The organism is Pseudoalteromonas sp. McH1-7, assembly GCF_013366255.1.
Taxonomy (GTDB): Bacteria; Pseudomonadota; Gammaproteobacteria; order Enterobacterales; family Alteromonadaceae; genus Pseudoalteromonas; species Pseudoalteromonas peptidolytica.
The window spans coordinates 1-57,671 of the sequence record NZ_JABWPQ010000012.1 but is presented as its reverse complement, the minus strand read 5'-3'; the positions used below and the strand labels follow the sequence as shown (position 1 = coordinate 57,671).

49 protein-coding genes and 1 pseudogene (1 of these 50 running past the window's edge) are annotated in these 57,671 nt (G+C 42.1%); 12 read left to right on the top strand and 38 right to left on the bottom strand.

What is annotated here, in order from left to right; genetic code table 11:
• The 5 genes from HUZ36_RS10255 to HUZ36_RS10235 form a co-directional block, all read right to left on the bottom strand.
• On the bottom strand, window positions 1-455 hold the 5' portion of the coding sequence (locus HUZ36_RS10255) for a hemin-degrading factor (RefSeq protein ID WP_176032769.1). Its footprint begins 613 nt before the window's first position; only the first 455 of its 1,068 coding nucleotides appear in the window; its start codon is at window positions 453-455; its stop codon lies beyond the left edge, outside the window.
• 9 nt (window positions 456-464) lie between these two features.
• Entirely contained in the window at window positions 465-2,573 is a 2,109-nt protein-coding gene (locus HUZ36_RS10250) for a TonB-dependent receptor domain-containing protein (protein ID WP_176032768.1), read from the bottom strand.
• A 150-nt stretch (window positions 2,574-2,723) separates the two neighbouring features.
• Entirely contained in the window at window positions 2,724-3,131 is a 408-nt protein-coding gene (locus tag HUZ36_RS10245) for an ExbD/TolR family protein (protein WP_176032767.1), read from the bottom strand.
• Window positions 3,124-3,627 (bottom strand): MotA/TolQ/ExbB proton channel family protein, encoded by a 504-nt coding sequence (locus tag HUZ36_RS10240; protein ID WP_176032766.1) that lies wholly within the window; start codon window positions 3,625-3,627, stop codon window positions 3,124-3,126. The genes HUZ36_RS10245 and HUZ36_RS10240 overlap by 8 nt, the downstream gene beginning before the upstream one ends.
• Before the next feature lie 15 nt (window positions 3,628-3,642).
• Window positions 3,643-4,383 carry an energy transducer TonB gene (locus HUZ36_RS10235; protein ID WP_176032765.1) on the bottom strand — a complete coding sequence of 247 codons (741 nt, stop codon included), beginning with the start codon at window positions 4,381-4,383 and terminating at the stop codon, window positions 3,643-3,645.
• Between the two features lie 62 nt (window positions 4,384-4,445).
• Between HUZ36_RS10235 and HUZ36_RS10230 the strand changes: the two genes are divergently transcribed.
• The 3 genes from HUZ36_RS10230 to HUZ36_RS10220 are packed head-to-tail and all read left to right on the top strand — an operon-like array spanning window position 4,446 to window position 7,226.
• Window positions 4,446-5,363, top strand: a complete 918-nt coding sequence (locus HUZ36_RS10230) for a heme/hemin ABC transporter substrate-binding protein (protein ID WP_176032764.1) — start codon at window positions 4,446-4,448, stop codon at window positions 5,361-5,363.
• A complete protein-coding gene (locus tag HUZ36_RS10225; RefSeq protein WP_125252647.1) occupies window positions 5,363-6,418 on the top strand; it encodes a FecCD family ABC transporter permease in 1,056 nt (351 codons plus the stop codon). The genes HUZ36_RS10230 and HUZ36_RS10225 overlap by 1 nt, the downstream gene beginning before the upstream one ends.
• Before the next feature lies 1 nt (window position 6,419).
• Complete coding sequence (locus tag HUZ36_RS10220; RefSeq protein WP_176032763.1) at window positions 6,420-7,226, top strand: heme ABC transporter ATP-binding protein; 807 nt, start codon at window positions 6,420-6,422, stop codon at window positions 7,224-7,226.
• A gap of 44 nt (window positions 7,227-7,270) precedes the next feature.
• Here the strand turns inward: HUZ36_RS10220 and HUZ36_RS10215 are convergent, their stop codons facing one another.
• The 3 genes and pseudogenes from HUZ36_RS10215 to HUZ36_RS21735 form a co-directional block, all read right to left on the bottom strand.
• The gene (locus HUZ36_RS10215; protein WP_147390401.1) at window positions 7,271-7,669 is read right to left on the bottom strand and encodes a nucleotide triphosphate diphosphatase NUDT15; all 399 of its coding nucleotides are present in this window, start codon (window positions 7,667-7,669) and stop codon (window positions 7,271-7,273) included.
• Between the two features lie 262 nt (window positions 7,670-7,931).
• Window positions 7,932-9,212 (bottom strand): annotated as a pseudogene (locus HUZ36_RS10210) (amidohydrolase); the annotation flags it as partial.
• A 21-nt stretch (window positions 9,213-9,233) separates the two neighbouring features.
• Entirely contained in the window at window positions 9,234-9,620 is a 387-nt protein-coding gene (locus HUZ36_RS21735) for a hypothetical protein (RefSeq protein WP_254879534.1), read from the bottom strand.
• Window positions 9,621-10,065: 445 nt separating this feature from the next.
• Between HUZ36_RS21735 and HUZ36_RS10205 the strand changes: the two genes are divergently transcribed.
• Window positions 10,066-11,163, top strand: coding sequence for a linear amide C-N hydrolase (locus HUZ36_RS10205; protein WP_252095706.1), 1,098 nt, complete (start codon window positions 10,066-10,068; stop codon window positions 11,161-11,163).
• Window positions 11,164-11,397: 234 nt separating this feature from the next.
• Here the strand turns inward: HUZ36_RS10205 and HUZ36_RS10200 are convergent, their stop codons facing one another.
• Complete coding sequence (locus HUZ36_RS10200; protein WP_147390399.1) at window positions 11,398-12,210, bottom strand: sulfite exporter TauE/SafE family protein; 813 nt, start codon at window positions 12,208-12,210, stop codon at window positions 11,398-11,400.
• Window positions 12,211-12,645: 435 nt separating this feature from the next.
• Between HUZ36_RS10200 and HUZ36_RS10195 the strand changes: the two genes are divergently transcribed.
• Window positions 12,646-13,623 carry a DUF1852 domain-containing protein gene (locus HUZ36_RS10195; RefSeq protein ID WP_128730666.1) on the top strand — a complete coding sequence of 326 codons (978 nt, stop codon included), beginning with the start codon at window positions 12,646-12,648 and terminating at the stop codon, window positions 13,621-13,623.
• Window positions 13,624-13,750: 127 nt separating this feature from the next.
• Complete coding sequence (locus HUZ36_RS10190) at window positions 13,751-14,791, top strand: methionine synthase (protein ID WP_176032762.1); 1,041 nt, start codon at window positions 13,751-13,753, stop codon at window positions 14,789-14,791.
• A 203-nt stretch (window positions 14,792-14,994) separates the two neighbouring features.
• Here the strand turns inward: HUZ36_RS10190 and HUZ36_RS10185 are convergent, their stop codons facing one another.
• Window positions 14,995-15,342, bottom strand: a complete 348-nt coding sequence (locus HUZ36_RS10185; RefSeq protein WP_147390397.1) for a helix-turn-helix transcriptional regulator — start codon at window positions 15,340-15,342, stop codon at window positions 14,995-14,997.
• Between the two features lie 428 nt (window positions 15,343-15,770).
• On the opposite strand from HUZ36_RS10185, the gene HUZ36_RS10180 reads away from it, so the two are divergent.
• Window positions 15,771-17,804: a S9 family peptidase gene (locus tag HUZ36_RS10180; protein ID WP_176032761.1), complete on the top strand. Its 2,034-nt coding sequence runs from the start codon at window positions 15,771-15,773 to the stop codon at window positions 17,802-17,804.
• A gap of 250 nt (window positions 17,805-18,054) precedes the next feature.
• Here the strand turns inward: HUZ36_RS10180 and HUZ36_RS10175 are convergent, their stop codons facing one another.
• Window positions 18,055-18,372: a DUF6693 family protein gene (locus HUZ36_RS10175; RefSeq protein WP_128730193.1), complete on the bottom strand. Its 318-nt coding sequence runs from the start codon at window positions 18,370-18,372 to the stop codon at window positions 18,055-18,057.
• 472 nt (window positions 18,373-18,844) lie between these two features.
• On the opposite strand from HUZ36_RS10175, the gene HUZ36_RS10170 reads away from it, so the two are divergent.
• Window positions 18,845-20,053: a porin gene (locus HUZ36_RS10170; protein ID WP_147390394.1), complete on the top strand. Its 1,209-nt coding sequence runs from the start codon at window positions 18,845-18,847 to the stop codon at window positions 20,051-20,053.
• Between the two features lie 90 nt (window positions 20,054-20,143).
• Here HUZ36_RS10170 and HUZ36_RS10165 read toward each other — a convergent pair whose 3' ends face one another.
• From HUZ36_RS10165 to HUZ36_RS10095, 15 genes are all read right to left on the bottom strand, one after another.
• Window positions 20,144-20,623 (bottom strand): hypothetical protein, encoded by a 480-nt coding sequence (locus HUZ36_RS10165; protein WP_176032760.1) that lies wholly within the window; start codon window positions 20,621-20,623, stop codon window positions 20,144-20,146.
• A gap of 171 nt (window positions 20,624-20,794) precedes the next feature.
• Window positions 20,795-21,670, bottom strand: coding sequence for a hypothetical protein (locus HUZ36_RS10160; RefSeq protein WP_176032759.1), 876 nt, complete (start codon window positions 21,668-21,670; stop codon window positions 20,795-20,797).
• Window positions 21,671-22,412: 742 nt separating this feature from the next.
• Entirely contained in the window at window positions 22,413-23,024 is a 612-nt protein-coding gene (locus HUZ36_RS10155) for a DJ-1/PfpI family protein (RefSeq protein ID WP_241651568.1), read from the bottom strand.
• A 220-nt stretch (window positions 23,025-23,244) separates the two neighbouring features.
• Window positions 23,245-23,940 (bottom strand): SDR family NAD(P)-dependent oxidoreductase, encoded by a 696-nt coding sequence (locus HUZ36_RS10150; RefSeq protein ID WP_208723430.1) that lies wholly within the window; start codon window positions 23,938-23,940, stop codon window positions 23,245-23,247.
• Window positions 23,941-24,089: 149 nt separating this feature from the next.
• Window positions 24,090-26,177 carry a serine hydrolase domain-containing protein gene (locus HUZ36_RS10145; RefSeq protein WP_176032758.1) on the bottom strand — a complete coding sequence of 696 codons (2,088 nt, stop codon included), beginning with the start codon at window positions 26,175-26,177 and terminating at the stop codon, window positions 24,090-24,092.
• 236 nt (window positions 26,178-26,413) lie between these two features.
• Window positions 26,414-27,337, bottom strand: coding sequence for an aromatic amino acid DMT transporter YddG (gene yddG, locus HUZ36_RS10140; protein WP_176032757.1), 924 nt, complete (start codon window positions 27,335-27,337; stop codon window positions 26,414-26,416).
• Between the two features lie 482 nt (window positions 27,338-27,819).
• Window positions 27,820-28,854 (bottom strand): S41 family peptidase, encoded by a 1,035-nt coding sequence (locus tag HUZ36_RS10135; protein WP_176032756.1) that lies wholly within the window; start codon window positions 28,852-28,854, stop codon window positions 27,820-27,822.
• A 386-nt stretch (window positions 28,855-29,240) separates the two neighbouring features.
• Window positions 29,241-30,497, bottom strand: coding sequence for a sensor histidine kinase (locus tag HUZ36_RS10130; protein ID WP_176032755.1), 1,257 nt, complete (start codon window positions 30,495-30,497; stop codon window positions 29,241-29,243).
• A 12-nt stretch (window positions 30,498-30,509) separates the two neighbouring features.
• Entirely contained in the window at window positions 30,510-31,892 is a 1,383-nt protein-coding gene (locus HUZ36_RS10125) for a sigma-54-dependent transcriptional regulator (protein WP_176032754.1), read from the bottom strand.
• Between the two features lie 4 nt (window positions 31,893-31,896).
• Window positions 31,897-34,293, bottom strand: a complete 2,397-nt coding sequence (locus HUZ36_RS10120) for an ABC transporter permease (RefSeq protein ID WP_176032753.1) — start codon at window positions 34,291-34,293, stop codon at window positions 31,897-31,899.
• Between the two features lies 1 nt (window position 34,294).
• Window positions 34,295-35,011 carry an ABC transporter ATP-binding protein gene (locus tag HUZ36_RS10115; RefSeq protein WP_147391249.1) on the bottom strand — a complete coding sequence of 239 codons (717 nt, stop codon included), beginning with the start codon at window positions 35,009-35,011 and terminating at the stop codon, window positions 34,295-34,297.
• A 12-nt stretch (window positions 35,012-35,023) separates the two neighbouring features.
• Window positions 35,024-36,274: an efflux RND transporter periplasmic adaptor subunit gene (locus HUZ36_RS10110; protein WP_176032752.1), complete on the bottom strand. Its 1,251-nt coding sequence runs from the start codon at window positions 36,272-36,274 to the stop codon at window positions 35,024-35,026.
• A 561-nt stretch (window positions 36,275-36,835) separates the two neighbouring features.
• Window positions 36,836-37,048: a DUF1289 domain-containing protein gene (locus tag HUZ36_RS10105; RefSeq protein WP_176032751.1), complete on the bottom strand. Its 213-nt coding sequence runs from the start codon at window positions 37,046-37,048 to the stop codon at window positions 36,836-36,838.
• 43 nt (window positions 37,049-37,091) lie between these two features.
• Complete coding sequence (locus HUZ36_RS10100; protein ID WP_176032750.1) at window positions 37,092-37,538, bottom strand: GNAT family N-acetyltransferase; 447 nt, start codon at window positions 37,536-37,538, stop codon at window positions 37,092-37,094.
• 107 nt (window positions 37,539-37,645) lie between these two features.
• On the bottom strand, window positions 37,646-38,920 hold the full coding sequence (locus tag HUZ36_RS10095) for a class I SAM-dependent methyltransferase (protein ID WP_176032749.1): 1,275 nt from the start codon (window positions 38,918-38,920) through the stop codon (window positions 37,646-37,648).
• Window positions 38,921-39,177: 257 nt separating this feature from the next.
• Here HUZ36_RS10095 and adhP point away from each other — a divergent pair, with 257 nt between their 5' ends.
• Entirely contained in the window at window positions 39,178-40,191 is a 1,014-nt protein-coding gene (gene adhP, locus HUZ36_RS10090; RefSeq protein WP_128730200.1) for an alcohol dehydrogenase AdhP, read from the top strand.
• A gap of 111 nt (window positions 40,192-40,302) precedes the next feature.
• Here adhP and HUZ36_RS10085 read toward each other — a convergent pair whose 3' ends face one another.
• From HUZ36_RS10085 to HUZ36_RS10060, 6 genes are all read right to left on the bottom strand, one after another.
• A complete protein-coding gene (locus HUZ36_RS10085) occupies window positions 40,303-40,902 on the bottom strand; it encodes a LysE family translocator (protein WP_254879533.1) in 600 nt (199 codons plus the stop codon).
• A 156-nt stretch (window positions 40,903-41,058) separates the two neighbouring features.
• Window positions 41,059-42,234: a 2-methylaconitate cis-trans isomerase PrpF gene (gene prpF / locus HUZ36_RS10080; RefSeq protein ID WP_128729937.1), complete on the bottom strand. Its 1,176-nt coding sequence runs from the start codon at window positions 42,232-42,234 to the stop codon at window positions 41,059-41,061.
• Between the two features lie 2 nt (window positions 42,235-42,236).
• Window positions 42,237-44,831: a Fe/S-dependent 2-methylisocitrate dehydratase AcnD gene (acnD, locus tag HUZ36_RS10075; protein WP_176032748.1), complete on the bottom strand. Its 2,595-nt coding sequence runs from the start codon at window positions 44,829-44,831 to the stop codon at window positions 42,237-42,239.
• A 74-nt stretch (window positions 44,832-44,905) separates the two neighbouring features.
• Entirely contained in the window at window positions 44,906-46,027 is a 1,122-nt protein-coding gene (gene prpC, locus HUZ36_RS10070) for a bifunctional 2-methylcitrate synthase/citrate synthase (protein ID WP_176032747.1), read from the bottom strand.
• Between the two features lie 77 nt (window positions 46,028-46,104).
• A complete protein-coding gene (gene prpB, locus HUZ36_RS10065; protein ID WP_125252620.1) occupies window positions 46,105-46,983 on the bottom strand; it encodes a methylisocitrate lyase in 879 nt (292 codons plus the stop codon).
• Window positions 46,984-46,997: 14 nt separating this feature from the next.
• Entirely contained in the window at window positions 46,998-47,672 is a 675-nt protein-coding gene (locus HUZ36_RS10060; protein ID WP_176032818.1) for a GntR family transcriptional regulator, read from the bottom strand.
• Window positions 47,673-47,919: 247 nt separating this feature from the next.
• On the opposite strand from HUZ36_RS10060, the gene HUZ36_RS10055 reads away from it, so the two are divergent.
• Window positions 47,920-48,660, top strand: coding sequence for a substrate-binding periplasmic protein (locus tag HUZ36_RS10055; RefSeq protein WP_176032746.1), 741 nt, complete (start codon window positions 47,920-47,922; stop codon window positions 48,658-48,660).
• A gap of 124 nt (window positions 48,661-48,784) precedes the next feature.
• Window positions 48,785-49,132, top strand: coding sequence for a RidA family protein (locus HUZ36_RS10050; protein WP_128729941.1), 348 nt, complete (start codon window positions 48,785-48,787; stop codon window positions 49,130-49,132).
• A 563-nt stretch (window positions 49,133-49,695) separates the two neighbouring features.
• Here the strand turns inward: HUZ36_RS10050 and HUZ36_RS10045 are convergent.
• From HUZ36_RS10045 to HUZ36_RS10035, 3 genes are all read right to left on the bottom strand, one after another.
• Window positions 49,696-50,193: an AAA family ATPase gene (locus HUZ36_RS10045; protein WP_128729943.1), complete on the bottom strand. Its 498-nt coding sequence runs from the start codon at window positions 50,191-50,193 to the stop codon at window positions 49,696-49,698.
• Window positions 50,194-50,394: 201 nt separating this feature from the next.
• Entirely contained in the window at window positions 50,395-51,360 is a 966-nt protein-coding gene (locus HUZ36_RS10040; RefSeq protein WP_128729944.1) for an ABC transporter substrate-binding protein, read from the bottom strand.
• 455 nt (window positions 51,361-51,815) lie between these two features.
• Complete coding sequence (locus HUZ36_RS10035) at window positions 51,816-52,535, bottom strand: SDR family oxidoreductase (RefSeq protein WP_125252613.1); 720 nt, start codon at window positions 52,533-52,535, stop codon at window positions 51,816-51,818.
• A gap of 269 nt (window positions 52,536-52,804) precedes the next feature.
• Here HUZ36_RS10035 and HUZ36_RS10030 point away from each other — a divergent pair, with 269 nt between their 5' ends.
• Window positions 52,805-53,701 carry a LysR family transcriptional regulator gene (locus HUZ36_RS10030; RefSeq protein WP_161972715.1) on the top strand — a complete coding sequence of 299 codons (897 nt, stop codon included), beginning with the start codon at window positions 52,805-52,807 and terminating at the stop codon, window positions 53,699-53,701.
• A 247-nt stretch (window positions 53,702-53,948) separates the two neighbouring features.
• Here the strand turns inward: HUZ36_RS10030 and HUZ36_RS10025 are convergent, their stop codons facing one another.
• The 3 genes from HUZ36_RS10025 to HUZ36_RS10015 all read right to left on the bottom strand — a co-directional run bounded on the left by HUZ36_RS10025 (window position 53,949) and on the right by HUZ36_RS10015 (window position 56,937).
• Window positions 53,949-55,142, bottom strand: coding sequence for an MFS transporter (locus tag HUZ36_RS10025; RefSeq protein WP_176032745.1), 1,194 nt, complete (start codon window positions 55,140-55,142; stop codon window positions 53,949-53,951).
• A 46-nt stretch (window positions 55,143-55,188) separates the two neighbouring features.
• Window positions 55,189-55,455, bottom strand: coding sequence for a sigma factor (locus HUZ36_RS10020; protein WP_128729946.1), 267 nt, complete (start codon window positions 55,453-55,455; stop codon window positions 55,189-55,191).
• A 453-nt stretch (window positions 55,456-55,908) separates the two neighbouring features.
• Window positions 55,909-56,937 carry an alpha/beta hydrolase gene (locus HUZ36_RS10015; RefSeq protein ID WP_161972716.1) on the bottom strand — a complete coding sequence of 343 codons (1,029 nt, stop codon included), beginning with the start codon at window positions 56,935-56,937 and terminating at the stop codon, window positions 55,909-55,911.
• Window positions 56,938-57,671: the final 734 nt, after the last annotated feature.

Genomic DNA, 57,671 nt, shown 5'->3' with positions numbered 1-57,671 from the left:
TTAAAATCTGAATCCGCAGTCGTATACACTTTGTGTACTGCACACCCATGTTTATCAAAAAATTGGAAGCTTGTGTGGCGCTCAGTTTCAACTAAAAAGGCACTCTGCCAGCGATATAAAAATAGCCTTAAGTCAATGCCTCCGGGATTAATAGCAATGCCACTTAATTTCCCGTTATTCTCTGAGACATATAGCTTTTCATACACTCCTTTGATCTCATTGACTACCGAGCCATTGCGAGTCAATGCCATGACCTTGCCTAACTTTTTTAAGCTTTTGAGAATCTCAGGCAACTGCGCCTCATCTAAGCGCGTTATTGACGCTGTTACCGGTTCATCAAGCTGAGCATATAACAGTTCGGCCTCACTCACCCCCAATTGCATTGCAGCATCAACTGGTCGAAGCCTTGGCTCACCCACAAGTAACGTTTTATAGTCTTGAATAAGTTGGTTCATTATCTCTCCTTAAAAGCGCCAGCTGATCTGGGTTTTAATGTTACGGCCAAAGCCATAGTCACCAATGCCACCACCTGTACCAGCCATAAGTTTGTATTCTTTGTTAAAGACATTATCAATGGCTACTCTTAGGTTAAAAGCACTATTAATGTCCCAACTTGCATACAAGTCAGTCAGGGTGTAACTCTTTTGCGTTTGTGTAGCATATTGCCGGGTTGCTCTGTCCATCACTTGTACATCGCGCGAGCCACGTCGCACTATTTGCGCGCCAACCTGTAGTGAGTTATCAAACAATGATGTACCTAAATCCAGAGCGATTTTATCAGCTGGTAAATACCAAAGTGGTTCGTTATTTTGATCTTCGCCATCAATATCACTATAGGTAAAGTTGCTGTAAAAACGTGGCGTTGCAAAATTCACTTCTAACTCAACACCATCTCTGTCGTTGCTTGCCCTATTAGCATAACGCGGTGCAGGGACAGGGTTTATAACGTTACTGGTGACTGATGTGATCTCATCATCCACCGAAATATCAAAGTAAATAAAACGTGCGGTTAATGTGTCGTTGTCTGTAAGTATGTTATTTGCCTGATAAGTCACACCCACTTCAGTGTTGTTACTATATTCTACGTCCAACTCTAAGCCTGGCTGCCTGCCTCCATATTGGTCATACAACTCGTCAATTAGAGGAGCTCGAAAACCTTCTTGGCGGTTTGCAAATACGGCCCATTGTGGCGTCAATTGATAGTTTACGCTGAGCGCTCCTGCCCAGTCGCTGTGTGTCAATTTAGTATCCAGTGTTGAAAAAGCTTGTTGAAATTTAGCAGTTGGCGAGGTGCTGTAACGCTCATAACGAAGCCCTGCAATCACGGTAAGTTGCTGCCAATTAAATTCATCCTGAATATACACACCAGAGCGCTTTTGTGTGCCTCCAGGTTGTGATGTCATCTCAGCAGTAGTTGGAGTAGTGCCGTATTGCTCACAAGCATACGTCTCATAATTAATTTTTAGACAAGGTAATGCAGTCTTTTCTCCAATTCGTTCTTTATCGGTATACTGCACCCCGTAAGTTACAGTATGTGACCCTAAGACACTGGTATTCATTACATCTAAGGTGGTGATATTGTATTCGTAGTTTGACTCAATACCGATATAATCTTTTAACATCCCTACCCCATCAGATTCGGTAACCTCACTGCTGGTGAAGCCAACTTTGGCACTCAAATCAATTAACGCATTGTTAGCGGGGTTATATTCATAGCTGAGGTTAGCAACTGACTGTTCAACTTCACGATATACTGTGCCCCATGCGCCGGGATCTGTGGTATTGAACTCAGTTCTTTGGTCGTCTTTGGTTTGTGTATAACTTGCGCCTATAATCGCATCATCGCTAACAAAGTACTCCCCTTTGAGCAATACAGAACTATTTTCAATCGCAGAGTTTTCTAGCGTTTCATCATTGGAAAGTTCCCAATCATCACTCTCTCGCTTGACTATTGCGCCAAGAATATCCAATGAGTCATTGGGCCTTGCGAAAGCTACAACTGAACCATTTTTTTGTTCATTATTGCTGTCATAGCCTAGTTTTACTTTAGCTCCCGCAGATTCGCCATCTTGCAAAAAGTCAGCTGCATCTTTTAACTCAAATTGCACAACACCACCAAGCGCTCCGCCACCATGCAGTACTGTACTAGTACCGCGCTTAATGCTAATGGAGCGATAGAGATCAGGATCTGTAAATAAGCTTCCCATGCGATACTTTTCAAAAGTCTGCAACATACCATCGATGGTAACCATTACATCCTCTGCGTCACTAAAACCACGGATATTAAATTTATGACCCGTCGATCTTGGCCCACCATTCGCTGAAACGTTTGCAATGGTGTCTAGGGTATCAAACACATTACTGTCCAGCTTACGCTCAATCTGCTCTGAAGAAATAACATTCACTGCCTGCGCAGACTGTAAAGCTGTTTTTTGTGTACGAGTGGCAGTTACCGTAACTGCATCAAGATCGGTTTTTATTACTTCGGATGATTGAGTAGCAGAAGAAGCTGCTTGCACCCAGGTGGCAGAAGTTGCAAGCGCGATGAAAAGAGTTAATTTAGATAAACGCATAAGAATACTCCAAGTGTCGTTATTGGTATTCATACTTCAGCTCTGCCCCTGTTTGTCCCTAATGCCCATAGAATAAATACAGGCTTTCCTCAGTGAAGTATGATTTTCGCGGCGCAATATAACACACCCAAATCTAAATGGTAATTATTTTTATTCGCTTTTAACAATTAGATTTGCAACTTGGATATTTAATTCGCTTAGTTTTGCAAATAACGACACCAGGGCTTCACTCGGTACATGTTTATCTACCGCAATAAAAATAGTTTCGGAATTATCTAGATGCGCGAGCGCTTGCACTAAAGTATGCTCAGCGCTAAAGGGTTGTTCATCAATGGCGTAACTCACTTCATCATTGCTAAGCAATAGGCTCACAACCTTGGGGGTTTGCTTCAATTCAACTTCAGCTTGTTCGCCGGCACTGGGTAAGTTCACCTCAAGTACATTTAATTTCACCGCCACACTGAGTAGTAAGAACACAAGTACGATAAATAATACATCTAGCAACGCAGTCAGATCGGCGCCAAGATGCTGGGCTTTCGGAGCTGGTAATTCAAGCATGTGCTTCACCCGTCGATAAAAGTTGGGCGTTCATACACAGTGTTAATTCACTTTGAAATCGATCCACCACAGCTTGCAATACCCCATAAACGAGTAAACATGGCATTGCGATAGCCAATCCAGCCATTGTCGAATACATGGCTTCCCACAGTCCGTCAGCCAAGAGTGCAGGTGTTACCGCTTGCTGGGTTTTAGCTATTGTTTTAAACATCAATACTAACCCCCATACAGTACCAAACAGTCCCATCAGCGGACTCAAAGTACCAATAATACTTAACATCGCTAAGCGCTTTCGCCATTCAAAAACATACTCTTGCAAGCATAATGCGGCACGTTGTTGATCCCTGAAAGTCTGTTTATTTTGCTTAATATTACGCACCTTTATCCATGCTTGGCTGAGCACCCAGCAACGCTCAATGATGATGGCAAACGCAATAATTGATAAACAAAGAAACGGCCATTGCATCGGCCCAAGTTGAGAAAACCACGACTGCATTGTTTTATACTCACTTTAAGATAGAGAAAATTTAATAGGTACGGTGAATAAGGCCTTTACCGCACTACCGTTATGAATAACTGGATGAAACTGCCACTGCTCAACATTTTGCCGAGCAGCGGTGTCTAGACTTTGGTATCCACTGCTTTTAATTAACGTTAAATTGGTGATCCTTCCTTCTTGATTCAGTTCAATCTCAAAAATACTAACGCCTTCAAGACCGCGACGCCTTGCCCTAAGCGGATAACTCAAAGCGGGTCTTGGCGCTTTAAATAGCGGCAACTTACTGAGTCGTACTGGGGTATTGTCATTATTACTGATTTCGCTCGGTCGCTGAGCCGTTGCAAGTTGTTGGGTCGTGTGCTTAGGCTCCTCCATAGGAGCTGCCACAGGTTTCACGGGTTCAATCTGTTCCGTTTTATTAGCAACTTGTATGTCGTCTGGTGTTGTAGTTTTAACTGGTTTTTCCTGCGCTTGCGATACCGCTGCCGTTTCTGATTTTATTTCAGTCTCACTGTCTTGGCTTTTTTTTAGTGCATGAGTAACGCCCTTAAACTGAGATGATACTGCCTGAGACACAGCCTTAGACGCTGTTACTGGTGTTGGAGAAGAAAACGAAAGCACCAAAGGTGTAGTTACTTTACTTACCTCATGGGCGCTGACACCTGCGCTCCACTGCGGCTCCACACTAGCTGGCGATATCCACCACAAACCATGTAGAAATATGGACACTGCAATACAGAGAATAAATTTCATATTGATAAAAGCAAATGATAACTGTTACTATTCGCAATAAATATAACAAGTTTGGATTTGTAATGAAAGCTAAAATTACAGCACTATTGACCTTTGGATTACTTACCTGTGCCACATTGCAGCAGCCAGTCTTTGCTGATGAAAGTGACCAAAAGATTGTCGTTTCTGGCGGCTCTATCACTGAGATTATCTATGCGCTTGGCGAGCAAAAGCGCATTGTAGGTGTAGATAGCACAAGTGTATTCCCAGCTGTTGCCACCCAAAAACCACAAATAGGTTATGTAAGAAAAATTAATGTCGAGGGAATTTTGTCACTTAATCCAGATCTCCTCCTTGGCGAAGCCGATACAGGCCCAGACAAAGTGTTACAACAACTCCAAGATACTGGATTACAGACACACATTTTTAGTGAGAATGACAATCTCTCAGGTGTGGAGGCAAAAATAGCCAAAGTTGCACAGCTGCTAGCTGTTGAACAAAAAGGCCAAGCGCTTATTGACTATATTCAAGCTGATAGAAAAGCACTGATACACGTGCTTGAGCAAGTCGACCACAAACCAAAAGTGTTATTTGTATTAAGTCTTCGCAGTGGTCAGCCAATTGTTGCAGGAGCAGGAAACTCAGCACATGAGGTGATCACCGCAGCAGGAGGGATCAATGTTGCAGCCACACATTTTGAGGGTTGGAAGCCGTTAGCAACTGAGTCAGCTATCGCGATGAACCCTGATGTGATTATTAGTATGGGGCGTCATGGCGATCAAAAAGCGACGGATTTAAGCCAAGTGCCTCACTTTAAATTCTCAAATGCAGTAAAAAACAACCGAGTTTTATTAATCGACGGAACATACTTGCTTGGTATGGGTCCACGTACACCTCAAGCTGTGGTCGAGCTGGCGACATTACTCCACCCTAACACCACTTTGCCAAATGATTACCGATTCCGAGCTGCTCAGTCAGCACCAGTAAATGAGTCACTATAATGCTAGCACTAGAGCAATCTTTGATCCCCGCAGATGTCGCTAGAAAATGGATGATTGCAGGACTTGCTGTTGGCTGTGTTTTGGTTAGTGTAATTGGCTTGACAGTAGGTGGAGTAGACATCAGCTATGAGCGCCTAATCGCTATTCTTTTTTCGAGTCATGAAGATACCCTAGAACAAGCGGTGATCTGGCAGATCCGTATGCCAAGGCTCGTACTTGCTGTTATTGTTGGAGCAGGGCTTGGTGCTTGTGGCGCTGCAATGCAGGCTATTTTCAGAAACCCTCTTGCCGATCCGGGCTTAATCGGCATTTCAAGTGGTGCCGCACTTGGTGCAATTAGTACTATCGTGCTTGGAAGCTCATTACTTAGTGACTTTACCGCTTACTACGGAATTTATGCCGTGCCAATTGGTGCCTTTTTAGGCTGCCTTTGTGTGTGTAGCATCATCTACCGGTTATCTAGTCAAGGCAATCGCTTTACGATTGTTAGCCTCTTGTTAGCGGGAATAGCCGTTAATGCGATTGTCGGCGCTGTAATAGGTATTTTAACCTTAATTAGCTCAGATCAGCAGTTACGTGATCTCACCTTTTGGAGCATGGGGTCGCTTGCTGGAAACAGCTTTCAGATGATCATTCCTTCGCTGTGTTTGATGCTGGCATGTTGTTTTGGCTTCAGCCGTTTAGCGCAGCCTCTCAACTTGTACTTATTAGGTGAGCAACAAGCCAAGCATTTGGGAGTAGATGTCGTTAGTCTAAAAAAGAAAGTGTTCGCCTTTACCGCTTTGTGTACAGGTGCCGCAGTGGCGCTAACTGGTATAATTGGCTTTGTCGGCTTTATCGTGCCACATATAGTACGCTTGTTAATCGGCCCTGATCATCGATATTTATTGCCCGCTTCAATGCTTGGTGGTGCCATCTTATTATGTTTAGCCGATTTGCTTGCGCGTACTCTCATTCTTCCCTCTGAATTACCAATAGGCCTTATTACCAGTGCACTGGGTGGCCCATTTTTTCTCATTATGCTGGTTAAAACATATCGTTTGAAGGAGCTGTAAAATGTTAATTGCCAACAAAGTTAGTGTACAAGTAGGGAAAAAATCACTGCTCAGTGGTATCGACTTTGCTATTCGCCCCGGTGAAGTTGCAGTTGTCCTCGGCCCAAATGGCGCAGGAAAGTCAACCCTGCTAAAAGCGCTATGTGGCGATATAACCTTGAGCGAAGGCACTATCACCTACCACCAGCAAAGGTTGCACGACATAGACAGCTTGTCACTTTCACATCTGCGAGCAGTGCTTACACAGCAGTATGATTGTGAATTTCCATTTAGTGTACAAGAAATTGTAGATATGGCTCACTATGTCCATCAAGAGAGTCATACTGTGGATTCATTGCGCCGCTACTCTAAAAAAGCGATGCAAATTTTATCTGTTGAGCACTTAGCACAGCGCAGCTTTACTCGACTTTCAGGGGGAGAAAAGCAGCGGGTACAGTTTGCTCGGGTACTTTGCCAGCTACTGCCAAGTTTAGACGCAAAAAAACCATGCTATTTGATGATTGATGAACCGACAGCCAGTCTGGATTTATACCACCAATATCAAGTCATGAAGCTAGCACAAAGCATTGCAAAACAAGGCGCGGGTGTAATAGCTGTAGTCCATGATCTGGCACTTGCAGCCAGTTTTGCCGATACCGTATATCTGCTAGAAAAAGGAAAACTTGTTGCATCGGGAGCACCTGCACACGTGTTGAATAAAGCGCAGCTTCGCAAAACCTATGGGATCGAAGCACAATTAACTCAATCCGAGACATTTTTGCCGACGCTAGGTGTTTCTAGGGAGTTTGACCTCAATACCGCACTGTAATGAGCATTTGAGCAGGCTGGTCAACACCGGCCTGCTCCTCATGTTTATAGCTTGTGCTGGGCTAAAAAATGGGTCAAAGGTAAAAACAGAGGCTGCGGCAACGCATCCAATGCAAACCACCGCCAATGCTTACATTTATCTGGCTCTTTTACCTGTGCATGGTGATCATCACACGTCGCTTTCACAAACAAAGTCACATAATGCTTTTGCTCTTGCGCAAAAAAGTCATTGGTAAAGCCGAGTTTTTCTACGGTAACTACGTTCAAGCCTGTTTCTTCAAGCACTTCTCTTTTGGCACATGTTTCAATGGTTTCCCCATACTCCAAATGCCCACCAGGGGTCGCCCATGTATTGGCACCATGTGCGCCTATGCGCTCACCAAGTAAGATTTTATCTTTATACATGATGATTACACCAACTCCAACGCGTACTGCTTGCTCCATTTCTTTTCCTTATGCCAATTCGCTTAATACTTGCTCAATGTTAAGGCCAGTTAACCTCAACTGTGACATTCTATACTATTACCACACAGTCCATACGTTATTTTTGAAACGCAAACCTGACGATAACAACACGACATTGGCACTGTGCTAATTCACATCTACGTTCTTATTTCTCCCTAACGCTTGTGAAAACGAGTATTTTATCCCACAAGTAAGGCTTAGCTTGGTTAAAATGGCATTACATGCGACAGCATAAATCTTGCTAGTTTCGGCGCTTACCATTGACCCAAGTTTGCTCGACTTTCGTTGCTTTGATTTCTTCTGCAGTCAACTCGAACAAGTTATTTTGCAATATAATAAAGTCAGCTTGCTTTCCGGCTTCTAAGCTACCCACTATATCATCTTGGCGCATCGCGTATGCCGCGTTAATCGTATATGCCGCAATAGCTTGTGCTAAAGAAATAGCTTCAGGTTGACGACTTATCGCATTCGCAATCCCAACAAATGGGTTCAATGTACTGACATTCCAGTCACTGCTGAGTGTCAGCATTGCGCCATGATCGAGTAAGCCCTTGATAGGGACTAGGCTGCCAGCGCGCTTTCGCCCCAGTAGAGGCTGCATTTCCTGCCAGTGCGAGGGCTGTGCAAATTCACCTGCTACTTGCGCATCAGCTATCACACCTAACTCAGCAAACTTTTTGTAGTCACTGGGGTCAATAACCTCAACATGAGTAAGACGATGTCGAGCTTTACCATTAGATGCTGTACTGATTGCGTTTAGTGCCTCATGTACTCCTCTATCACCAATGGCATGAATATTAAAATCGAAGCCGCTCGGCTCTAACGCCTTTAAATACTTTTCTAATCGCGCTTGCGTAAAATAATTCAAGCCACGATTTTCACTCCGTGCTAACAAATCAATATGATATGGCGCTTTCATAGCCGCGGTGGTATTAATCAAAATACCATCCATATAAAATTTAATCTGATCTATTTTCAGCATGCTGTCTGGTGTGACGTTATACATTGACTTAAGTGCTCGTATTTGACGCTCATCATTCGCCTGTGGATAAGCCCAAAGCCCTAGACTGACTCGTACTTGTAACGCACCATCAGCTTGTAACTGCTGCCACGTATCAAGCTGACCGCGCTGCCAATACACACGAGCATCACTGATAGAGGTAATACCGTGTTTTAGTAACGTAGGTTGCGTATATTCGACAAAACCATCATAGTTTTTGAGCTTTTCATCCCCCTGTGCTTGCATCGCAAGATCCATCACGATGTTGCCTGCGTTGTCATACAAGATACCATCGGTGTCTCCTAGCTCATCGCGTCCAATTACCCCGCCAATTGGATCGCGGCTTTGCGCATGGATATTGGCAAACTCAAGTGCCTTGGTGTTTACCCACATAGAGTGAGAGGTCTGCTCCATGATAACCACAGGTCGATTTGCAATTACTTCATCTATCAACATTTTTGGCGGTATAGCCAACTCCAGTAGCGTATCAATATTATGTCCATACCCTATCAGCCATTTAGCATCAGGGTGCTCAGTAGCGGCTCACACAAGCACATCCTGATAACCTGCAACGGTGTCATATTGCGACACCGTAAAATGTGTCGCGTTTGAGGCTGATTCTAGAGGATGAATATGAACATCATGCAGACCTGGCAAGATCATTTTTCCTTTTAGGTCGTGTACACGAGTGTTGTCTCCAATATAGGGTTGTATGCCATCCATACTGCCTACGTACATGATTTTCCCATTTTTTATAGCCATCGCTTGTGCCCACGGATGAGGTTTAGTGACGGTATAAATAGCGGCATTACTAAACACCTGCTCGGCATGTTGAGTGGCTATTGACTGAAGCTCTTCGGTCATCAAAGGGGACTCAGCACATCCAGAAAGAGTACAACTTAAGGCTGCAGCCGTTAATGTGATTATCATGACAAGATCTCGAATACGGTGTTTTATAAAAATTATCTTAATTAAGTGGTCTATTTTGAGGCGAGAAAATCTTGTCGATAACTCCGCTACCGCGTCCTGTTATCACTAAGGTACCTACATACATGTAGGCAAGGCAAAAATTTGCTATCTAGTTGTTCTAAATAAGAAATTTTTAGCGCCGTTAGCGTCAGATTTACGCCTTCAAATTGAGCCGTTATAAAGTCTAATTGTTATTAATATAGTGGCAACTTATATGATGCGGTAGAAGCCACAAAAAGGTGCCGTGTTTTTTGTATTTTAGTCGTTAAAGTAGCCTGTGCACACCACGTTGAGCAATAGCCAAAAGCAAACTGCCTGATTAATCAAACGACTTTTTTCACTCCCAAAGGTAGCCGTAATGCGTTGTAACACTGTGTAATATGCGAAACCTGCAGGTGGTACTAATATGAGGACGGAAATTGTTTATCATTATTGTGAGGTCATTATGTGTACTCGAGTATTTAATAACTGGGATGGTGCCAACTTAGCTACTGCTCGAAACATGGATTGGATGTTTACATTGCCGACCAGTCTATTTGTATTTGAAAAAGGGCTCAAAAAGTCAGGCCTAGAGCCAATATCAGCACTTAGTGCAAAAATAGAAGCTCATCATAATCCACTAACTTGGACATCTTCTTATGATAGTGTTGTTGCTATGGTTGGAGATGATTGCAGTGGATGGGCAGCGTCAGATGGCATGAACTCGGTGGGGTTAGTCGCAAATGTGTTGTATGACTCAGGAGCCTCATACGGTAAGCTTGATTGCAAAAAGAAACAACTAAGCGTGTTACGTTGGCTCCAATACGTATTGGACAAGTTTGTGCTGGTTAAAGAAGTTGTGGATACGTTTAACAAGCAAGATATTCAAATTGTAGGAGCGGAGGTGCCTAATAGCGAAGGAAAAACAGCCGCATTACATTTGATAATTTCAGATATCAGCGGTGACTCAGCAATTATTGAAGTCAATGATGGCTTATTTAACATTTATCATAGCACTGCATATCGCGTTGCCACCAATGAACCTAGTTACGCAGCCCAGCTTAAAATTAATGATTATTGGCTATGGCAATGGAGTGAAAAGAACAACTACCCAAGTCATACCATCCCCGGCGGCCCATATTCAACCGACCGGTTCGAGCGCGCCACTTTTTATCTCAACCATTTAGATACACCAAAAGATGAGCATGATGCCGTCGCGCAAGCAAGAACGGTTGCTGCGAATGCTTCGGTACCCTATGGCTATAACTTTATAAGTAGTGCTAGCCCAAATATATCCAACACATTATGGACAAGCATTGCTGCGCATAGAAGCCAGATATATTACTTTTGTAATGCTCGAACACCACATATTGCTTGGGTTAACTTAGCGAACTTTAAGTTTGAAACCCCCGTGAGCGCCTTTACGTTAATACATCAAGCTCCTACGGGTAATTTTGTTAATAGTAGCCGCAATGGCAAACTCAATAAGCATTTTGAAGCAGCAGTTGATCCATTTAAAAAATAGAACACGTCAGTAAAATGTAGTGATCTATTTTGAAGTGGGACACCCCTTCGGTAAACAGTGCTTGATTGGCACTTCTACTGTGTCGCCCCACAGGATGTGGGGTTTGATGATTTTATAGGTGCACAACGCCTTTATCGCCTGAGTCACATAGAGTCATCTATGCTACGCAGGCTCCACCTTGTATAAATACCAATTAAATTGCTGCAAAAAACAAACCTAAAAGATCAACGGGCTCTAATAATTGAGTGCCATATTAAAAGCCATGACCAATAGCAAAACTGCAAACACTTTTTTAATGGTCGTAACAGGAAGGTGATGAGTCGCTTTTGCGCCAAGCGGTGCAGTAAACCAAGAGGTGCATACAATGCCTGCCAATGCGGGTAAATACACAAACCCAGCAAAGCCATCCGCAAAAGTGAAGTTGGCACTTCCCGCGCTAATGTAGCCAATAGATCCAAAAAGCGCGATAACAATGCCACACGCCGAGGCGCAGCCAATGGCTTTTTTCATATCAAGAGAAAAATATGTGAGTAATGGTACCAACAGTGCTCCCCCACCAATTCCTATCATGGCCGATAAGCCACCTGTGATACTTGTAAGTAAGGTGAGGATTGCTTTGTTTGGAAGCTGTCTATCAGGCACTTTTGTGTTTTTACTACTTTGCAGCATCTTGAACGCAATAAGTGCCACGCTCAGCGCAAATACAGCCCGTACTGCGCTTTCTGGTAGTAATGCGGCCAAAAACCCGCTGATCAGTGCACCTAATGCAACACCAGCCATTATCCAAGGCGCAACTCCCCATGGCACATTACCATTTTTATGATGCGCAATTGCAGATGAGGTCGATGTAAAAAGAATAGAAGCCAGCGAAGTGGCAACGGCAGCTACAACCACTTGCTCTGCGGGTAGCACTTCAAAATACAATAAAATACCACTTAATATTGGGACGATGACTAATCCGCCACCAATCCCCAACAATCCAGCTAAAAATCCCACTCCACTTCCTAACAGAGCGCAAAATACAAACAATAACAGTAACTCACTCATTCCATTTATCTCTTTTAGTTAAACCGTAACACTCAGGTTTGTTCCCTAAGTGCGGCGAGTATATCAATATGATGCACTGTTATTGGTGATTTTACTGAAGATAAGTATTGAAGATTACTCATGTTTTACATGAGTTAATTGCAACTCAGACGCTTAGACACCTAAACACCCAGACATCCCATTGGATTTTATGTGAAATCGCTCAAATTTATGAGTAACGCTTGGGAAAAATTGCATCAATTGGGCATGCTTATGAATCAGACTCATGTTTTATGTGAAATAAAACCGTTTTTCTTCATGCTCTGATCCACGTATAAATTTTACATCACTCAACGCTCGGCACCGTCTCAGTACCTCGTGCAACGCTCTGTATCTTAACCAGGTGCTGTCAAGGTTATTCGTCGAGCAAGCCCGTATAAACAATGGATAGCGATTATGAATAACGAGTTTACTTTTACCATCAAAAAAATTTGCCTAGATGAGAACTATCACCCGTCTAACAGCACACGACTCACGACTAATTTTGCCAACTTAGCAAGAGGTGAGAGCCGTAAGCAAAATTTACGTAACGCGTTAAAAATGATTGATAGCCGCTTTAACGCACTTGCACAGTGGGATAATCCAACTGGCGACCGTTACTCTGTGGAGCTAGAGATTGTGTCTGTTGATATTGACGTTGCGGGCAGTGGTGAAACCTTCCCGTCGATTGAGGTGCTTAAGACTTATATTATTGACCACAAAACGAACCAACGAGTTGAAGGTATTGTCGGCAATAACTTTTCTTCTTATGTGCGCGATTATGACTTCAGTGTATTACTACTTGACCACAACAAAGATCGCCCTCAGTTCAGCATACCTGATAATTTTGGCGACCTTCATGGCAAGCTCTTTAAATATTTTGTCGACTCTGACAGCTACAAAACACATTTTAATAAGCCACCTGTAATTTGCTTGAGTGTGTCTGATAACAAAACATACCACCGTACAGAAAATCAGCATCCAGTACTTGGCTATGAATATCACCCAAATGAATCTTCCTTAACAGAGCAATACTTTAAAAAGATGGGCCTACAAGTACGCTACTTCATGCCACCAAATAGTGTTGCCCCATTTGCTTTTTACTTCTTTGGCGATTTATTAAATGATTACACAAACCTTGAGCTGATCAGTACCATCAGTACCATGGAAACGTTCCAGAAAATCTATCGACCTGAGATTTATAACGCCAATGCGGTGGCTGGGAAACACTATAAACCAAACCTAAAAAATCAAGATCACTCTATTACCCAAGTTGTCTATGACCGTGAAGAGCGCAGCCGACTGGCAATTGAGCAGGGTCGCTTTGCGCAGGAATATTTTATCAAACCTTACCAAAGCTTACTTGAGCAGTGGTCAGCAAATTACGCTGTGTAATACCCGTTGTCTTAATACTGAATAAATTTGACGCTAACTACATTTGAAAATTCCTATTTATAACAACGAGCTAGGTTACTTAATTAAGATAATTGGTATTCTCATCGAGAAAATGGAAAAATTGACTATGAAAACATTACTACCGACCTCCACAGCGGGGAGCCTACCCAAGCCTGCTTGGCTTGCTCAACCAGAAACACTATGGTCGCCTTGGAAATTAGCCGGTGACGAACTGATTGACGGCAAGCACGATGCGTTACGTATTGCTTTGCAAGAACAGCAGCTTGCAGGCATTGATATTGTGAGTGATGGCGAGCAAACCCGCCAACATTTTGTGACCACCTTTATAGAGCATCTAAGTGGTGTAGATTTTGAGCATCGTCAAACCGTAAAGATTCGTGACCGCTACGATGCTAGTGTCCCAACGGTGGTAGGACTCGTAACCCGTCAAAAGCCAGTTTTTGTCGAAGACGCAAAGCTGTTACGTAGTCAAACCGATAAGCCTATAAAATGGGCATTACCTGGGCCGATGACAATGGTAGATACTTTGTACGATGCGCATTATCAAAGTCGTGAAAAGCTTGCATGGGAATTTGCCAAAATTTTAAACCAAGAAGCCAAAGAGCTTGAAGCCGCAGGGGTTGATATTATTCAATTCGATGAGCCTGCATTCAATGTGTTTTTTGACGAGGTTAACGACTGGGGAATTGCAGCGTTAGAGCGAGCAATAGAGGGATTGCAGTGTGAGACTGCCGTTCATATTTGCTATGGCTATGGGATCAAAGCCAATACGGATTGGAAAAAGACGTTAGGCTCAGAGTGGCGCCAGTACGAAGAAGCATTTCCAAAACTACAAAAATCTAATATCGACATCATTTCATTGGAGTGCCATAACTCTCATGTCCCCATCGATTTGTTAGCCTTGATCCGTGGGAAGAAAGTAATGGTTGGTGCCATTGATGTTGCAACCAACACCATTGAAACGCCAGAAGAAGTTGCCGCCACACTGAGAAAAGCGCTTGAGTTTGTTGATGCTGACAAACTATACCCTTGTACAAACTGCGGCATGGCACCGCTATCTCGGGAAGTCGCAAGAGGTAAGCTAGCAGCATTGAGCGCTGGGGCTGAACTCGTACGCCAGGAATTGCTAGCGAAAAAGTCAGCTTAAGATGTAACGTTGATCATCGCGCCAGCGATAAGATAAATTCAAGCTTATGTGCCGCCGTCAAGGAATGATTGTGGCGCAACTTATAATTACAGAACAACTATCTGTGCTCATTCTCCGTGTGAACCAACATACTTACAATAGCGCTACACCACATAAAGCAAAGATTGTTAGCTCACCCTTACCGCCACTTTGGCTGGTAAACGCTAGGCAGTCAGTAGAAACGCGATCGCAAATGCGAGCACAAATGAAGCCATCATGGCTTTTTTATTCATCACTTTGGTAGTTACCTTATTAGGTTGCTTCTCATGGCCAGCTTTTACATGACAGCTTGGACGCTCAACTTGATGGTTGTCAGCAATGGCTATTTCTTTAATTTGGATACCGAAGGTCGCACATAGAGATTTAACCGACTCAGGAGAAGCACTGCCTGTCTTTTCTATTCGCTGAATTGTTCTTAAGCTAATTCCACTCACGGCAGCTAAATGTGCTTGGCTCCAAGCTTTAGACTCTCTCAGTTGTTTTATTTTTGCATTATCTAATTTCATATCCATAATTACTTTCTCCGGTACAAAGCGATATTAACTATTATCGGGAGAAATCCTTGTGTTAGTGATGTCATTTATGCGACAGCTTTACGTCATCATTATGCCAATAGCAGACTAACACAGAGATCATAGTAAAACGAACGGTTGGACAGTCATGTTTAGAACAATAAATTTGTTTATTTCTTCTTCAGTCTGTTTACCTCGTAAGTTCGTTTTTACAGCAGCTTAATTGTTATACAGAGCCTAGTCTCTCACAGCCACATGAATTGATAGCGCAGCAGCTCGCTTAAATTACTCCTCAAGATTTAGTCACTACCATTGCTATTACCGTTAACACGTCGAGTTTTTATTTCATTCTATCGAGTATTGAGTGACATAAGGTTTTAGCTGCATAACTATATATTCTTTATAAAAACTAAATTACAGGTGGCGATATGCCTTTTGGATTAAAACAGACGCTTATTTGCACTTTACTGGCTAGCGCTGCATTACCAACAGTCGCGCAGACTGAAGTAGGATTACAGGCTAAAGACATTTTTGAACTGGAATATGCCAGCGACCCACAAATATCACCTGACGGAACAAAAGTGGTATACGTGCGTAACAGCAACGACGTGATGAAAGACGCTAAGCGCCAAAACTTATGGCTAGTGGACACCAAATCAGGCGCTCAGTCACCGCTATTTTCCGATGAACATAATTATAGCCAGCCTAGCTGGTCTCCTGACGGTACTAAATTAGCGTTTGTCAGCAACCTATCTGGCAGCACTCAAATCCATGTCCATTACGTTGCACAAAACCGCACAGCACTGCTAACGCAACTGCAATCGGGAATAAGTGGGTTAACTTGGTCACCTGACGGAAAGTGGCTAGCTTTTAGCCAAAAAGTTGCAGAAAAACCTGCTGTCATTGCTAAAATGCCAGAAAAGCCAAAAGGTGCAAAGTGGTCAGATCCAGCTATTGTCATTGATAAAGCTTATTATCAAGCTGACGGTAAAGGTTTAATAAAACCTGGATATCGCCATATTTTTGTACTTCCAAGCGAAGGCGGTACACCGCGTCAACTAACCTCAGGAAGCTATCATCACGGTGGAAAGCTGGCTTGGCGAGCAGACTCTAAAGCAATTGTGTTTTCGGCAAAACGCATCGCTGACTGGGAATATAAGCGTCTAGAAGGTGACTTATTCGAAGTTGATTTTAAGCGAAATATCACGCAGCTTACCTCGGCTCCTGGTCGTGAATATGCCCCTAGCTTTTCCAAAAATGGTAAACAGCTGGCTTATCTCAGTACATCAAACGAGTTAAACCCTTACCGTAATAGTAAGCTTAACATCATGAATTGGCAGGATAAAACTTCCAATATGATTGCGAAGGACTTTGACCGCTCAATACAAGCTCCAAGATGGATCAGCAGAGACAGGCTTGTTTTTAGTTATGATGACCATGGCAAGCGAAAGCTCGCGAGCATCAACACGAAAGGTAAAATTAGCGACATCACAGATACAGTGTCTGGTACAACGCTGGGTCGCCCGTATTTGAGTGGTGAATTTAGTGCGAATTTCAGTGGTAATATTGCATTTACGCAAGGTTCCAGTGAGCGTCCTGCGGATGTTGCCGTCACCACAAGAAAGGGTAAAGTAACACGGTTAACAAATTTAAATGAGGATCTGCTGGCACACACAACCCTTGGTAAAGTGCATGAAATCACTTATAGATCATCATTCGATGGAGAACAAATTCAAGGCTGGTACATCACGCCTCCCAATTTTGACCCGCAAAAGCAATATCCTTTGCTGCTAGAGATCCACGGTGGTCCGCATTTAGCTTATGGCCCTCATTTTTCCGCAGAATTACAGCGTTACGCTGCACAGGGGTATGTCGTATTTTACGACAACCACAGAGGCAGTAGCTCTTACGGCGAGCGTTTTGCTATGCTGCTAAAATACAAATACAGCTCAAAAGAAGATTTTGCCGATCATAACTCTGGCGTTGATGCCATGATTGCAAAAGGATTTATTGACAAAGACAACCTGTTTATTGCTGGTGGCTCTGCTGGCGGTATCGCAACAGCGTACGCGATAGGTCTGACGAATCGCTTTAACGCAGCAGTTGTAGTCAAACCTGTGATCAACTGGCTCAGTAAAGTGCTTAGTGCTGACAGTGGCCTGGGCCAGATCCCCACGCAATTTCCGGGTATGCCTTGGGAGCATGTAGACCATTATTGGCAACGCTCACCTCTTTCGCTCGTTGGCAATGTAACCACCCCTACTATGCTAATGACAGGTGAAGAAGATTTACGTACACCAATGGCTGAAACTGAGCAATTCTATCAAGCACTTAAGCTACGTAAAGTCGACTCTGTCATGGTGAAAATTCCAGGGGCACCGCATGGAATAGCCGGTCGTCCTTCTCGGATGATCAGTAAGATTGAACACACCTTAGCTTGGTTTGAAAAATACAAAAAGTAAGTACTATTTACTTGTCCAAAAGATGAAACTATAAATCGATTTAGCACGCTCTACTGGTTCACCTTGCAGATCCTAGGGCATCAGCAATATTGATATTGATCGAGTACAGCTCGATTATAAGTTTCATTTTGAACAAGTATTGAGGTAAACAGGCATTACCACCAATCGCTGCACAGTTCAGCTTTTGGTGGGTGCTTATCAAAAATAGATTTAAAGCACTGAGCTCATTTCTTATAGCGCTTCAAGTTTATTAGTGCTCAACAGAAGTGTTATTCAACGAATAATTCCAAACCTTGTAAAAATAAAAGACATAGCCAATTCCAAAGGTAATAATTGAAATAATTATCCATAAAATAACGTGGCCTAAATTGCCAAATAAGTCAGTATGGCAAATCATCTTTCTCGACCTTCCCTGCTCATCAATTAACTCTGAGCGGTTGATGATAAATTTGGAAAATGAGTACGGGAAAAAGAATGCTCCGATGCCGAATGTAATCAGGATCAGAACAAACCAGAGTATCAAATGACCCAAAATATCGAGTGTCCCTATATGCGCTTGAATTTTCATTTACTATCCTTTTTAATGTTTAATTAATACTAAAATAAAGCCTTCTTCATTCTGGTAAGACGTTAGAGTAGCAAGAACTTTAACGCCAAAACAAATTTAATACTCAGATATCACACCAGTAACGCTACTCCCCATCAAAGGTCTTCCAATTTCGCAAAACATATCTACTTTTGCTGTTTCAGGTGACAGCAAAAATGTGTGAGTAACAACTTTCTTTCATCATCTAGGATAAAACTTAAAGTAAAAGTAAAAGTAAAAGTAAAAGTATAGAATAACCACATGTCCGACCAGTCCAGACATTTTGCATTAACTAATTGATAATTGGGAACAATAAAGCAAAAAGGAATAATTTTTCCTCAAACCAAATTATTTTAATTATATTTTTCCACTTTTCACTATATTTTGCCTTTGATAAGCTACGCGTTTTAGCCTATTTGCACCTATCCAGTTACAAAATTTAACAAGGTAATCTATGAAAAGAACACGTGCGGCGATGCTTATCGCGAGCTTGACTACAATTCCAACCGTATCTGCTATCGAGCTATATAAAGATGAGCAAAACAGCGTCACTGTCGGTGGCTTTATCGATGCTAGGATTATTCATACACAAGGCGAAAGTGAACTGGTAAATGGCGCATCACGCATTAACTTTGATTTCAAACGCCAGTTAAAAAATAACTGGCAAGCTTTTGCGCTTCTGGAATGGGGAGTTAATCCTGTAGGAAGTAGTGATATTGTTTATAACAACCGTTTTGAATCTATACAAGACGAGTTCTTATACAATAGATTAGGCTATGTGGGCGTTAAGCATGAAGATTATGGTCAAATCACCTTGGGTAAACAATGGGGTGCTTGGTACGACGTAGTCTATAGCACAAACTATAGCTTAGTGTGGGATGGCAATGCAGCTGGTGTTTATACATACAACAAAGATGATGGTGCTATAAATGGTACTGGCCGTGGTGATAAAGTACTACAATACCGTAACAGCTATGGTAAGTTCAGTTTCGCTGTTCAAGCGCAATTAAAGTCTGATGACTTTTATACCTGTGACGTCGTGGATATTTCACTTAACGAATGTGAAGCTTTGTTTAACCAGGGTAATAATGCAGCACAAAAGGTAGAGTTTAACTCGACCTATGGAGCAGCTCTCACTTACTCGGCAACTGAGAATTTAATGCTCACAGCGGGTATTAACCGAGGCGAATTTGATATTGTCTATGCCGGTGGCAGAAACCAGTCAGTTGAAGATTTAATTTATGGCGTTGGGATCACCTACGGTAACTTTTCTCAACCCGGCTGGTACGGTGCGGCAAATATCAACAAGAATGAAAATCACGATACTGACAATTTAGGACGTTTAATCAAAGATGCGGTTGGAGTGGAGTCGTTAATTAGTTATCGTTTTGACAATGACATCCGTGCTTTTATTGCATACAACGTGTTTGATGCCGGTGATGACTACGTCATTCAACCTAATTTTAATGCTGATCCAAACGATGTGTTTAAGCGTCAATTTGCAGTACTTGGTATGCACTATCTAATGAGTGAGGACACCATTTTATACATAGAAGCACGTAAAGATTTTAGTGACTTCTCAAGTACAAATGCAGCGCAAGAAGCGCAAATGTCGCAAACCGAAGACGATGGTATTGCCATTGGCTTTCATTACAGTTTGTAATTTCACCTGAGATTTTTGTTCATCAAACAAATGTGGGCAGGGGCTTAATTTAAAGCCTCTACCCACTATCTACCGAATTAGCTCATGTAACTACGGCTCAAAGCCACAACGGAATACGCGAGTTGTGCGCTGCTCGGTACGACAGTTTGTTTCAACCGTACGTGTATGTTCCGTTGTGTATGAACTCTCTGACAATAAGTGCAACCAACCGGTATAATTTGCCTGCCCCATAGACTGACCACCCCATGAATTGTTATACCAATAGGTCACTGACTCAGTCTTATAGTTAGTAGCAGGACAAGTTGATATTGCATGCTGTGTGTCCCAGACAAATTTTGTTGGTGACAAATAGCTATTAGGTTGCTCCCATAAGTGACCAAGATGCAGAACCCCATTATAGTTACATGTTTTATGTGTCACAGTATAGGTTTCTTGCCTTGTGTCACATACACGAACATTTCTTACTACCTCTTCCCAGTATCCACCTGTTGGGCACTCATCGCGGTAAGCTTCAGCAGAACCTGCGATTATAGTCATCGCAGCGGCTGCGATTGTGTATATTGATTTCATATTTTTCCTTAATTGTTTTTATTTTATATAATCAGATATAATTTCTGACTTAATGTTTTAAGTTGATCAAATTTAAAAAGATAAAATCAACCAGCCTAAAATAGGGTAGAGAGGTATACACTTAAAATAGTTTTAACCTAATCGAACATATAATTTATCAAGCATATTGCATTACATACCCAGTTTTGCACGTTGCTCTTCGGTAAACAGATCTTTTAATTCGTTTAGTTTTTCATAGTTAATTGAAATGTAGTTCGTACCATATGGACTACCAACGTTACCAACTCCAATTTCACCTAATGAATAAAGCTCTTTTGACAACCTAATAACCTCTTGTTTCTGAAAGTCATCAAGCTCTACACTGCCCAAAGTTTGCTGGAGCGTACGTTGCCTTTGCTCCATAGCAATCTTTGCTTGTTGGTGCTCAAACTCGATATATTTATTTAGCTGTTCTTCAGAAAGTAGCTCTTGAAGTGCTTCAGTATATTCGTGAGCATTTTCAGTTAACTGCGCATTAACTTGCGCTTTGGGTAGCTGTTCACCCTCGCTTGCTCCTTGCCATGCAAGGTAATCTTTTTGCGCTTTTTCTTGCAACAGTTGCTCAAGCTGAGTGCTTACCGACTCATCAAGCGCTAGTTGATGTGAGAGGTTGCGAGACACTGGTAATACACTATGGTTCGCTATTGCATTAAAAATATCTTTTTGATTTGTTTGATTTTGCTGTTGTGAATTGTCGAATGGATTGGCCGCACTAGCTTCTTCTTTATCATTGATATGTTGCACAGTCGCAGTACTTGAAGAAGTACCAACATCCAGACCATCACTTTTTAACAAAGTGTGAACCTGACTTTTTAGCGTATTAATTTGGGCTTTTAAATTTGCATTTTCATTTAACAACTGGTCTAACTGACTATTAGTACTGTCGTTATTCATTTCAGAATGAGTAGCGGTTTCAGCGGGGTTATGGCCAAATTGAGTTCCTGATATGGATAGTGCGACATAACCCACCACCAGACCACATATAAAAAATAGCACTTTTTCTTTCATAGCGTCTTATTATTATTGTTTATTATCACATGCCCTACATTTAACACCGCAGCACCTACAAAGAAGCAAATAAATCACTTTCTTAACTTATTATTATCACAAAAGGTACGTATTGCAAACGCTGTTACACATCAAACACAAATTGTGATTTTCAATATAGGCATCGTAATTAATCATCAACAAATAAAAAGTTATCTATACTTTTCAAAAAGTTGAAAGCGAAAAACAACTTAACCTTAAAATAATTGATTCTATTCAGCCTGCCTGTTACCAAAGAAATAAGTAAAGCAACCGTCATAAATAAAATATTATTTATAGCTATATTGCCGTTAAAAATTGTAGAAAAGATCAAAAATACAAAATAACAACAGCCAAATAACGCTGCTTCATTTTGATAGAGAGGGGAAAAAGTGGGCACACATAACAACGCTTTGCCGAGTCAGATAGGAGCACTAAAATTACAGTGGTTGCGCTAACTAACTTGTTATACCAGCTTTCTTAATTAAGTAGCCTATTTTGAGGCGAGAAAATCTTGTCGATAACCCCGCTACCGCGTCCTGCTATCGCCAAAGTACCTACATTCGTGTAGGCAAGGCAAAAATTTTGCTATTTAGTTGTTCTAAATAAGAAATTTTTAACACTGTTAGCGTCAGATTTACTCCTTCAAATTGAGCAAGTGTTAAGTCAAATTGGTATTACTCTCCGTCGCTATTTATTCACTCTTATATTTACCATGTGAGCTTTACAGCTCTGCTTGTTTAATGGTTTTAGAAATGAGCGTTTCAAACAGCTCAGACTGCCCAGCGGGTATTAATTGGTTTTGTAGGGCTTTTCGTTTGTTTGAGTCAAATAATCGCTCAGCCAGCCAACCGATTAAATACATCAGTGAAAGACAACCACCAGCAGTTGCTATATTCCCTTGCACTACAAGAGGTTGGTCTTGAACGTCTCCTCCAATGCTTTCAAGCGCAGCTTTTGCATCAGGATTGGTTGTTAATGGCTTACCTTTTAGCAAACCAAGTTCATGAAGAACAAATGAACCGGCACAAATTGAGCCAATTAACTGTGTGTTTGGGTTAAGATCCAACGCTGACATAAACTCTGTATCTTGCAAAACTGCTGGAATACCGCGTTTACCACTAGTGATAAGCACCACATCTTGATTTATCACCTCTGAAATATGTCCATCAGTTTTGACTTCTATGCCAAGGTGAGAATGATGTTCAGACTTAGTTCCCAGTATACTCACCGTCCAGCTATCCACTGTGCGACCAAGTAAGTCGTACATCAGAAAGAAGTCTACATCGGTGAAGTCATCAAACAAAACAATACCAACCTTATACATAATATTCATATCCTTATTGCTGTAAATGTAACCCACCTCACACTTTCTAGCCAAAGTTAGCGGCTGAATTCTCGAGTAATTTTGACATAACTATCTCGTGCAATTATGCCAATAAAATGAAAATGTGATTTAAAGGCAATGACGAGCTCGTTCCTACTCCAAACTATAGATTAAGTAATGATTCTAGGCCCAATGTCAGTGTAGTAATATGCTAATGATTGACAGCAGGTTAACGCCCAAATTTTTGTGTCAACACGATATCGCCGATATCTGTATTTCTAGATGATTGCATCACAAAATCTACAGCTCTTATAATATCTTCCATCGGTATCGGAATTAGACCTATAGATTCTCCTGACTCAATATCATTTAACACTTCATCTGTCCCTACATAGCCAGGGTTAACAGTCGTAAAACCGATACCTTCATTTTTATACCCCACTCGAAGGGAATGAACTGCGCCACGCAACCCAAATTTAGAGGCAGAGTATGCAACTTCAGAGGTCGTCGACAGCTCAAGGCCAGAAGTTGCTCCCATAAAAATTGCTCGCGGATTTTTGGCTCTACGTAGGTTTGCTAGTAACCCTTTTACCAGCTCGATCGGAGCAAGCTGATTTACATTTATTATACTTTGAGTTTCAGTAAATGAGGTTTTCTCAAAATCATACTCTTCTGTAAATGCTGAAGACTCCCAGATCCCTCCCATATATAAAAGCGCATCAATTGCCTTATCTGATATCTCATCTATTACTTTTCTAATACCCTCAAGTGTTGAGATATCCGCCTCAATCCACTGGCCTACACTTGAACGTGTCCGTGATACCGAGATTATACAATCTCCTTTTGCTGCGTAAAATTCGGCAACAGCTAATCCAATCCCTCGGCTTGCACCAACGATCACTATATTCCGTTTTTTCTCTATCAAGTCCAATTCCTTATTATATTTAACCTGAGATTTGTCCCAGTAATGCAATAACTCACTATCCTTAAAGAACAGGTCATTTATTCATAAGTAATGATTACAGCTTCCTTAGGGTAGTCCTAACCCAGAGTGGCAAAACACGACGCTAAAATTTAGCCAAAGTAATTAAACCCTACCGCGTTCCAAACCCAAAACGCGTGAATAACGCTTAGATAACTGAGTGCACACATCACATAATGTACTTTAAAAAGCCAGTGTAACTCATTCATACTTATCATCAATGGAAGCTTTATTACTTTCATAAAGGTCGTTAAAACAATTGCTAACACCAAAGACAGCAGAATTTTTACCTCAATTGTCGGAAAATTTATGTTAAATTTGTATTCATCATAGACAATGCCTACATTCATTAATGTAAAGCCCACCGTAGCCACAATTATCATTGTTGAGCTACAGCATGCCAACTTTTCGAATGTCACTAGCCTTTTGCCTTGACGAACTCGAACAATACACAGTAACAAGGTCAATAACGATAGCAAAGAAGCAATTGCCAACACTAAATTGAAGTAAAATGGACTTTGCAAAAAGCCCACCCGCTCATAATCGCCAGACCACATACTCGCTGAAAAACGCGCTATATTTCCTGTATCATCGCGATAAAAGTAAAAAGTAGGTGTATTTTGAGATTCAGCTTGGAAGGTGTCTCCTTCAAGATGTTTTAGTTTTATTTTACCTCCAGCCACTATCATGACTAACCTTTGTTGCTCTTCAATAGTAACGCTTACCGACGCATGCAACGCAGCTAGCTTCTCTAACTGGGTATATGAACGACGAGTACTCAAAAATGTTCCCGTATAATCTTCAAGGTTTGGTTGGCTAACTTGCTGTTTTAAAACTTGTGCATATATATTTGTTTGCAGAGGGGGACTTGATCGCGACACTTTAGTCTGGCTTATCGGCTTATTTCGATAGTATTTGTTAAGTATTTCGGTAGGTAAGGTCTCAACAACGTGTCCCCCTCTTCCCGATACATTAGTTGAAATGAAAATGCCTAACTGAATTTCAGGGAACATTACCATATTGGCAGCAAACGTATGGGTCGCCCCCGAATGATAGCGCACCTTGTAACCTCTAAGCTTGCCATCAAACATACCATGGGCAATCCCTGTTGCCAGTGGTCTATCATCGTATAATCGATGTGACATTGCTTTTTGGGTAACTGGCTGAACTAAAAGGTTGTTATCATTCATTAGCACTGACATATAATGTGCCATATCATTGGCGGTTGTAGAAACTGCCCCTGCACCGCCTGCATGCCCAATAAACTCAAAAGACTTGGCAGTATTATTCCCTTTTCTATCTTTAAAATACCCTGCTGCAAGCTGCTGCTGTAGGTCGGACTTCATTGCTGTAAAGGCAGCTCTTGCGTTTACAGGTTCTCGTAATGTTGTATTTTCCATACCCAACTTAGAAAAAATATGTTGCTCCATGTAAGTCGCCAAATCCATACCCGACTGCAACTCGACCAGATAGCCTAGTAAAGCAAAGCCATAATTAGAATAGGATACATTGACACCTGGCGGCCAAACTCTTTTGGGCATATATGTTGCGAGGTACTGCTCTATACTAATAATTTGTGACGGGTCTTCCACGAATAAGTGACCAGCATCCGCTTCTTCAAAACCCGCCCGATGACTTAATAAGGCACGTATTGTAATAGGCGCAAAAGTATCTGGTATTTTAAATTCGCTTAGGTATTCATTGATATCAGTATCCAGAGATAGCTTTCCCTGTTCCACCAGCTGCATTACCGCAAGAGCCGTCATTGTTTTGGTAATAGAGCCAATGCGAAACAAAGTTGCATTGGGATCAACCTTGGTTTGGCTTGCTACATTGGCAAACCCGTAACCCTTGAGCAAGATAATTTCCCCATCTTTGACAATCGAAACCGCAACTCCTGGCAGGTTGTGTTGCACCATGGCTTTATCAACCCAGTCATCAACATAGGTTCTCAGGCCTTCGAAGTCTTCCTTTGTTCTCCTCCCCTTCACGTCTGAGATTTCATTACCATCAACTACTGAATGCGGCTTGGTAGCTTGTACCTGTGCTTGTACCTGTGCTTGTGCTTGTGCTTGTGCTTGTGCTTGTGCTTGCGCTTGTACACTAAAGAATATGCTCATAGCTAAAGTGAATACAAAAACCTTTAGGACAAATAAACCATCAACAATCTTTGCTTCCATACTTATACTCATTTCCTTATTGTTTGCGGTAAAAAATTAGTGTCCAAAGAAGCACAAAGATTATTACAGTAAAAGCGTTAAACTTTTCCATTAGGGCTTTCGATAAGTGTAGGGTTAACTGCGTGCTAACCCTATATAGGAGCCATAGTATCAAATGTTTTTCCGTAATGGGTAAGAACTTGAAGTGAACAGACGCAATGGTTGTTTTGTCAACGAGTTCATAAAAAGGCTACTGCTCAAGCATCGCTCACTGCTACATTGTTATTGTTTACGCTTGTACGTGTTGACTGCCAACAGAGTAATGAACCGAGTGTAACTGCGATAACCCCAACCCAAAATCCTGTTGTTAGCGAAATGTCTAATATCCACGAGGCGAATATACCGGAAAATACTGGAGTAAAATAAGAAATGACAGCAAGTAAGATCATATTGCCACCAATTATAGCCTTGTTCCACAGTGCGTAGCCTAAAGCCATGCCACCACCAGCCACGACTAACAAGCATACTTTGTAGAACGAAAAGTTAGATTGCAAGCTTTGTTCAATTAAACACCATTTAACCCATAGCGTTATCGCTGTAAAGATGAAGAACAAAGTAATTGCATTCTGACCATTTGACAACATTTTGGTGAGATTACAATAGACAGCCCAAATAATTGCGCCCCCAAAAGCAAGGCCAAAAGCCATGGGATTGCTTACAATACTGCTTACTAAACTCTCGATAGATAAACTAGTATCGCCCGAAACCACCATATAAACACCTGTAAAAGCAAGTATGCTACCGCAAAACAGAAGCACAGTGTTCGCACTGTTACTTCGGCTAATTATCGCGCCTAGGATGGTAAATAGTGGCCATAAATAGTTTACAATGAGGACTTGGGCAGACTGTGTTCTAGAGTTTGCAAAGCCCAGAGATAAAGACAAACAAAGTTCATATGCAACAAACAACACCCCGCCAAAAATCACATAAGATTTTGGGTAACTTTTCATCTTTGGAAAGCCTAAAAACAGCACGAGAAATATCGCTGCCACTGAATAGATTAAGGTAGCCCCCCCAATTGCACCAAAATCTTCACTAACGATACGCATAACATGCAGTACTGCACTCCATACCAATACCGCTAATATACCAAATACTGTAAACTTATATTGCGCTTGCAAGGATTGACTCCATATTTATCTGGGAATAAAAGTTCTCTCTCCCAGCGTGCTGAATAAAGGCGAACATGTCGGAAAATATAACATTCACAAAGGGTTTTATAGAAAAAACTATCAAGTGCTATTCGCTATAAAGGTTATAATTAAGCTCCGTTTGATTTCTGTTTGTAGATATTATTTCTAACATTAACGCTTCAAGCGCTTGTAACTTCGCATGAACTGCTCTTCGGTTAGTGTACCTCCAGCCCCAAAGCTCAAGTGTTTGCTCTAAAACGTTAAGATATCATAATGGGTTACTGATAATTGATAATAGCTGATGATAGCTGACACCCACTCTAAATCGATACACACCAATGGTTGTACCTTTGGCCTAAACACGAGTTTTTTAGGCTATTAAAACACCAAAATAAATACGATTTCATTGAGTGTAATAAAATCCTATTCGTAATGGGTATAACTTGGCGTTATTATTAAAAGGTGCTTTTTCACTTTTCTTTGAGTGGTAAGCTATTTGATAACTCCTCAAGCTTGTCGTTAATATCTTTGATTTGGTGCTCATCACTTACTGACTTTTTAACTTCATTAAGCGCCATTTTATACGCCACATCTAGGGCGTTAGTCTGTGGTATTTCAATATGAGGTTTAACGCCAATCGCTTCCCAGTTTGTTTTCGTTTTTGGATTAATGGCCTTCGCTATAGGAATACCAGCTCTAAAGCCACTTCCTAGTTCATAAAACTGCCAAGGATTTGCGCCACCTTTCGTTCTTTCCCCAACCAATGTAGCCCGCTCTAGGTGTTTTAAGTTATAAGCAAACTCCTCTGCTGCGGAAAACGTGTCACTACTCGTGAGTATGTAAATGGGAGTGTCCAGATGAATTGAACCGTTAACATTAGCAAAAGTACGGTATTCACGGGTAGAGTCAGTCACGCGCGAATAAATGCTATTTAAGTGGGTGTTTGGCTTTAAAAAATAACTACTAATAAACTGCACCATTTCAGCGCTGCCGCCCCCGTTATTACGAAGGTCAAATATAAGGGCATCTGCATTTGATACAAACCCCATAACACTTTCTACTACACTTTTTGAATTTTTCGATAACTCAGCAAATCCCCAAAAGTCAACATAACCTATATTGCCATCGAGTACTTCAACTCGATTAAAGCCTGAATTTTTCCGACTTAATTTGGTAAACCAGGGTTCACGCTTTGTTTTATTATTCTGGCTTTTATTAGGGTTTTGCCATTGTACAGTAAAGTGCTTGTCAAACTTTTGCAATTCTGCAGTTAATAGCGAGGCAAATTGTTCTTGTGACTGACTGCTAGTAAATTCAGAACTTGTTTTCAGCACGGTAAGAGCATCTGAAATTTTATCTATCTTTTTTACTTCAACATATTGTTGCTCAATGTTATCTGTAAGCGTATTCAATATATGATTTTTATCAATATAACTGATGTCAGCATGTGCCAGTGGGGAAAAAACAATAAAACCCCATATTATAATGCCACTCTTAAATTCCATCTTTTTCCTTTATTAGCATAATTATATAGCCTATATTCTCGGGCTAAAGCTAGTACTAAGCAGCAAAACCCTGTTTTGGTTACACTCTCTCTAAAGAGCTTTTTATTTTTCATCACTTTAAAAAAGGTTACCAATAGTTTTAATCGCCTCTTTTATTAAAGTTATTTAATTTAATAAAATCTATTGTCATTGCCCCCTTGAGCACAACTATATCAATAGTTCTAAACTGATTTATATATTTTAGGTCATACTAAATTTAGCTAATCAATATACCTGTTGAGAACACCAAGCACACATAGTAAATACCTTCCCCTAAGCACTATCAAACATGTTGAAATAACGTGGCGCATGCTCCTGTTTTTGAACTTCGGGGTTCGACTTATCACTCAATCTCCACCCCGCTCTACACAAAAACTGACTTTTGCGCCACCGCTTGGGTTATTGCCCAGTTTAAGCTGTCCACTGTGGTTTTCAATAATAATGCGAGAGAGCATCAAGCCTATGCCATTGCCATCGGCTTTGGTGGTATAAAATGCTTCCGCGGCTTCGTTTAGGTTAGAGAAACCGGGGCCTGTATCTGTGACCGAAAACACTAATTTATCAGCACCTACGGTGATATTGAGTGTAACTTCTGGCGAAGGCGTGCACGCTTCATGAGCGTTATTAATAAGGTGGCAAAGTACCTGTTTTATTTGGCTCGTATCAAAAAAACCGAGCAGGTCGGCTGTGCTCTCTATCTTTAGTTGCGGGTAGATACTTTGTAGCTGAGCGCAAAACTCATTGAGCGCGACAATTTGCTTGTGCGCAGGAGGCAGTTTGGCAAGGGAGGCATAGTTGCCCATAAAAGATTTAAGGTAACTGGCACGCTCGTTAATAAGTGCAAGTCCACTGCTAAATCTATCAATATCAATATCTCCATTTAAGCGTTTGGTGAGGCTACGTGCTACCGTACCAATTGGCGCCAAGGTATTATTGATTTCATGGCTTAAAATACGAACAAAGCGCTGTAAGGCATCCTTTTCTTGTTGATATAAAATACTATCGAGTTGCTTTAGCACCAGTAAAGTATGGGGCTTATTCGCGATGTAGCAGCTATCATGTTCGAGTAAAAAAGCATGTTCTACACCACTTAGCATGACAGAGACTTTCCCTTGTTTTCGCTCTGCTTGTAATGATTGAAACCAACCAGATACGTCGTCTTTATAGCAATCTAGAAACGTTCGCTCTGCGTAGCTGTTAGCAAATGCCACTTTTTGACTGTCAAATACAATGAGCGCACAGTCAATCTTTTCAATAATTTGCTTTAGCAGGTCGCTGTGCTCTGCAAGCGCCCGCTGATCAGCTTGCATAGTTTGTGCTAGTGCATTTACATGCTCAACAGTTGAATGCAATTGTCTATCTTTTGCGTGTACAGCCCTTAGGGCATAATCACCTTGGCGGAGCGATATCAGCAACGTGTCTATCAAATTTATGGTATGCTGCCTCGTTGAGCCAAAGTGATAAGCCAATAAAACACCGCACGCTATAAATATCAAATCAACAAGTACAATCAATGTTATTGGGTAATGATGGATCATGAGCAGCACATTTACGATAACAAGTAGTAACGCATTGAGTAGCCAATGTCCAAATCGATAAAACACTTAAGCCGGCTCCTATTCGTATTTATCCATTTTGCGATACCAAGCACTACGAGACAAACCAAGACTTTTGGCTGCTTTTGAAACATTACCACCATGAAACGCTAAGCGGCTAAACAGTGCCTGCTCTACAATTTCATCCAGCGTTAAATCGTGATTCTCGGGTATAACTGACGTACTTTTTGTTGTTGAGTGAAGCGACTGGTCTGAGGCGCTATTGAGTGCCAAGTCACTGGCAAAAACTTTAGCGTTTGCACACGTGAACACAACCCGTTCCATCATGTGTTTTAATTCTCTTACATTACCCAAAAACTCATATTGATTAAGCGCTTTGACTGCACAAGGCATTAAGCTCGCGAGTGGTTTTTTATAATTATGACTAAACTGGGATAAAAAGCGTTCTGCTAGTGGCAAAATATCTTCAGGACATGATCTTAACGGCGGTATTTCTACTTCAACCGTATTGAGTCGGTAGTAGAGGTCTTGGCGAAACGCTTGATTGGCGATAGCATCATGAAGTTTGCTATTAGTCGCCGATATGATTCTGGCCGTATTTTCCAAAACTTTGTGGCTACCAACAGCAGTGTATTTTCTCTCCTCTAAAACCTGTAACAGCTTTGCTTGCGAGCGTAGTGACAAGTTAGCAATTTCATCTAAAAATAATGAGCCGTTACTCGCGAGCGTAAATGCCCCAACCCTATCTTCTTTGGCATCTGTGAACGCGCCTTTTTTGTGCCCGAATAATTCAGAATTAAACAGCTCATCGCTCACTGCCCCCATATTAATTGAGATAAAACTGCCATCTGCGCGTCGAGAATGCTCATGTATATACTGCGCGTAATAGCTCTTTCCCGTGCCATTTTCACCAGTGAGCAAAATATTCATCTCACTTTGCGCTAACTGCGTCAGTTGCGCGAGCACTCGCTGTTTGTGTTCGCTTTGTGTAACAAAGTTAATTGACCGCTGAGTCTTTTTAAGGCGTTCATTTTCAGCGGAAAGGCGTACTAAGTCTTGTCTGTCAGCACGCTTCTCAATGTGTACTTTTATGCTGTGAGCAAGGCGCTCATCGTCCCAAGGTTTTTCGATGAAATCCGCTGCACCTTGCTTGAGGGCATTCACAGCGAGATCTAACGTCGCCCAGCCAGTCATCACTACTATCGGTAAAAGTGGGTCGATTTGCATCAATTGGTAGATTGCCGCAAGGCCTTCTTTACCACTGGTCGTATCTTGGGTAAAGTTCATATCCAATAACACCAAGTCTACTTCTTGCGTACTCACATAATCAAACGCTGCATCTGGTGTTACGACGCCATGGCAAGTATAGCCTTCATCTTCAAGTAAAAACTTCAGACTCGCTTGAATATCAAGCGAATCATCTACTATGAGCACCTTTTTCACATTATTATTCCATTCTTAAGCTAACCGCAGGTTGGACTTTTATGCAGCGCTTCACCGGCACGTATAACGCAAAGCACACCGCCGCAAATACCAGCAACAAAGTCACTGTACCTGCGCCGAACATTACGCTGAATGGCACAACACCACGGAAAAAGTCTACCGCAAGATAACACAAGATATAGAAAATTAATGCAGAAATCATCAAGCCAGTTAAGGTATGGGCAAGGTTTTTCTTGATAAATAACAACATGATCTGACCATCTTTTGCCCCTAAAGTACGGCGAATACCTATTTCATGTCCAGACTTATTTATCGTACTTAACCCCATGGCGTAAATACCAATTAAAGAAAGCGTCAATGCAAACCCACCGACAATCAAAAACACATAAATGATGCTAGTGAAAGCCCCCATCATAGAACGGTGGTTGTCGTAGTGATCAAAGATATAGCTGGTTTCGAGCTTGCTTGAGAGCCTACTTAACACGCGATAGAAGGCTTCGTAACTTTGGCTTGGCGGCAACTCAGTAATGAACTTAACCGCCATTGCATTTTCCTTTGGCGCATATTGATGAAAACTAAAATAGACTTCATGACGACGATCGCTGGCAACAACGTTCATTTCATCCACAGCAATACCAACTATTTTAGCGCTTGGCCATTTTGCATCACGTAACATCAGTGAGCGACCCAATACTTCCCCACTGCCGAACAGAGCCTCTGCGAGAGACTGGCTAATGATCACGACGGGCGCAGCTTCTGTGTTGTCTTGTGCTGTGAAGTTCCTACCGCTTTGCAACTCGCGCTTAAACAGATGAGATACCGCTTCAATATTTATGATTTTATCGGTATACACTTCGCCCTCGCTTGTTAGCACATCAAGCTCCATCTCACGTTGATACACGCGCCCTTCTTTAAATGCAGGATCCAATGTCATTCCCACGACTAATGCGCTTGCCATTTCGACCGATTTATCACTCGAAAACTCGCTTTCTGTTTGAAATTGCAACTCAGTTGAGTACACCCCTTTGAGAGCTTCGCCGTCAATATTTCCCGCCATAGAATACATCACATAGCCTATGGTGCTCGATGCCATCAGCATAAAGCTCACTAAGATCACCTGCAAAGACAGTAGGCGTTTTGACATCAATCCCGCTTGTTTTCCGGTTGCACCTCGTGTGCCGTCTCGCAGTACATCATTGATATTAAAATTAGCGGTTTTCACCGCAGGTAACAGCACTGCAATAGCAAATACCAAGCTTATCAGCAGTAGTGACACCAAGATGGTGACTGCATTTAGCTGCCAATACCACCAGTACGGCATTTTGCCACCAAACATCATATTCATAAAAAAGTTCAGCGCTCGCAAACCGAGGTCTGTTAATAATAGCGCCACAACCCAACTGCTAACGCAGTAGACCAAGCCCTCGCAAGCATGCTGCTGAACCACCCTTAATTTTTTCGCGCCAATCGCGGCCCGAATAGCCGACTCTTTTTGTCTCTCAATGATTTTGGCAAAAAGTAAGTTACCAATGTTAATTGAGGAAATAAGCAAAATAAGTACGATACCAGCCATAAACAAGGTAAATATAAATACCGCTTCACCATCGGTGTTGTATTCCACCAAGGTCATAGATTCAACACGAACAGCTTTATCTACCTCAAGCGCTGACTGACTAACGCGCTGCTTTGCATAATCAGTGAAGAATAAACTTAAACGCTGCTCAAGCTTTGCCTCTATCGTCTTATTTGGCATCTTATAAATAATATCGATGACATCAGCCGGTGCAGTGTTATTGCCCTTAAGAGGCAGCCAAAGTTTAGAAAATATCGGGAAGTTATTGTGTTTGGGCATCACACCGATTATCTCGTAAGGCTTTTGGTCAACGACCATCGTGCGCCCTATAACATCTTTGCTACCTTGAAATAGATGCAACCAGAGATAGTCTGAAATCACGACCACATTTTGGGCAGCTCCCACAAAGTCATCAGCAGTATAAAATCGCCCAAGTGCTGGTTTAATATCCAGAAACTGAAAAAAGCGTTCATCAACATAGGAGCCTCGATAATGACTGCCTCGTTCAGCGTCACTTACCCAAACACTCGCTGGCGCAATATAAAGCCACTCCTCAAGTTGTTTAACTTCATCAAGTTCTCGTAGTTGTGGCAGCATGCTGTATTCAAAGCGATTTTGCATGCTGATAGGGTTACGAACCTTAAAGATCCTGATTTCTGGGCTGCCACTGCCCACTTGGCTATGTGAAAATGCCACCGTATAAATATAATTAAAACCAATCAAAGATATGGTCAAACTACCAACCATGATAAACATCATCAATAACGTGAAGCGCATTGATTTGGCGATATTTCTCAGTGCATAACGAAAGTCTAGAAGTAATCCCATACTAAGCTCCAACGACTTTGCTTGCGCGCTCAAGCTGCTTTTTGTCTCTTAAAATTGTGCCATCTAGCATAGAGATAACACGGCTAGCGTAAGTCGTAGATTCGATATCATGCGTTACCATACAAATCGTTTTGCCAGCAGCATGAAGCTCGCTTAATAACCCTAACACTTGCTGTGCATTGTGTGAGTCCAAATTACCGGTCGGCTCGTCCGCAAGGATCAAATCTGGTGAATTAATCAAGGCTCTTGCAACCGCAACACGCTGTTGCTGTCCGCCTGACAGCTGAGAAGGAAAATGATTGATGCGGTTTTCTAATCCCACCATCGACAGCGCATCTTTGGCTTTTTGCTCCATTTCTTTTTGGCTAATGCCGCCGATATAAGTCAACGGTAACATGACATTTTCGAGCACGTTTAAATCACTGATAAGATTAAAGGCCTGAAAAATAAAACCGATATGATTGGCACGAATATGAGCACGCTCGTCCGAGTTTAAATTAAACGCTTGGTTACCACTGATAAAGTACTCGCCGTTACTTGGCTCATCAATCAAGCCCAAAATTGACAGTAACGTTGACTTGCCGCACCCTGACGGTCCCGTTATAGCCACAAACTCGCCGGGCTCTACTACGAGATTAATACCATCTAGCGCTTGCGTTGCAATTTCGTCTGTTTGAAATCGCTTTTCGATGTTGTTGAGTTGAATAACTGAGTTCATAATGATGTCCTGTTAACGCACTAGCACTTGGCTATCTTGAGTGTATTTTTCCATATCGGAAATGATGATAGTCTGATTTTTATTAAGGCCTTCAAGCACTTCTATATAGTTTACCGAACGCTGACCAAATTTAACTGTTTTTTTCGTCGCCAAATGTTTATCAACAACAAAGACACTGGCTTGATTATTTGCCACGGCATTGGCAGGCATGGCAACAAAAGTAGCGTTTGATTGATGACTGGTCACAATTACGCCTTCAATATTGAGCTTGTCTCTGGCTTCTCTTGGCAATGTATTTGTGACGCTTAGCTCCACCTCCACTTGACCATTTACCACCTTTGGAGAAACACGATTAACAACAGCACCAAAACGAGAAGTGTAGGTGTCTATCGTCGCTTGTTGCCCAACCTGTACCTGTGGTGCATCTAATTCAGCGACATTAATTTTAGCGACTAGTAAGCGGGGATCAGCGACCTCAGCTACTGAGCTGGTGCTAGCTAGCTGCATGCCTAATTCAATAAATACATCTTGAATTTGACCTGTAATGGGCGCACGCACTTTAAGCGCAGTAATGTTCTCTTTAAGCAGCTTAATTTCAGAATATAAACTGGCTTGCTCGGCCTGCTGCGCGGTCATTTTCGCTTGCAACACAGCTTGCTGAGTAGCGACGCTGGTTTGTTGTAATTCAACTTGTTTTTGACTGCGCTGCATTGCAAATTCGCTGCGCTGATGGTCAAGCATGGAAATGGTACTGTTCCCTTTGTCTATCAAGGTTTTTTGTGCTTGCCACTGGGCTTTTTCAGCTTTATAGGCCAACAAAGCGTCGTAGTGAGCCGTTTTTGCTTGCTGTACTTTCGCTTTCAATTCAGCCAGTTCAGCTTCGTGTTGTGCTACCGTTTTGCTCAGCAAGCTTTGTTTTTGAGTCAATGTTTGATGTAAAGCAGGGTTTTCTAGTCGCGCAATTATCATCCCTTGTGTGACCATTTCTCCAGGCTTTACCAAGACCTCAACCACTTTCCCTCCGCTGATACTAGTTACCAAGTGGCGTTTCTCTAGTACTAAACTACCAAGCCCCTTCACACTCAGCTTAAACTCTCCTTGCTGCACTTTGGCGACGATTAATTCATCTTGAAAAACCACATTCGATGCGCTTTGCGTATATGCTTTGGTGAAAACGACCAAGCCCCCGACAAGTAGCGCAATAACCAGCAACACCAGTTTAGTCATTGGTAAGCGCTGAGTTTTTGCTAGTTTTATATCCATACTCTGTACTCCTCTTTAAGAATACAGGATATAAATCAAGTTTCAGGCCATTATTTTTTTCATTAGTAATCAATACGATAAACTATTTCAGTAGAAAATAAGATAGCAGGTGTGTCGAAAGTGAGACACAGTAATTAAACAACCTGTCTCGAAACTGGAACAGTTCAAAAAGCGGGAAGCAAAAATCCGGAGCACCAGTGCTGTAATTCAAAAATGTTTGGTGGTGTAACTGACGAGCAATGCTTGAAATTACTCGGAAAGCTTGAGCATTAACCTAAACTAGGGATAATAATACCTATTTGGCTTAATACTTGCTCAATTTGAAGGAGTAAATCTGACGCTAACAGCGTTAAAAATTTCTTATTTAGAACAACTAAATAGCAAAATTTTTGCCTTGCCTACAGGACGTAGGTGCCTCGGCGATAGCAGGACGCGGTAGCGGGGTTATCGACAAGATTTTCTCGCCTCAAAATAGACCACTTAATTAAGAAAATTGGTATAACTTGTTCTTTAGCAGCTGTTATCATTTACTACTTCGTTCACTTTTTTGCAATAGTATGGTTAGCGCTTAGACGGGTGGTGTGTTTTAGTTTCTGATGTGTGCATTCGCTTTGTGCAGTTAACAATGACTTCTCGCTTTTCGTCTTCGCTAAAGCGACTCCAGCTGGTGATTTCTTGCAGTGTCCTAAAACAGCCAACACACACATCGTTATCGTCCAAACAGCACTGCCTTACGCAAGGGGAGTGGATAAAGTAATCATTTAAATTTGCCATCAAAGGTTCCTAAAACATCCCTAAAATCGATACCTCGAGTGTACTATTTGACAAGATCCTTTTCTAATAATAGTAAAGTTTTATTATTGTGTTGTAGTGAATCAAATTGACTGTACCCTTGTTTTTGATAAATGTGTAATGCTCGCTTATTTTTGGCAAACACATCCAACCAAATACGTACCATCTGTAATTCAACTAATACATACGCTTCCATCAGCTGCAGCGCTTTTTGCCCAATACCCATTCCTTTTTTGCTAACAACAATACGGCGAAATTCGACGCTATTTTTATCTGGTTCAGCAGCCAAAAGTATAAAACCAACTATCTCATCTCCGTCCTGTATATTCAAATAATAGACATTAGGCTCAATAAACAATTGTTGATGAGCCGTTAGTGTACTACTCAAAATAAACTCTGTATTTTCCTGCGCGCTTTCCATTTCACATAAAATTGCCAATTCTACAAACTTACTTGGTACTAGCTTTATCATCTTCTTTAGCCTGAATTTAGGATAGTTAGTTAACTTCTCTTATTTCCTCTTGACACGACGAGGCACATCAAACCTGTGCCACCGTCATTGAGCCGTGAATATAACCATTACTTAAGCAATTTCGCATTCAGATCATTGATAAAATCCGCATTGTTCAATCTCGTATCTTGCGTCACCAACCAAGCTTCAAGTGTATCAATGCTCGCTGATTGATAAAGCGTTGCTAGGTAGTTTTGAAGCGATATATTAAGCTCATCACACAGCGTTTGCAGACACACCCAAACTGCTTCAGGCATTTCTATGGATTTCCTATGTTTTTTTAGTTGCGAGTGTTGAAACATGCTTAAGAGCCCAACCAATCCCAGCGCACTCTTTTCGTCTAAAGGAGCTATCTGTTGAGTTTGTATAAACTTGGGAGGTTTGGGGAAATCAAATATGAACTCAGGTGAGCTGTTATTACAGTACTGGTACTTCACTTCTGCACCAACTGATAAATTCGTAGCTTCACATGGAATAGTAAAAGGAACGTTAAGACTACTCTCATGCTCACCGAGCATGTGCTCTTTATACACAGTAATATGCGTATTCAACTTAAAGCCGTCGCCTGGCTCATACTCCTCAGGGATCGTTAACGTTCCAGTCAATACCGAGCTATCTCCTTCACTTAATTTTTTAACGGTTGCGCGCTGCAAATTAAAAAACTCACCGACTTGAACCTCAGCATCGCTTCTTTTTAATGTGGCAAAAAGCGCTATCGACTCGGGGATCAACACGCCATCTTCTTGCAAATATGGGAATAAATGCTTAAAGATCCATACTTGTGGCTCCCTTTTTAGGAGGGCCGTCATCGTTTCCGAAATAATAATATCGAATTTCTCTGCATCTCTTGGCTGCCATTTTAGTGCATCGGTGCACACCACTTCATCAATGCAATGTACAACATCCAGCTTATCAATAAGTTGCTGTACTGCTGAAACATTCTCTTTATGTATGTCGAGTAATGTTGCTCGAACTGGTAAGTCGGGGAGCATAGCGAGTAAAGGAACAAGCAAGGTTGCATAGGGGCCTGTACCTGCGTATAAAATACGTACTTCAGATAAGCCTTGGTTTAGCTTGTCTTCTATCGCAGCTTTTACCCCCTGCATAAAGACAAGGCTTCGCAATTGTTCTTGAGTGCACTTAGCTGCTTGCACAGGGGAAATTGCAACGCCAAACTCGGTGTTCACATTACTCCAATCATTCATATCAAACTCAGTTTCAATGCCTGTCAGTTCACCTAGAACTTGAGTGAATGCTTGAAATAACACACTTAAATTTGCAGTATGTTTGTTCGCGGCAAAAATGCTATTCAGCAAATCCCGCTTAAATTCTTGAAGTTCCATTGTTTTCCTTGAAGTACGCTCAGATACATTATTAAAGCACTAAAACACTACTTTACAGTATCTTTGACCCTTTTCTTATATTGTTTTTTAGATCAACTCTGTTTTTGTTTATGATCAATGATGGCGCTGCAACTGCTGTTAAACTGAGTACTCTGAGGCTTGCAGAAAGTTACACAACATACTGTTTTGGGATTTAAATTGGTATTGTCAGCAACTCAGATTAACTATATTTAGCCACCCAATCAAGGAGCAACATGATGAAAGCTGCGTTAGTGCATCAATTTAAACAGCCACTAGAAATTCAAGAAGTTGAAAAGCCTGAGCTCACCCAAGGGTCGGTCATTGTAGAAATTGCCGCCTGCGGTGTCTGCCATACAGACTTACATGCGTGTCACGGTGATTGGCCGGTAAAACCAAAATTACCACTAGTACCCGGTCATGAGGGTGTTGGTACGATTATCGCAAAAGCTGACGATGTCAAACATCTGGCCATTGGAGATAGAGTCGGCATACCTTGGCTGCATAGTGCCTGTGGTCACTGCGAGCACTGCCTCAAAGGCGATGAAAACTTATGTCCAGATCAACTAAATAGTGGTTACTCTGTGGATGGCGGATATGCTCAATTTTGCAAAGCTGACGCAAACTACGTCATAAAAATTCCAGCAGGCCTATCGTTTGTTGATGCTGCGCCATTGTTTTGTGCGGGTGTCACTACCTATAAAGCGTTAAAAGTATCACAAGCCAAACCGGGAGAGTGGGTGGCTATTATTGGTGTTGGTGGCCTCGGTCACTTAGCTGTGCAATATGCCAAAGCCATGGGGCTAAATGTGGTTGCAGTGGACACCGGTGAATCAAAGTTAGCGCTTGCAAAGGAGCTTGGCGCTGATTTATGTATCGACTTTCAACACCATGACCCCGCACAAAAGATGCAAAAGCAACTTGGCGGCGTCCAAGCCGTAATTTGTACCGCGGTCTCAAAGCCAGCCTTTACGACATCATTTAACAGCGTAAAGCGTGGAGGTACATGCGTTTTAGTTGGCTTACCACCTGAAGAAATGCCAATCCCGATTTTTGATACTGTACTTAAAGGTATCAGTGTAGTTGGTAGTATCGTGGGTACCCGTCAAGATCTCACTGAATGCTTACAGTTTGCCGCTGAGGGCAAAGTAAAGGCCATTATTGAAACCAAACCACTTGAGCAAATCAATGATATATTCGATGATATGCTTAACAGCGAGATTAACGGAAGAGTTGTGCTTACCTTTGACTAACCTGTGCAGGCGTGCTGAACACGATTCCATTTAGCACAATAAGGAATAACAGCTTGGGCGCGCCAGTTGTTATTCCATGTTTGAATCATGTCATATGAGTATTAATACTTTCTACGCAAAAAATAACCCATACAGTACCAGCAGTACTAACGTTAATGAAAAACCATATCGAACACGCTTTAGCACGGTCTCATCTTTCAATGTTTTAAAAATCACACCACCTAATGCCAGCCACATTGTGTCGACCACTATCGCCACCACATAGCAAATACTGGCAGCAAGCAAAGTAGCAACTAGATTTGAACTTGCAGGCACTGAAGCAGTTGCAAAAATAGCGATACAAGCCGCGTAAGCTTTGGGGTTAAGGAGGTTTAAAATAAACCCATCTTTAAAGCTAGGTAGCTGTGCGCCAGTTTTACCAAGCGCCGAGTTGTTTGCTGCAATTTTATAGGCGACGTAAATTAAGTAGGCCGCTGCAAGCCACTTTAGCACGAGCGTCACCTGAGGCTGACTTACCAGCAATCCAGCCACTCCCGTAGCCGCACAAATCACTGCTACTAACAATCCCGCTAAAATACCAGCTAAGAACGGGAAACCATTTTTCACACCTTGGCTGGCGCCAGCTGCCGCAAGTGCTAGCGGCGCAGGCCCTGGTGAGCCAAGCAACACCGCAGTTGTAATTCCCACAGAAAGTAGAGCTTCGAACATCATCTTATCCTTATGATTTTTTATATTACGAGTTCGCTTGATAGATACCACAGACGTAGCCAAGCGACTGGCACACCTTCACGACCAAGCAATAACTCGGGAGTTTTCTTATATTGAGAATAAGGCTCTTGGGAACAGAGCCTTTAATTAAGTGTGGAGTTACGCCTCTGGGACGCGAACAAAGCCTTCCATTAGCACACGAGCGCTGCGGCTCATGACGGCTTTTTTAGCTTGCCAACGGCCAGACTCTTGCTGTGCTTGCGCGCCAACCTTTAAGGTGCCTGATGGGTGCCCAAAGGTCACTGAGTTAAGATCACCGCCACCTGCAGCTTCGTTAACTAGGGTGCCAGGAATTGCCGCCGCGGTTGCTATCGCCACAGCGGCTGTGCCCATCATCGCATGGTGCAGTTTACCCATAGATAAGGCACGAACGTTTAAGTCGATGTTATTGGCTTCCACCGCTTTGCCGCTCGATGCAGCATAAGATTTAGCGGGTGCAACAAAAGCAATTTTGGGGGTATGTTGGCGAACTTTCGCTTCGTCAATATGACCTATCAACCCCATTTTCACTGCGCCATAGGCACGGATCTTTTCAAATCGCTCAAGTACCGCTGAGTCTCCATTAATCGCTTCTTGTAACTCTGTACCTTCATAACCTAAATCGGCAGCACGGAAAAAAAGCGTTGGGATCCCGGCACTAATCATGGTCACTTCAAAGGTGCCTTCATCAGGCACAGTTAACGTATCGACGAGATTGCCCGACGGAAACATATCAACATCTGGGTCGCTTGGATCCATAAACTCAACCACCACTTCTGCTGCTGGGAAAGTTACGCCATCCAGTTCAAAATCGCCCGTCTCTTGCACTTCTCCATTGCTGATAGGAACATGCGCCACTATGGTTTTGCTAATATTCGCCTGCCAGATTTTAACGACAGCAACACCGTTCTCTGGCACTTTACTCGCGTCGACTAAGCCATTGCTGATTGCAAATGCCCCCACCGCAGCCGTTAAATTGCCACAGTTTCCGCTCCAATCAATAAATGGTTTGTCGATAGCAACCTGACCAAAAAGATAATTCACGTCATGGTCGGCTTTGTCGCTTTTACTTAAGATCACGGTTTTACTGGTACTGGAAGTTGCACCGCCCATGCCATCGGTATGTTTACCATAGGGATCTGGGCTGCCAATTACACGTAACAGCAAGTTATCTCGCGCTTCACCTGGTTGCTGCGCGTACTCGGGTAAATCCATTAAATTGAAGAACACCCCTTTAGAGGTGCCACCACGCATATAAGTGGCGGGAATTTTAATTTGCGGCTTAAATTGACTCATGGTTACACACCTTCCGCTTCAAGGAAGTCTTGAGCAAAGCGTTGTAACACGCCGCCAGCAGAGTAAATAGATACTTCTTCAAAGGTATCTAATCGACAAGTCACAGGCACCTCTACACACTCACCACTTTGACGGTTAATCACAAGAGTTAAAGTAGCACCTGGTGCCGGTTCACCCTCAACGTCATAGGTTTCTGTACCATCGAGTTCAAGCGTTTTACGGGTTGTGCCCGCTTTAAACTCAAGCGGTAATACTCCCATACCGATTAAGTTGGTACGGTGAATACGCTCAAAGCCTTCTGCTGCGATAACTTCAACTCCAGCCAAACGTACACCTTTTGCAGCCCAGTCACGAGACGAACCTTGGCCGTAATCCGCGCCAGCAACGATGATCAGCGGTTGCTTACGCTCCATGTAGGTTTCGATGGCTTCCCACATTCTGGTGACTTTGCCTTCAGGCTCAACACGCGCCAGTGAACCTTGTACTACTTCACCGTTTTCTACCACCATTTCGTTTAACAGTTTGGGGTTGGCGAATGTCGCACGCTGCGCCGTTAAGTGATCACCTCGGTGTGTCGCGTATGAGTTGAAATCTTCTTCTGGTAAACCCATTTTGGCCAGATATTCACCCGCCGCACTACTTGCCAAAATCGCATTCGATGGTGACAAATGATCCGTCGTGATGTTATCGCCTAAAATCGCTAATGGACGCATGCCTTTCATGGTACGCTCACTCGCCAGTGCCCCTTCCCAATAAGGAGGGCGACGAATATAAGTACTCGTTGGGCGCCACTGATAAAGAGGGTCGTTGTCTTCACCATAGTCTACCGTGAGGTCAAACATTGGTTCATAAACGGCGCGGAACTGCTCTGGTTTTACGCTTTCTTTGATCACCGCATCGATTTCTTCATCGCTTGGCCAGATATCTTTAAGTGTGACCGGATTACCTTCTTGGTCACGACCAAGCACGCCATTTTCAATATCAAAACGCACAGTGCCTGCAATTGCATAAGCCACAACCAAAGGCGGTGAAGCTAAGAAGGCTTGCTTTGCATAGGGGTGAATTCGACCGTCAAAGTTACGGTTACCCGATAACACCGCGGTTGAATACAAATCACGGTCAATCACTTCTTGTTGGATTTTCGGGTCAAGTGCACCACTCATGCCATTACAAGTTGTACAAGCAAAAGCAACGACACCAAAACCGAGCTGCTCAAGCTCAGGCAGGAGCTTTGCCTCTTCCATATAAGAGCGTACCGCTTTTGAACCCGGTGCAAAAGACGTTTTCACCCAAGGTTTACGAGCAAGACCTAATTTATTGGCATTACGTGCTAGTAAGCCTGCGGCAACTACATTGCGTGGATTACTGGTGTTAGTGCAGCTGGTGATAGCAGCAATGATCACCGCACCATCTGGCATCAAACCATCTTGTGGCGCTTCAATCTCTTTGACGATACCTTGATTGGCAAGATCGTTAGTTGCAACGCGGCGATGTGGATTTGACGGCCCTGCAATATTACGCGTCACTGTCGACAAATCGAACTTAAGTACACGCTCATACTGCACTTTTTGTAAAGAATCAGCCCAAAGCCCAGTTAACTTAGCGTATTTTTCCACCAACTTGATTTGCTCGTCATCACGGCCTGTGAGCTTCAAATAATCAATGGTTTGCTCATCGATGTAGAACATGGCCGCGGTTGCGCCATACTCTGGTGTCATGTTTGAAATTGTCGCACGGTCACCTAAATTAAGGTCTTGCGTACCTTCACCGAAGAATTCTAAGTAGCTAGAAACGACGCGCTCCTTACGCAAAAATTCAGTGATCGCCAATACGATATCCGTTGCGGTGATCCCCGGTTGGCGTTTGCCAATGATTTCAACCCCGACAATATCAGGCAATCGCATGTAGGACGCCCGACCAAGCATCACGCTTTCCGCTTCAAGGCCACCCACGCCAACGGCAATAACGCCGAGCGCATCTACGTGTGGCGTGTGGCTGTCAGTACCAACAAGTGTATCTGGAAAGGCAACACCGTCGCGCGCTTGAATAACCGGTGACATCTTTTCTAAGTTGATTTGGTGCAAAATACCATTGCCCGGCGGGATCACATCGACGTTTTTAAATGCCGTTTTAGTCCAGTTGATAAAGTGAAAACGGTCGTCATTTCGACGGTCTTCAATCGCGCGGTTTTTCTCAAACGCATCTTCTTCATAACCAGCATGTTCTACTGCCAAGCTGTGATCGACAATCAGCTGAGTCGGCACGACAGGGTTGACTTTAGCCGGATCTCCGCCTTTTTCAGCGATAGCATCACGTAAACCCGCAAGGTCGACTAGTGCAGTTTGACCCAAAATATCATGGCAAACTACGCGAGCAGGAAACCACGGAAAGTCCAAATCGCGACGACGCTCGATGATCTGTTCAAGATAATCATTGAGTTTTTCAGGCTCAGCGCGGCGCACTAAGTTTTCAGCAAGTATACGTGAGGTGTAAGGTAAAGTCTCGTAGCTACCTGGTTTAATAGCTTCAATTGCTTCTTTTGTATCGTAATAGCAAAGTTCAGAATCAGGTAAACGTTTACGGAATTGAGTATTCATAACAACTTCCAACAATCTGTGACGGAGAACAGGCGGCCATGACGACCGCCAGAATAGACTTGAGTCGTGTTCGATTAACGCTCAGAAATAGCAGGAACTGGACGTAATTCTTCGCCAGTGTATTCCGCTGATGGACGAATAATACGGTTATCTGCGCGCTGCTCCATAACGTGTGCAGCCCAACCTGTTAAGCGTGACATAACGAAGATTGGGGTAAACAATTTAGTTGGGATCTTCATGAAGTTATAAGCTGATGCGTGGAAGAAATCGGCATTACAGAATAGCTTTTTCTCGCGCCACATTACTTCTTCACAGCGTACAGACACGGGGTAAAGTACAGTATCCCCCACATCTGCTGCTAGCTTTTCAGACCAGCGTTTGATGATTTCGTTACGAGGGTCTGACTCTGAATAGATAGCGTGACCAAAGCCCATGATCTTTTCTTTACGCTCAAGCATGCCCATCATTTCTTGCTCTGCGTGATCCGCAGATTCAAAGCGCTCAATCATTTCCATTGCCGCTTCGTTTGCACCACCGTGAAGTGGGCCGCGTAGAGAACCAATCGCACCAGTAATACATGAGTGCATATCAGAAAGCGTTGAAGCACAAACACGGGCGGTAAAGGTTGATGCGTTAAACTCGTGCTCGGCATAAAGGATAAGCGACACGTGCATTACGCGCTCATGCAGCTCACTTGGCTTTTCACCATGAAGTAGGTGTAAGAAATGAGCACCAATTGAGTCGTCATCCGTCTCCACGTCGATACGAACGCCATCATGGCTAAAACGATACCAGTAGCAAATAATACTTGGGAAGTTCGCTAACATGCGGTCGGTTACTTTACCTTGCTCGTCAAAGCTTGCTTCACCTTCAAGGTTGCCAAGCATTGAACAGCCAGTACGTAATACGTCCATCGGGTGTGCGTCAGCAGGAATACGTTCTAATACTTCTTTTAACGCCTGCGGCAAACCGCGCATTGCTTTTAGCTCACTTTTATATGCGTCCAGTTCAGTTTGATTTGGTAAGTTACCTTTAAGGATAAGGTGAGCCACCTCTTCAAACTGACAATTTTCAGCTAGGTCCTTTACATCGTAACCACGATAAGTCAAACCTGAGCCCGACTTACCTACCGTTGATAGTGCTGTTTTTCCCGCTACTTGACCACGAAGGCCCGCGCCACTTAGTACTTTAGCCATATTATTGTCTCCTGAATTTTTTACCTGCTGGGTATTGATATTTTGTGCTGCTGAGTAACCCCAGCAGCTTTAATTTTTTACTTATTCTTACCTTCGGCGAAAAGTGCATCGAGCTTTTGCTCATAATCGTGGTAACCAAGGTAATCATACAAATCCATACGGGTTTGCATGGTATCGAGTACCGCTTTTTGGTCACCGTTTTCTAAAATGGACTGATACACCAACTCTGCCGCTTTATTCATTGCTCTAAATGCACTAAGCGGATATAGCACCATGTCTACACCCCACTCTCCTAACTCAGCTTTATTCCAAAGCTCTGTTTTACCAAACTCTGTGATGTTCGCGAGGATGGGCACATCTAGTGCTTCACTAAATGCGCGATAGTGTTCTTCTGTTTGTACCGCTTCTGCAAAAATGCCATCAGCGCCTGCTGCAACATAAGCTTTTGCACGCTCAATTGCCGCCTCTAGCCCTTCTTGTGCAAAAGAATCTGTTCTTGCCATGATGAAAAAGTCAGGATCAGTGCGCGCATCAACTGCTGCTTTAATACGGTCAACCATTTCTTCTGTCGACACGATTTCTTTATTCGGGCGGTGACCACAACGCTTTTGCGCCACTTGGTCTTCCATGTGTACCGCTGCAGCCCCTGCTTTTTCCATATCTCGAACGGTTTTAGCAATGTTAAATGCACCGCCCCAGCCAGTATCAATGTCAACCATCAAAGGAAGATCACAGGCAGAAGTAATTCGACTTACATCAGCAATTACATCATTTAAAGATGTCATTCCTAAGTCAGGCAAACCATATGAGGCATTAGCAACGCCACCACCTGAAAGATAAATAGCTTGATGGCCAATCTTTTTTGCCATTATCGCGCTGTAAGCATTAATAGTTCCGACAATTTGTAACGGCTTATTGGCTTTTAGTGCCTCACGAAATTTTTTTCCTGCGCTCATGATGATGTTCTCTCTTATATATGTGATTGATTGCTTGCTAACTTGGCTGCGATATTATTTTTAGAATATTGAATATGTCGACGCATCAGTATTTCTGCCAGCTCTGGGTCGCGGTTACTGATTGCACGAACAATATGTTTATGCTCGTCAAATGCAGTGGTAACCCGAGGCCCAGCCATCCCTAACTGTACGCGATACATGCGCACTAAGTGATATAAACCATTGACCAGCATAGAGATGAGGCTAGCATTTTTACTGCCAAGGATAATGCGGTAATGAAAATCAAGGTCACCCGCTTCCTGATAGTAAGAGTGTTGATTTTTGACCTCATCGAATTGGCTCGACAGAAGACCTTCTAAATCCTGTACTTCACCCTCGGTCATGTACTGTGCAGCCAGTCTTGCTGCCATCCCTTCCAGCGCCTCTCGAATTTGATAAAGCTCCATCAAACCTTCTGGTGTAAGGGTAACAACACGTGCTCCAACGTTGGCTTTACGTTCAACCAAGTGACATGACTCCAAACGATTAATTGCCTCACGAACAACCGCTCTACTGACTTCATACTTTGTCGACAATTCCATTTCGCTGAGCTTGGAACCTGCAGCTATCTCTCCTTCGACAATCTCCTTTCGCATACGAAAGAATGCTTTATCAGAGGAAGTAACCGCTTGTTCATCTAAAAAGCTCATCATTAGTTGGCCAGTCATCGTTATTTAAGTTGTAGACAATATAGTGTTGGTTGACGTTAGCGTCAACCTAGAAAAGCGAAAATTGTCGACAATTTTCAATATAGACACTATTCACCAGTTTTATGGTGTGAATAGAATTTACCGTTGATTCATTCATCACGTACAGAGGTAACGACGACATTCATTGCGCAGGATAACAATTCTGCATATTATGATATGTAATAGGACAAAAGGCTGACTATTAGCAATGTGGCGTTACCCCCTCATCACAACAATATTTCTGCTGGCAACAGGCCTTGCCAACGCACAGTCTTATTCTGTGTTGGTGTATCATGGCGCAAACCCACCCTATTATTTTGAAGAGAAAGGCAAACCAACAGGCATATTTGTCGACATTTTTCAGGAGCTGAGCAACCTGACCTCACATCAATTTAGCTTTATTCCACTTTCTGTAGCCAGAGGACAGCGTTACTTTGATGGCGGTGATGTAGACATCGAACCCGGCGTAAACCCAGTTTGGCGTAAAGCCGCCAAAGTACCCGGCATATATAGTATTAACTACGCCTTTTCAACAGAAGTGTTATTAGGGCGAAAAATAAACTGCAAGGGAAAGCAACAACCTGAACACTTTTACGGTGCGCTCGTCGGCAAGGTAAGAGGATACCACTACGACACATTCGAAGAGCATCTAGGTAAAGGTAAGATCTCCATTTACGAGAATATTTCTGAAAAAGAACTCCTCGCGCAGCTTGAGCATAACCGTCTAGATTATATTATGATTGGCGCAGAAACCGCGGATTATTATATCTCTCAGCAACCTAAATATCGTGATTTTTCCCCTTGCTTTAGAATAAGCCGCTTGCCGGTGCACATGCGCTTCCAACCTCATTTGACACAGCTAAATCTGGAAATAAACACGGCGCTGAGCCGCATGATTAATGACGGCAAAATAAAAGCCATTTATGCTAAATATAAAATAACGCATTGATGGCTAGAGCTGCAACTTCACGTCTTGCTCACGATACCAATGGTCAGGTAGTCCATCTTCTAGAAAAAGAGTAGTATTAGCTACTCTTAATTTACTCACGTTACCAAATAACCAAGGAAAAAACTTGATAGAACGTATTGAAACTAAACAACGAATGAGCCGCATAGTTAAACATAACGGGACAATTTATCTATGTGGTCAAGTCTGTAAAGATGCCGAGCAAGGGATAAAAGAACAAACCGAGACCATGCTTGAAAAAGTTGACGAACTGCTTATTCAGGCGGGCAGCGACCGCAAGCACATCCTTTCTGCAACAATTTATATTAAAGACATGAAATATTTTGCTGAAATGAACGAAGTATGGGATGCGTGGGTACCGCAAGGGTATGCACCTGCACGTGCTTGTGTTGAAGCGAGCATGGCTCGTGATGCTTTGCTTGTTGAGATTTCGGTAGTCGCTGCAGAAATCTAGCTGATAAATTAAGGTAAGTGCGATTAACATTGCACTTATCTGTCATATCTGGCTCTTCGATACCGGCAAAGCTTGGCAATAACACCAACCAAGATTTCCTCACGTCATTAGATTCTATTTGCTGTTAGTGAGCATAAGCTGATGCATTTCTTCATTGCCTTAATCTTGCAGGTTTGAGCTCTAATAATTTCGATTTTTAAATACCATGGGTGTGAGCAGCATAATTACTAAGATTATGAACGCTATTGTAAAACCAACTTGCTGAACCATATTAGCACCAGAAAAACACATCAAAGTGGCTATCGTCAAAACAGCAATTTGAGCAAACCCAATTAAGCCTCTTTTCCCACGGTTTCCATCACCCTTAAACACCCAAAACAGAATAATGGGTAGCGATAAAGCAAACAAAATAAGTAAGGGAAAAAGCAACCCTGATGCTGCGTGTACCATCTACATTTCCTATTTACCTATGCTAACGTTAAGTAATGAGCCGCTAAACTATTATACTGACAGCACGGAAGTTAATTCAAAATAGTACCAAACGTTCCATTGAAAATGTTGCGCTACTCGATACTTTCCACAGCCACCAAATTAAGACCTTCACTCGCTGTTGGCGCTTCAAAGTATTGGGTTACATGATGAAATACAGCTTCTGTATCAAACATTGACCTTTCTGGTTGTTCTACCCGACGCATAGCGATTTGAGATAAACATTGCTCGTCGGTTAACGCTAGATACCAGAGCTCATAATCACTATTTACTTCAGAACATAGTGATACGAACCATGACCTTTGCTTGACAGTATTTGCTGGGAAATCCATAACAACATTAACCCCAATACTTAATAAGTTTTGCACATGAGATTTAACAAAAGGTTTAATGAGGTTTGAGTACTGAATGTAATCATCAAAAGTTTGAATTTGAGAAGGATAATGCGCTGACAACCAATCATCTTCTGAAATTAAAATTGCATTATTTACAGTAGCGACTGTCCGAGACTTTGTCGATTTCCCCGCCCCCATCTTGCCACAGAAAAAGAACAGCTTTCCTTTATTTTCCATATTTTCTCCATTTGTACTTAGCAATCACTTAATTGGTGAAAAACACTTAGCGATGAGTCATGGTAAAAAACACTTTTGTGTAGGTTTGCCTTAGCTTTCTTTGAATTATACATCTTCGCTACCCCACTATAAGTGGTACCTACTTCTTAGGCAAGCCCTATAAATAGTAGGCTAAGCGAAAAGTGTAACCCCCCTTTACAATTACTTCTGGCTATAGCGATAAATTTGGCAACTTGGATGTTTCAACCAACTTTGCCAACGTGATTGATATCGCTTAAGCCACATTTCACTGGCTTTTTCATTCGTTTTTGCGTTTATATTAACTTGCAAAGCAAACTGTGCAAGGTCGTCAGAATTAAAGGTCATACTTTGTAAAATCGCAAAGGCGCACGGTTGTGAGCGAACAAACGCGCTTGACGCTATTTTCTTTATCCAACCATCACGAGGGTTTCCACAGTCATGTAAGAAATCTTTATTTATGCCCCATTGTGGCTGCGTTCCACACTCTATTGTATAAGGTGGAAACTCTACAAAATAGCCAGCATAACGTGCTTCCACCCAGTTTGGGGTCCAATTAAATATTAAAATAGGCTTTTTGTTTTTGTACGCATCTTTTAGGACGCGCACCAGTGAAAAGTCGTCAGGTAAGTTTTCGACTCTATAATTCAGGTTTAATGCTCTAATTCTCGCTGAATCGTTCTTTTCCCATGGACCGTTATAATATACACCTCTTGGGTCATCACCTTCGCTAAATAAATGTGCACAATCGTTTAAAGCTCGCCAATCAGGTAGCTTGGGGCATAATTTTGCGACATAATCCGGATACCACCACTCTTCTCGTGTAGAAATAGGATACGTACCCGCCTGCTGAATATCACCCGAATGCAGCAATTGTTCTAGTTTATCTTCCATTGTGCCTTGCCATACCTCAACTTGCACATCAGCATGGTTATATTTTAAGTAATACCACTGCCCTACGGTTGGCAAAGAAATAAACTGTGACTGAATTCCAGCGTGCTTGAGCAAGCTGGCATAAATATTAGACACCACCAATTGGCTTGCCCAATCATTAACAATGATGCGTACTGGTTCTGCATGAGCAAAAAACCCTCCACATAAATACAGTAGTCCTCCTAAAGCCACGCGCTTACATCGTAAAGTATTCATATTGAATCAAGCAAACAGTGTACATTTATTAAGTTATAGCTGCTCGGCTCTAGATTGTGAACTTAAACCATTAGCAAACACACATCAATGCGTAAATCACATTCATCCACTTCGAAGATCAGATTTACGTGTTCAAAAAAATATAGACTGTTCGGCAAACAGGTCGGCGCTTTGTGGTAACCACTGTTCATAATGCCTATAATCATATTGTCTAAATTACCATGGCTACCAATATAGGTAGACTTCGCGATAACCATGCCACGTCAATTGCGTGTTTATTTGTTCGAATGAACTATCGCATTAATTAAGCGCGACCGCCTCTCCCGTTAAGTCTACAAATAACCAATAGCGCTTATTGTTAAGCTAACAAGTAAGGTAGCGCGATTAAAACAAGCACTTATTACAACTGGTTTATGTATCCAACCAAAGGGAGAGCGGCTTTACTGCTTTTGTGATCAAGGTTGCTGTTTAGTCGGTGCTATTGCTATCTCACGAATACATACATTTTGTGGTTGGTTGTATGCGAACATAACCGTTCTTGCGACATCATCGGCACTCAACGCTCCACCAATGTCTTTTTTCCAGTTTTCATAGCCATCTTTTATGTCGTCAGAAGTGGTATGAGAAAGCAACTCGGTTTCAACTGGCCCTGGGGCAATCGTAATTACACGAACATTGGCTGAGGCAGCCTCTTCTCTTACATTCTCAGAAATGGCATGTACAGCGAATTTAGTGCCGCAGTATGCCGCATGATTTGGAAATGTTTTTTTACCTGCAATAGAGCTAATGTTGATAATAGTTCCCGTGTTTCGTTCTAGCATAGGGGCAAGTGCGGCTTGCATACCATTCAGTAACCCAATAACGTTCACATCAAACATGTGTTTCCACTCACTTGGCTCTTGAGTGTCAATTTGTCCCAATAGCATAACCCCCGCATTATTTATTAATAAATCGACCTCTCCAAATAATTGCTCTGCTTTCAGTATTGCTGCTGTAAAAGCATGTTTGTCCGTAACATCAACTTTTTCGCACAACGTATTGGGCAAATTCAGTGCTTCTAATTTTTCTACTCGACGTGCGAGCAGCAGCAATGGGTGACCTTGTGCGCTTAATTGACGTGCAATTGCTTCACCAATACCCGAACTCGCACCTGTAACAACAACTAGCTTTTTCATATTTGATTACCTTTTATCGATTAAAATTGAACACCCATCTTGTAGCGAAAAGCAATAAACCATCGCTTTTCCATTAAGCTTTAATGCTATTGAGTGACTAGATACTATCTTAAAGCTAGTTTATTAGTGCATATATATCATTTCAGTTGAAACACTGTTGCACCTGAGCAACAATAAACATCACGACTATGTAATACTAATCAGTTGCTCGGATTTTGAACTCTAACAATGATGCTTCATTAGATCTTTTAGAATAAGGAGAGTGTTTAGTGATAATTGACCAAATAAGCTTGGATGATATTCGTATTTTTGCCGTAGTTGCTGAACAGGGTAGCTTCACTAGCGCGGCAGAGTTGCTTAAGGTCTCTCGGTCACATATATCAAGAAGAGTAAGTGCGCTTGAAAAACAAACTGGTTTGACGCTGCTACAAAGAACAACAAGAACATTAAAATTAACGGATAGTGGTAAACGACTGGTTGCTCAATGTCATAGCGCAATACAAAAAATTGAATATGCCCTAGTAGATGCCATTAATGATAATGATAATCTTAAGGGAAGTATCCGAGTCAACAGCGTTGGTGGGTACTTGGGTGAAGTCTACGTTGCGAGTCTCGTTAGTGAATTTATGAAACTGCACCCTGAAGTGTCTGTTGAACTTGATTTTAGTAGCCATCGAGTTGACTTAATTAACGATGAATTTGATGTTGCATTTCGTATGGGGAAGCTCGAAGACTCAGGTTTTGTCGCACGGCAATTATGTATGATAGAAATGTGTACGCTCGCAAGTCCCAATTATTTAACTGGTAAACCGGTGATTAAGCACCCAAAAGAGTTGCAAATGCATTGCTGCTTAACCGGCTCTGTTGCACATTGGCGCTACTTGCACCATCAAACAAATGAATCATATTCCGTTTCCATTGACGGTACCTTACGTTGTAAAAACGGACAAGTATTGATCAGTGGTGCTCTTAATGGACTCGGGATAATACGCGTGCCTCGGATTTATTGTCAAAATGCGATAGACGAAGGAAAGTTGGTGGAAGTGTTTACTGAATGGCATATTCCAAGTGTTGAGTTTTCTCTTCTTTATCACAAGGATAAACATCAAGCTAAGAGACTGGCTGCATTTATTGAATTTACAAAAGCATACTTCTTAAATACTTAGCTAGTGGCGTCCCTTCGTTATTCCGAAGTCAACCGTTTAACAAAATAAGTTATCAACAAAGTTTTAGGTAAAGCCAAAGGCTTCCATACTAAACAACCTTAACTTGGGATAAATAGTTAAAAGTAGCTAAATACTCGTATTTCTTAGAAAAGCAAATGCACGATTAATTAATTCGTCATACTCTTGTCCTCATCGGTACGCCACTGGTGCGCAATATTTAGGGGGCATAAACTGCCCCCTAAAACATTTAACGTCTCGCTGCCCAAAACACGATCACCACTAGCATGTTCGCAATCAGCAAGTAGGGCATGGTGTTATCAACGCCATACAGTCCAGTACCAACTATCGGCCCACTGATAATTCCCAACCCTTGAGCAGCCGACACTATACCAGCAGCCGCGCCTTGTTCGGTAGGGTTGACCGAATTAGCAGCCAGTGCAGAGACCGATGGATAAATCCAGCCCATACCAAACCCAGCTATTGCATAACTCGCCCAAATAGTCATGGTATTGACCGCCAACACAGCGCTTACAAACCCAACAGCAGCAATAAGCCCGCCACACAAGATTAGTTGTTTTGGTTGCCATGTTAATTTCTGCAATACAATCTGGGCAATAATCAATGCAACTCCAACAATAGCCAAAGCAACACCCGCAGCCCTAGCTGCTTGAGCGGGTTCAAGTTGGAGCTGATCAAGTACAAAAAAGCCAACTATAATTTGCGCCACCGCCACACTAAAAGTGCTGACGAATGCGACTCCAACAGCACTTCGCAAACGTTTATCACCGAGGCTTACTGTATTAGCCGATGGCTGAGCATGCAGCTCTACTTTTGGTAATACGCGCCATAGAACAAGCAGCGCGATAACCGGAAAAAAGGCTGTAATATACAACGGCAAGCTTAAACTTATTGGCCCAAGCAAACCAGCAAGACCAGGGCCAATCACCATTCCAGCAGCACTTGCAGCGCCAACTCCAGCCATTGCACCAGCACGGCTATCTGGTGCTATATGGTCTGCTACCAACGCTGCCGTTGTTACAGGTACCGCCGCATAAAAAAATCCAGCGATCCCTCGACCAACAACAATACCAATAAAAGCCATCACAGGCAGTATTGCACTGTGTAAGGCATAATCAATAAACAGCGCCAATATAAAGTAACTAACCACAAATCCAGTGAGACCGAACAACATCACTGGACGGCGACCTTTTCTGTCACTTAGTCTCCCCCACACCCGTGCCATGATAACCCAGGCTAACCCAGCTACAGTTACAGCGGCACCTACTTGCCAAGCTGACAATCCTATAACTCGAGCAATGGGTGCAGCTAAGGCCGCAAAGGCCATCATTGCCATAGTGCATACAAAGGTTTCAAACATCATTGGCTTTAAGCTAAAAGGTGTTGCCTGCAACGATTTAGTATTATTCCTTATGCTGGTCATTTGAGCTCCATTTCATCAACAGGTTTTGACAGTTTTCCGACTTCATCTATTCACCCAAACATCTGTCCTCAAGATGATTGTCATCTAGTGTGCGATCAGTGCGTTGCTGGTTAACCGCCGCACTCTTCGCTGCTCGATATAAAAATGCCCGCACATCATCAATAGGAGGGTCAGGGTTGCGCCTTAGCATATTTTCAGCAACCGATTGAAAGATATCTGCAGCTGTTTCAGCACAACCAACTTTTCTGATGAGAAATCGGCTGACTTCTAGTCGGTACTTTTCTATTGCCCCCGCCATAGATACAGTATACACCTCTGATGACCTACGGCCTTTTGCTGAAAATAACTTCTAAGTTATTGATAAATCGCTACTAACCACATAACTACGGGCAAAGAAAGAGAATCCAGGCAATACTGTAAGGCTTCGTGTAACAATACCGCAAATAGAAACCACTCTCAATAACACACTGCAATTAGGTACAACAATAAACCTGGTCAAAAATTATGCTTTCTACATAACTGCTACTCGCTGTCGCGTTTTTTCAAAGTTGTACTTTTAAGATGCTGTAAAAAGCTTAGATCCAAACTCGGAGTTATTAATTTAGGGGATAATTAATCAAAAACGTGTACAGCAACCTTATTTCAAAGTGTTTTGATGCTAAAGCGAAGCAATTCGTTGCAATGTTAAGTAGAGCCTGACACAACCATGATGAACAAATATTAGTGCAGATCAGTATTAACTCAATAATACACGCAGGCACAGTATCTAATCAGCTTGCCTTTTAACCTCACTGATAACGAATAACACCGTATTGATTACTTCGGTAGGTTTTTCAAATTGTATGTAATGCGACGTGTTATGGAATAATTTCAAATGACTATTAGATGACCATGATGCTTGGTCGTTAAACATATAACGGTCTTGCTCCATTACTGCCGGCACAATATCACGGCTTAAACCTGCATTGGCAAGTTGTAGATCAGACATTTTTGTGTAATTAACAATGTTACCGAGAACAAACATAGGTCTGTCGCCAAAGTTTCTTAGTGAGCGGATTTGTTTTAGACCAACAGAGTAATTCAAAATTTCCTGAGATAAAGTATGATCAGATAATGGTGCAAAGGCTTTCACAGCTTCTGAATGATACTGTGATTGATTTGGAAAAGCGAAACTAGCCTGATTATTTATAATACGAGTTAAACCTATTATATCCATAATGGGCTTAACTATTTGGAAAACTGAATTTTTTAAAGATAGAATCAATGGTATTTCAACATCTTGAACTAAATCCATCTGCTCTGGATGAGGTGAGTCTATCAACACAATACCAGCAACTTTTTTTTCAAACAGCTCAGTAAATTTCGTAATATATACACCACCAAATGAATGACCAACCATAATATATGGAGGTTTCTCATTCGATATAACAAGCGCTTTATTTAAATCACTCGCAATATCTTGCATCAAATTGTTTGTTCGGGGCCGAGGGTCACTCCACATGATACCTGCGCGATCATAAGCACAAGTTCTCGTTGTTTGAGCTAATTGGTCATGAACAGCTGACCAACTTAATGAACCCAAAGTATCTAAGCCTGATTCAAGAATAACAATAGGCGTACCTTCCCCTCTGCAGTCAATGTGCAAAAAGCGAGAACCTATATCAACTAATGAGCCGTTAGCTGGATACTTTAATAATGTATTATTTCGAGAGACTTGTTCATAAGTTATACCGAAACTAAGAAGTAACAGTACAAATAAACAAAAACTTAAGACAGTTTTGCTTTTAGATAACAACGGTAATACCCTATATTTAATTTAAGTAGGCTAACACCTTCCTAATTAACACACAAATAATTGAATAAAATAATCAGCACTAGTGCACACGCCGAGCTTTAAGAACACTGTCAAAATTCGGTTGTTATATATTTTTATTCAAAAATTTAGAGATAAATAAACTTCTAACAGGAAGTTATTAATCCTACTAGGTTTGCTGATATTTCTTGTAGTATTCATCATTTCATCCATTGTCATTTTGCGTCCTTTTGTTTAGGAATTTGTCATATGCCGAATATATAGTGCATGTTTAACAAAGTTAACCGTGTAACCAAAAAAAGATACATAGCATTAAATTATCACATCGGATAATTTTTATGACTTTAAAGTTGACTCTATTGATGACATTACAGGCGTATTCGGCCAGAAGCAAAACGAATAAGCAAAAGTCTACTGTGTAGTATTCCTTTGTTAAAGCATGTTTCAGCATTTTGCTCACTCCGAGCTGACCCTCGGCAAGCCTAACTTTTTAACTAACGTTGCAAATTGCTCATTTGTATATGGCCCAAATACAAATTCGTCGTGCTCTGCAAACTCGTGATCTTTGATTTTATCAATGTAATAAAAAGAGCAAGTTTGATATGGCCCGAATTCAGATAATAAGTGCACCACTCATGATTAATCGGTGAGGAGAGATCAACTGCCTGTTGGTGGTACTCTGTAATCGCCAAAAAACAAGAGTAGTTACCATGAGT

Coding starts and splice junctions, on each gene's coding strand:
- HUZ36_RS10040 (WP_128729944.1), bottom strand. CDS start 51,360: ATGAATACTTTACGATGTAAGCGCGTGGCTTTAGGAGGACTACTGTAT.
- HUZ36_RS10045 (WP_128729943.1), bottom strand. CDS start 50,193: ATGGAAAATAAAGGAAAGCTGTTCTTTTTCTGTGGCAAGATGGGGGCG.
- HUZ36_RS10200 (WP_147390399.1), bottom strand. CDS start 12,210: ATGAGTGAGTTACTGTTATTGTTTGTATTTTGCGCTCTGTTAGGAAGT.
- HUZ36_RS10035 (WP_125252613.1), bottom strand. CDS start 52,535: ATGAAAAAGCTAGTTGTTGTTACAGGTGCGAGTTCGGGTATTGGTGAA.
- HUZ36_RS10025 (WP_176032745.1), bottom strand. CDS start 55,142: ATGACCAGCATAAGGAATAATACTAAATCGTTGCAGGCAACACCTTTT.
- HUZ36_RS10060 (WP_176032818.1), bottom strand. CDS start 47,672: ATGAGCTTTTTAGATGAACAAGCGGTTACTTCCTCTGATAAAGCATTC.
- prpF (WP_128729937.1), bottom strand. CDS start 42,234: ATGAGTCAATTTAAGCCGCAAATTAAAATTCCCGCCACTTATATGCGT.
- HUZ36_RS10170 (WP_147390394.1), top strand. CDS start 18,845: ATGAAAAGAACACGTGCGGCGATGCTTATCGCGAGCTTGACTACAATT.
- HUZ36_RS10165 (WP_176032760.1), bottom strand. CDS start 20,623: ATGAAATCAATATACACAATCGCAGCCGCTGCGATGACTATAATCGCA.
- HUZ36_RS10095 (WP_176032749.1), bottom strand. CDS start 38,920: ATGGAACTTCAAGAATTTAAGCGGGATTTGCTGAATAGCATTTTTGCC.
- HUZ36_RS10235 (WP_176032765.1), bottom strand. CDS start 4,383: ATGAAATTTATTCTCTGTATTGCAGTGTCCATATTTCTACATGGTTTG.
- HUZ36_RS10105 (WP_176032751.1), bottom strand. CDS start 37,048: ATGGCAAATTTAAATGATTACTTTATCCACTCCCCTTGCGTAAGGCAG.
- HUZ36_RS10120 (WP_176032753.1), bottom strand. CDS start 34,293: ATGGGATTACTTCTAGACTTTCGTTATGCACTGAGAAATATCGCCAAA.
- HUZ36_RS10115 (WP_147391249.1), bottom strand. CDS start 35,011: ATGAACTCAGTTATTCAACTCAACAACATCGAAAAGCGATTTCAAACA.
- HUZ36_RS10245 (WP_176032767.1), bottom strand. CDS start 3,131: ATGCTTGAATTACCAGCTCCGAAAGCCCAGCATCTTGGCGCCGATCTG.
- prpC (WP_176032747.1), bottom strand. CDS start 46,027: ATGGCTAAAGTACTAAGTGGCGCGGGCCTTCGTGGTCAAGTAGCGGGA.
- HUZ36_RS10240 (WP_176032766.1), bottom strand. CDS start 3,627: ATGCAGTCGTGGTTTTCTCAACTTGGGCCGATGCAATGGCCGTTTCTT.
- HUZ36_RS10160 (WP_176032759.1), bottom strand. CDS start 21,670: ATGAAAGAAAAAGTGCTATTTTTTATATGTGGTCTGGTGGTGGGTTAT.
- HUZ36_RS10085 (WP_254879533.1), bottom strand. CDS start 40,902: ATGATGTTCGAAGCTCTACTTTCTGTGGGAATTACAACTGCGGTGTTG.
- HUZ36_RS10055 (WP_176032746.1), top strand. CDS start 47,920: ATGTGGCGTTACCCCCTCATCACAACAATATTTCTGCTGGCAACAGGC.
- HUZ36_RS10100 (WP_176032750.1), bottom strand. CDS start 37,538: ATGATAAAGCTAGTACCAAGTAAGTTTGTAGAATTGGCAATTTTATGT.
- adhP (WP_128730200.1), top strand. CDS start 39,178: ATGAAAGCTGCGTTAGTGCATCAATTTAAACAGCCACTAGAAATTCAA.
- HUZ36_RS10230 (WP_176032764.1), top strand. CDS start 4,446: ATGAAAGCTAAAATTACAGCACTATTGACCTTTGGATTACTTACCTGT.
- HUZ36_RS10190 (WP_176032762.1), top strand. CDS start 13,751: ATGAAAACATTACTACCGACCTCCACAGCGGGGAGCCTACCCAAGCCT.
- HUZ36_RS10155 (WP_241651568.1), bottom strand. CDS start 23,024: ATGAATATTATGTATAAGGTTGGTATTGTTTTGTTTGATGACTTCACC.
- HUZ36_RS10220 (WP_176032763.1), top strand. CDS start 6,420: ATGTTAATTGCCAACAAAGTTAGTGTACAAGTAGGGAAAAAATCACTG.
- HUZ36_RS10215 (WP_147390401.1), bottom strand. CDS start 7,669: ATGGAGCAAGCAGTACGCGTTGGAGTTGGTGTAATCATCATGTATAAA.
- HUZ36_RS10250 (WP_176032768.1), bottom strand. CDS start 2,573: ATGCGTTTATCTAAATTAACTCTTTTCATCGCGCTTGCAACTTCTGCC.
- prpB (WP_125252620.1), bottom strand. CDS start 46,983: ATGAGCGCAGGAAAAAAATTTCGTGAGGCACTAAAAGCCAATAAGCCG.
- HUZ36_RS10145 (WP_176032758.1), bottom strand. CDS start 26,177: ATGGAAGCAAAGATTGTTGATGGTTTATTTGTCCTAAAGGTTTTTGTA.
- HUZ36_RS10135 (WP_176032756.1), bottom strand. CDS start 28,854: ATGGAATTTAAGAGTGGCATTATAATATGGGGTTTTATTGTTTTTTCC.
- HUZ36_RS10195 (WP_128730666.1), top strand. CDS start 12,646: ATGAATAACGAGTTTACTTTTACCATCAAAAAAATTTGCCTAGATGAG.
- HUZ36_RS10110 (WP_176032752.1), bottom strand. CDS start 36,274: ATGGATATAAAACTAGCAAAAACTCAGCGCTTACCAATGACTAAACTG.
- HUZ36_RS10185 (WP_147390397.1), bottom strand. CDS start 15,342: ATGGATATGAAATTAGATAATGCAAAAATAAAACAACTGAGAGAGTCT.
- HUZ36_RS10205 (WP_252095706.1), top strand. CDS start 10,066: ATGAGGACGGAAATTGTTTATCATTATTGTGAGGTCATTATGTGTACT.
- HUZ36_RS10225 (WP_125252647.1), top strand. CDS start 5,363: ATGCTAGCACTAGAGCAATCTTTGATCCCCGCAGATGTCGCTAGAAAA.
- HUZ36_RS10180 (WP_176032761.1), top strand. CDS start 15,771: ATGCCTTTTGGATTAAAACAGACGCTTATTTGCACTTTACTGGCTAGC.
- acnD (WP_176032748.1), bottom strand. CDS start 44,831: ATGAATACTCAATTCCGTAAACGTTTACCTGATTCTGAACTTTGCTAT.
- HUZ36_RS10175 (WP_128730193.1), bottom strand. CDS start 18,372: ATGAAAATTCAAGCGCATATAGGGACACTCGATATTTTGGGTCATTTG.
- HUZ36_RS21735 (WP_254879534.1), bottom strand. CDS start 9,620: ATGATAATCACATTAACGGCTGCAGCCTTAAGTTGTACTCTTTCTGGA.